This window comes from Paraburkholderia sp. Cpub6 (genome assembly GCF_014201065.1).
GTDB classification, from domain to species: domain Bacteria; phylum Pseudomonadota; class Gammaproteobacteria; order Burkholderiales; family Burkholderiaceae; genus Paraburkholderia; species Paraburkholderia tuberum.
Window position 1 is genome coordinate 115,343 of record NZ_JACHDM010000008.1, and the last position, 56,529, is coordinate 171,871.

The window sequence follows — 56,529 nt, forward strand, 5'->3', positions numbered from 1 at the left end:
GAGGGCGCGCCCGCGAAAGCGCTGATCTGCGAAATGAACCGCGAGCCAGTCGGTTTTTGCGTGTACTTCTTTTCGTATTCGACGTGGCTCGGCAAACAGGGGCTTTATCTGGAAGACCTGTACGTATCGCCCGCATCGCGTGGCAGCGGCGCGGGCAAACAGATGCTGCGCCATCTCGCGCAAATCGCCTGCGAAACGGGCTGCGGTCGATTCGAATGGAGCGTGCTCGACTGGAACGAGCCGGCCATCGGCTTCTACAAGTCGATCGGCGCGAATCCGCAAAGCGAATGGGTACGTTATCGTCTCGCCGGCGACGCGCTCAAAGCATTCGCCGAAGGCGAAACCGAACGGAGCACCTAAGCCCGGTCACTGCGCGGACGCCGCGACGGGCGCCACCTCGAATGCATCGCCCGTCGCGAAGAAGGTACCGCCGGCCACGTAATGGCATGTGCGCAGGTCGGGATCGTCGCCGAAATGCCAGCGGTTGCGCGAATACACGCGGCTATCCGCATACGCGGCGACCACCTCGCCGATGATCAGATCGTGCCGTTGGCTGTCGTCCGGAATCACCTTGCATTCCATCCAGGTGATGCAGCCGGCCAGCATCGGCACGTCGATTTTTTGCGCGAGGAAGGTCTCGAGATCGAACGCGGAGAACTTGTCGAGTTCGACGCCCGCGTGCGTGCCGACCGCGAGCGTTTGCGCGGCGAAACCGCGGCTCGGCAACTGCAGCCCGAACACGCCGCTCGCTTCGATCAGGCGACGCGTCAGCGTGCGGCTATCCACGACCACCACCACCTTCGGCGGATTGAAGTCGAGCGGCATCGCCCATGACGCGGCCATCACGTTCGATCGACCATCGTGTGCGCTCGTGATCAGCGTGACGGGTCCGTGATTGAGCAGTTGAGTCGCGCGCGACAATTCCACGGTTTCTCGGGTGGCGTTCATGGCATTGTGATGGCGTCGAAAGAATGACGCTGATTGTAGCGGGGCGGGAGAAATGCGGTGCGGCGCAGGGCCGAGCGATACGAGAGCGATTCGAACCACGCGCGGATGGCGGCAGAATCGAGCTGTCGGGCGGCGGCCCACAGGCCGCCGCCCGACCGGACTTCAAACGAATTTCAAGGAACCCTCAATGTGGCGCCTTGCCGTTCGGCACCGCATTGAGCGGCTTGTGCTGCTCGTCGCCGAGTCCCGGGAAGAACGCGTTCCAGGCGGCGCGCACGCCTTGCGCCGCAGTGGCTTCGGCGCCGACCGACTCGGCCGCGCCGTCCGCGGCTTTCGAGGGATCGGCGGACAGGCCGCGCCAGTGCGTGAATACGAGCAACGGCTTTTCGGTCCACACGCCGTCGCCAAATTTCGCAAACGCCGTGTCCCCGCTCGCCAACTGCACTTCGTACCAGCCTTCGCGTACGGGCGTATGGATGGCAAGGTCAAACCACGGGGTCGGTTCGATTTCCTTCATGTCGTCTCCGGTCGGATAGATCGTCATCGATAACCACACTGAACGCATTGTTCGTGCCCATCGCCGGCGCCACACCCGCCGCGCGACGGGACGGGCAACCGCGGCACATGCGGGCAAACCAGCACATCGGAACTGCGAAGTCGCCGCGCATACGACACGATAGCGCGACATGGGCCAGGCGGACAGACGTAAAACCTACATGCCCGGAGTGGCGGGCGTGCGGCGTGGCGGGGTGGGTTTTTTGCGGGGCCGGACGACGGTTTTTCCGCCCCGTTTTGCCGCGCGCTTCGCAGCCGGTCGCGCCTCGCCCTCCATCTCCCGCACTACCTCCGCCAGCGCTTTCACCGCGGGCCCCAAGCGCTCCGCCTCCGTATTGCCATACCCGATCACGAGCCCGTTCGTCTGCTCCGACGCCCCGATCGAAAACCCCGACAGCGCGCGCGGACTCAACCCCAACGCCTGCGCCCGCGCCGTGAGCGCGCGATCGTCGAGCGATGCCGGCAGCCGCAGCGTCAGATGCATGCCGCAATCGCCGCCAAGAATCGTCGCCGCCGGAAAATGCTCGGCCAGCGCGTCGCGCAGCGCCTGCTGCCGCTCGCGGTACAGCCGCCGCATCCGCCCGAGATGCCGCCCGAATTCGCCGCTTTCGATGAAATGCGCGAGCGCCAACTGCTCCAGCCGATGCCCGCCGCGCAGCATCTCTTGCAGCGCAACAGCGGCGTGCGCGGCGATCGCGCGAGGCAGCACGACGAAGCCGATGCGCAGCGCCGGAAACATCGTCTTGCTGAACGAGCCGACGTACAGCACGGGCGCCTCGTCGACGAGGCCCTGCATGCTCGCGATCGGCTCGCCGGTGTGACGCACCTCGCCGTCGTAATCGTCCTCGATCAGCCACGCGCCGCAGCGCCGCGCCTCGGCAATCAGCGCAAGCCGCCGCGCCACCGACAGCACCGCGCCGGTCGGATACTGATGCGCGGGAGACGTGTAGATCAGTTTCGGCGGATGCGTGTGCCACGCGTCGGCCGGCACGGCCATGCCTTCGGCGTCGACGGGAATCGGCAGCGTGCGCAAGTCGCCCGCGTTGAAAGCGGCCTTTGCGCCGCGATAGCCGGGGTCCTCGATCCATGCGATATCGCCGGGATTGGTCAGCAGTCGCACGCACAGGTTCAGCGCCTCCTGCGCGCCCTCGGTGATCACGACCTGCGAGCCATCGCAGCGCACGCCGCGCGCCATCCGTAGATGCGCGGCGATCGCGTCGCGCAGCGCGGGCTCGCCGGCCGGCATGCCGTAGCCGAGCGCGCGTGGTAATGCGCGCTCCATCGCACGTTCGAGCGCGCGCCGCCACGCGGCAAGCGGGAAACGGTCCAGCGCGGGCGTGCCGGGGGTCAGCGCGTACCCGTTGTCGGCGTGATTGTGCGACGCCGCGAACTGCTCGACGCGCGCCGCGTATACGACCTCCGGCGCGGCCGACGCCGCCGCCCGCTCGCCGCGCGCGGCGGGGCTCGACAGCGGGCTCACGCGCGTGCCCTGGCGATCGGCGATCACGTAGCCGACCGCGGCGAGATGCTCGTAAGCGATCACGACCGTGTTGCGCGACACGCCCATCTCGGCGGCGAGCAGCCGCGACGACGGCAGCAGCGACCCGGCCGGCAGACGACCGGCGAGGATCGCCTGCTGCAGACGTTCGATCAGCTGCTTTTGCAGCGGCGCGGGCCGCTTGGCCCCGCTGGCGCCGCTCGCGGCGAACGCGTCGTCCGCATGGACGAGCGGTCCGATGATTTCGATCATGGTGGCTGGACCTATCGAATAAGCATTTCGTGGATCTTTTGAACATACCACGTTTGCCGTATCGTTCCTGCATCGACAGGAGAACGGACATGGAACCCACACGTAACGCCTACGGCCAGCCCATCGGCGCGCCCCTGCCCGGCTGGCACGGCGCGCAGCCGCCGGGCCGCGAGCCGCTCGGCGGCCGCTATTGCCGGCTCGAAGCGGTCGACGTCGAGCGCCACGCGGCCGACCTCTTCGACGCGTACGGCTCGGCCACCGACGGCCGCGACTGGACCTATCTGGCGGTCGGCCCGTTCGACAGTCTCGCGGCCTATCGTGAGCGTCTGACGCAAATGGCGGCATCGAAAGATCCGCTGCACTACGCGGTCATCGACCTGGCGACGGGCAAGCCGGTCGGCACGCTCTCGCTGATGCGGATCGATCCGGCCAACGGCGTGATCGAAGTCGGCCACGTCACGTATTCGCCGCGGCTCAAGCGCACGCGCATCGCGACCGATGCGATGTACCTGCTGCTAGGCGAAGTGTTCGACAAGCTCGGTTATCGGCGCTTCGAATGGAAATGCGATTCGCTCAACGAGCCGTCGCGCAAGGCCGCGTTGCGCTATGGATTTACGTTCGAGGGGATCTTCCGGCAGGCGATCGTCTATCGCGAGCGCAATCGCGACACGGCGTGGTTTTCGATCATCGACAGCGAGTGGCCGGCATTGCGCTCGTGCTATGAGCGGTGGCTCGACGCGGGCAATTTCGATGCGCAAGGGCAGCAGGTCGAGCGGCTCGCCGATCTGATCGCGCAGCGCCGAGCGGCGGACGAGGCCCGGTAAAACCAGACGATCGATAACCAGGCAACGGCTCGACCGGTTCGCCAAGCGCGATGCCGAGCCAACCGCGTGCCCGAATCCGTGAAATTGTCGTGAATGCCGCTCCGGGCGTGGCAGACAGCGGTAGCACCGCCTGCCATCACCGCCCTCCTACGTGATCTCGTATCCACCCTCGTCGGCCAGCAAACGCGAGGCCAAGCGCGGTTCGCGCCGTGCATGGTAAATTCCAGCGTCGGCAAGACAACTCCAGGAACGTTCGGGTGACCTGAACATCTTCGTCCGGTCCACCCGCCACTGGCGATACAAGGTAGATCGATGATCGACGTGAGTCAGCGTATTGTCTGGCGGCGCCTCTACGTTGCGCTGTGCAGCTGCGTCGCGCTGGCCGGCTGCATGGTCGGCCCCGACTACCACGCGCCGCCCGCGCCGGCCACCGACACCTTCACCACCACGCCGCTGCCCGACCAGACCGCCTCCGCGCCCGGCCCCGCAGGCCTGCCGCAGCGTTTCGCGCCGGCCCAGGACATTCCCGCCGCGTGGTGGACGCTGTTTCATTGCGAGCCGCTCGACGCACTGATCCGCGAGGCGATCGCCAACAGTCCGAACATGGCCGCCGCGCAGGCGGCGTTGCGACAGGCTCGCGAGAATTACATCGCGCAAGCCGGCGGCACCTTGCTGCCGAGCGTCGACGCGCAACTGAGCGCCACGCGCGAAAAGATCAACGGCATCGCGTTCGGCGAGCCCGGCCTCGTCGAGGAATTCAATCTCTACAACGCGTCGGTCAACGTCTCGTACAAGCTGGACGTGTTCGGCGGCGCGCGGCGCGAACTCGAAGCGCTGCATGCGCAGATCGACTATCAGCGCTTCCAGCTGCAGGCCGCCTATCTCACGATATCGGCCAACATCGTGACCGCGGCGGTCAAGGAAGCGTCGGTGCGCGCGCAGATCGACGCGACCGAGCGGATCGCTACCGAGGAAGAGCAGCAGCTGAACGTGCTCGACCAGCAATTCTCACTCGGCGGCGTGAGCCGCACGGCCGTGCTCGCGCAGGAAACGCTGCTCGCGCAGACCCGCGCGACGCTGCCGCCGCTGCAACAGCAGCTCGATCAGGCGCGCCATCAGCTTGCGGTACTCGCCGGCAAGCTGCCGAGCGATACCTCGGTGCCCGGCTTCACGCTCGACATGTTCTCGCTGCCCGACACGCTGCCCGTGAGCCTGCCGTCGTCGCTGGTGCACCAGCGCCCCGACATCCTTGCCGCCGATGCCACGCTGCATCAGGCGAGCGCGCAGGTCGGCGTCGCGACCGCGGCGATGTATCCGCAGATCACGCTGTCCGCGAGCTACGGCGCCGAAGCGTTGACGCCCGCGCAGGTGCTCAGGGCCGGCAGCACGCTCTGGAGCATCGGCGCGGGCTTGCTGCAACCGGTCTTTCACGGCGGCCAGCTGAGCGCGCAGAAGCGCGCGGCCGAGGCCGCTTACGAACAGGCCGGCGCGCAATACCGCGAGACGGTGCTGCTCGCGTTCCAGAACGTTGCGGACACGCTGCGCGCGCTCGAACACGACGCAACCGGCCTCAAGGCGCAGACCGACGCGTCGCGCGCCGCGAGCGATTCGCTCGAACTCACGCGCGGACAGTATCACGTCGGCGGTGTCAGCTACCTCGCGCTGCTCGACGCGCAACGCCAGTATCAGCAAACGGTCGTGAGTCTCGCGCAGGCGCAGGCCGCGCGTTACGCCGACACGGCGGCGCTGTTCCAGGCGCTCGGCGGCGGCTGGTGGAATGCCGCCGCGCCCGAGTCCGCGGCCGCGCCGGCCGCCGCGTCGGCGAGCGCGTCGAACCCGTCGTCGCCATCAGCAACGACGGCAACCACCACAACGCCACATTGACCGTGCCCTGACGCAACCCCAGCCCTCGCCCCAAGCCGAGCAAGGACATCACGATGGCCGAAAGAAAACCGATGACAAAGCGGATGGTGATCATGTTGATCAGCGTCGGCCTGCTGCTCGCCGCGCTGGTCGGCTTCAACCTGTTCCGCGCGCACATGTTCGCGAAGTTCATGACGGCCAACACCGCGCCGCCCGCCACGGTCTCGGCGGTGGTGGTCCACTATCAGTCGTGGCAGCCGCAGCTCGCGGCGGTCGGCAGCCTGCGCGCGGTGCGCGGCGTAGACGTGACGACCGAAGTCGCCGGCCTCGTGCGCGAGGTCGCGTTCGTGTCGGGGCAGGAAGCGAAAGCCGGACAGATCCTCGTGCGACTCAACGCCGACAGCGACGTCGCGCTGCTGCAATCGCTGCAGGCCGCGGCCCAACTCGCGCAGACGGTCTACGAGCGCGACCGCGCGCAGTACGACATCAAGGCGATCGCGAAGGCGCAGCTCGACGCCGATGCGGCCGACCTCAAGGGCAAGAAGGCGCAGGTCGCGCAACAGCAGGCGCTCGTCGACAAGAAGACGATTCGCGCGCCGTTCGCGGGGCGCCTCGGCATCACGACGATCAATCCGGGGCAATACCTGAATCCCGGCGACGCGATCGTCACGCTGCAAGCCATCGATCCGATCTACGCCGACTTCTCGGTACCGCAACAACAGCTCGGCCAGCTCGCGATCGGCGCGACCGTCAGCGTCGACACCAACGCGTACAGCGGGAAAACCTTCACCGGCAAGATCCAGTCGGTGAGCCCGAAAGTCGACAGCGCGACGCGCAACGTACAGATCGAAGCGAGCGTCGACAATCGCGAGCGCAAGCTGCTGCCCGGCATGTACGCGAACGTGAAGATCGACTCGGGCGCCGAACAGCGCTACCTGACCCTGCCGCAAACGGCGATCACCTACAACCCGTATGGCGCGACCGTGTTCGTCGTGAAGCCCGGCACGCAGCCCAACGCGCAGGGCAAGACGCTGCCCGTCGCCCAGCAGGTATTCGTAACGCCGGGGCCGACGCGCGGCGACCAGGTGGCGATTCTGAAGGGCATCGACGACGGCACGCAGGTCGTGACGAGCGGCCAGATCAAGCTGAAGAACGGCACGCCGCTGATCATCGACAACCGCGTGCAGCCGTCGGACAGTCCGAATCCGACGCCGCAGGAACAATGAGCGAGGCCGCCCGATCATGTTCACGGACATCTTCATTCGCCGGCCGGTACTCGCTTCGGTCGTGAGCCTGCTGATCCTCGTGCTCGGGTTGCGCGCGCTCGCGGTGCTGAAGGTCAGCCAGTATCCGCAGACCGAGAACGCGGTCGTCACGATCACGACGGCCTACTATGGCGCGAACTCGGACACCATCGCCGGCTTCATCACGCAGCCGCTCGAAGCGGCGATCGCGCAGGCACAGGGCATCGACTACATGTCGTCGACGAGCATCACGGGCGTGTCGACGATCATCGCGACGCTGCGACTGAACTACGATGCGAACCGCGCGCTGACCGAGATCAACACGCAGATCGGCTCGGTGCGCAACCAGTTGCCGCCGCAGGCGCAGCAGCCGGTGCTGACGGTGCAGACCGGGCAGACCACCGACGCGATGTACATGGGCTTCTACAGCAGCGTGCTGCCAAGCAACAACGTCACCGATTACCTGCTGCGCGTGGTCAAGCCCAAGCTCGATTCGATCCAGGGCGTGCAGACCGCCGAAGTGCTGGGCGGCCGGCAGTTCGCGATGCGCGCGTGGCTCGACTCGGCGCGGCTCGCCGCGCACGGCGTGAGCGCGGGTGACGTGTACACCGCGCTCGGCAACAACAACTATCTCGCCACGCTCGGCACGACGAAGGGGCAAATGGTCAGCGTCGACCTGGAAGCGGGCACGGAACTGCATACCGTCGACGACTTCAAGCAGCTCGTCGTCAAGCAGAAGAACGGCTCGATCGTGCGCCTCGAGGATGTCGCGAACGTCGTGCTCGGCGCCGACAGCTACGACTTCAACGTCGCGTTCAGCGGCAAGCGGTCGGTGTTCATCGGCATCAAGGTCGCACCGGACGCGAACATTCTCGACGTAGCCAAGCGCGTGAAAACCGTGTTTCCCGATCTACAGAAGCAGTTTCCGACCGGCATGACGGGCGACATCGTTTATGACGCGACCGACTTCGTCAACACCGCGATCAGGGAAGTGATCAAAACGCTCGTCGAAGCGCTCGTGATCGTCACCATCGTGATCTTCCTGTTTCTCGGCAGCTTCCGCGCGGTGATCGTGCCGTTGATCGCGATGCCGCTGTCGCTGATCGGCACGTTCTTCGTGATGCAGGTGCTCGGCTATTCGATCAATCTGCTCACGCTGCTCGCACTCGTGCTCGCGATCGGGCTCGTCGTGGACGACGCGATCATCGTCGTCGAGAACGTCGATCGGCACATGAAGCACGAAGGCAGGACACCGTTCGACGCCGCGCTGATCGCCGCTCGCGAACTGGGCGGCCCGATCGTCGCGATGACCGTCGTGCTGATCGCCGTGTACGCGCCGATCGGCTTCCAGGGCGGGCTGACGGGCGCGCTCTTCACCGAATTCGCGTTCACGCTCGCGGGCGCGGTGACGGTGTCGGGCGTGATCGCACTCACGTTGTCGCCGATGATGTGCTCGCGCTTCTTCCGTGCCGCGCAGGAGTCGGGCCGCTTCGCGCGTTTCGTCGACCGCCAGTTCGAGCGCGTGCATCGCGGCTACGGCCGCCTGTTGCATGCGACGCTCGATACCTGGCCCGTGTTCGTGATCATGGGCGCGCTGCTGCTGTGCGGCACGGTGTATCTGTTCATGACCTCGAAGTCGGAACTCGCGCCGCAGGAAGACCAGGGCATCGTGCTCTCGCAGATCATCGGGCCGCCCAACGCGACGATCCAGCAGATGCAGACCTACGCGGACCAGGTGTTCGATGCTTCGAAGACACTGCCCGAATATTCGCAGATGTTCCAGCTCACGGGCTCGCCGACTGTCAACCGGGGCATCGGCGGCGTGCTGTTCAAGACCTGGGATCAGCGCGGCAAGAACGCGACCGTGCTGCAGCAGGAGTTGCAGCAGAAGTGGAATCAGATCGCGGGCGCGCGCGTCGCGGCGTTCCAGTTTCCGCCGCTGCCGGGCGCGCAGGGCTTGCCGGTGCAGTTCGTGATCAGCACGACCGAGCCGTTCGAAAACCTCAACGAGGTGTCGCAAGCAGTGCTGGAAAAAGCGCGCGCGAGCGGCATGTTCTTTTTCGTCGATAGCGACCTGAAAATCGACAAGCCGGAAGTGACGCTCGTCGTCGATCGCGACAAGGTGGCGTCGCTCGGGCTGTCGCAAAGCGACGTCGGACAGGCGCTCGGGTCGGCGCTGGGCGGCGGCTACGTCAACTACTTCTCGATTGCGGGACGCTCGTACAAGGTGATTCCGCAGGTGTTGCAGATCGACCGGCTCAATCCGTCGCAAGTGCTCGACTACTATCTGCGCACGCCGGACGGCAACGTGATACCGGCGTCGACGATCGCGCATCTGCGGCACAGCGTCGTGCCCGAATCGATCAACCACTTCCAGCAGTTGAACTCGGCGACGATCTCCGGCGTGATCGTGCCGGGCGTGTCGCAAGGCCAGGTGCTCGATTTTCTGCGCAAGGCGACCGCGCAGGTCGCGCCGGCCGGCTATTCAGCCGATTACTCGGGAGAGTCGCGCCAGTTCGTGCAGGAGTCGGGCGGCTTCGTCATCACGCTGCTGCTCGCGACGATCATCGTGTTCCTCGCGCTCGCGGCGCAATTCGAGAGTTTCCGTGATCCGGTCGTGATCCTGATCTCGGTGCCGATGGCGCTGTTCGGCGCGCTGATCTTCATCAACATCGGCCTGACGACGCTGAATATCTACACGCAGGTCGGCCTCGTCACGCTGATGGGGCTCGTCAGCAAGCACGGCATTCTGATCGTGCAGTTCGCCAACGAATTGCAGCGCGCAGGTCGCGCGAAGCGCGAAGCGGTCGAGGAAGCCGCCGGCGTGCGGCTGCGCCCGATCCTGATGACGACCGCGGCGATGGTGCTCGGTGTGGTGCCGCTCGTGATCGCGTCGGGCGCGGGCGCGGCGGGCCGCAACGCAATGGGGCTCGTGATCTTCACCGGGATGTCGATCGGCACGCTGTTCACGTTGTTCGTCGTGCCGGCGATGTACATGTTTCTGGCCGCCGAACACCAGCGGCATGCTCAGGCGCCGAAGGCCGACGAGGCGGGTCAGGCGGGTTAGAGCCTGGGTGATCGCGTACCCGGCGCGGGGGTTGTTGTCCGAAATCTGAAAGCCGTCGTCCTGATGCCGTTACTCGCATCACTTAGACTACGGTGCATTCGCTGCGCAACGCGGCGCAAGACCAACCGGAGCCACGCACGATGAAAGCGATTCAGTTCAAATCTTTTGGCAACCCCGAAGTGCTCGAATACGTCGACCTGCCGACGCCGCAGGCCGACGCGGAGCATGCGGTCGTGCGGGTCATGGCGGCCTCGGTCAATCCGAGCGACGTGAAGAACGTGTCCGGCCATTTCGAACATACGGTGCTGCCGCGCACGCCGGGGCGCGACTTCAGCGGCGTGGTGGTGGACGGCCCGGCCGCGTGGCTCGACGCCGAGGTGTGGGGAACCGGCGGCGACATCGGCTTCACGCGCGACGGCACGCACGCCGAGTACCTCGGCATTCCGGTCGCGGCGCTGTCGCGCAAGCCCGTGGCGTTGAGCCACGTCGAGGCGGCGGCGATCGGCGTGAACTTCGTGGTCGCGTGGCTCGGCACCGTCGAATACGCGAAGTTGCAGGCCCGCGAGACCATTGCCGTGCTTGGCGCGGGCGGCGGTGTCGGTGGCGCGGTCGTGCAGATCGCGAAAGCACGCGGCGCGCGCGTGATCGCCGTCGACCGCCGGCCGCTCGATCCCGCCACGCCCGCGGGCCGCCTGATCGACGCCTACGTGGCGTTCGACGAACACGCGGCCGCACGCGTGCGCGAGCTGACCGGCGGCGCGGGCGCGGAAGTCGTGTACGACACGGTAGGCGGTGTCGCGTTCGAGACCGCGCTGAGTCTCGCGAAGCGGCGCGGCCGCGTGCTCGAAATCAGCGGGACCGGCAAGCGCCGCGTCGAGTTCGATCTGATCGACTTCTATCACAACGAGACGCAATTGCTCGGCGTCGACAGCGCGAAGCTCGGCGTCGCGGAATCGGCGCCGCTGATGACCGCGCTCGTCGAGGGCTTCGACAACGGCAAGCTGAGCGGCCCGGCGATCGCGCAGGAATTCCCGCTCGCCCGCGCGCGCGAAGCCTACGAGGCGGTCGCCGCCGGCACGCGCGGGCGCGTCGTGATTCGCATGCAATAACCGTCCCTCTGACACAGTGCATTGAAGCTGCGGCCTCCGGGCGTCGGCGACACGCTAAGATTGAGGCCGCCGGGCGCCCGCCCCGTCCGGCGAGAACGACAAAAGCATTGCCTCGGAGAATCTGATGTCTGAAGAATATGAAGTGCACGGTCCGCACGACCATGCCGTCGAACACGCCGGCCACGCCGCGCATCACGACGCCGATCCGTTCGCGAGCCGCATGGCCGTGATGACCGCGATCCTCGCGACGATCGGCGCGCTGTGCGCGTACCAGAGCGGCAACGCCGAAAACCTCGCGCTGTTCTTCAAGAACGAAGCCGCGATCAAGAAGACCGAAGCGTCGAACCAGTGGAGCTACTATCAGGCGAAGGGCGAAAAGGAAAACCTCGCGGAACTCGGCGCGGCGCTGTCGGCGCCCAATAGCGACGCGCACGCGAAGTTCGTCGCCGACGTCGAGAAATACAAGCAGCAGAAGGAGCCGATCCGCGCGAACGCAGAAGCGATCGAAAAACAGGTCGTCGCCGCCGATACGCGTAGCGAAACGCTGTTGCACGGCCATCATCGCTGGGCTCAGGCGACGCTGCTGATTCAGGTCGCGATTGCGCTGTGCGCGATCACGCTGCTCACGCGGAAGAACTGGCTGCGCAATCTGTCGTACCTGGTCGCGGGAGTGGGCGTCTTGACCGCGGGCGCGGCGTTTTTCGGGCTATGAGCGGGATGCTCGCGTTACTTTTCACCCAGAGCTTTGCAATCGGGAGCGTGTCGTGATCGATGGGTCCGCCGTGGTCGGCGTGTTTTCCGTGTATATCGCGGGCGTGGTGAGTCCGGGCCCGAACTTCGTCGCGGTCGCGCACAAGGCGGCTTCGGCGACGCGCATCGAAGCGCTCGCGATGGTCGCCGGCATCGTGCTCGTCAATCTGTTCTGGGCCAGCTGCGCGATTCTTGGCGTCGGCATCGTGTTCGCCGCGTTCCCGTGGCTCGCGCTCGTGGTCAGGATCGTGGGCGCGTGTTACCTGCTGTGGTTCGGCGGGCGGCTGATCTTCAATGCCTCGGCGGCGCGGCAAGCGGTGCTCGTCAAGGCACCGGCGGGCGGCTTCAGGCAGGCGTTCGCGCAGGGCTTCGCGACCAACATCGCGAATCCGAAGTCGATGGCGTTTTTTGCCGCGGTGTTTTCGTCGGCGGCGCCGGCGCATGTGAGTACCGGCACGTTCGCCGCGATGCTCGGCATGGTGCTCGTCGTCGCGAGCAGCTGGTATGGATTCGTCGCGCTGGCGCTGTCGCATCAGCGCATCGCGTCGGCTTATCGGCGCGGCAAGATGTGGGTGGATCGTGTGTGCGGCGGCTTGATCGTTGCGTTGGGGGTGCGGCAGCTGATTCGTTGAGGCTGCACCGACGTGTGCGTGAGCACCAATGTGCCAGCACCAAAGTGCCAACCTCAATCCGCGAGCCCGCGCGCACGCTCCAGCAACAACTCGCGCTCGCGCGTATTGCGCGTCATCGCCGCGGCGCGCTCGAACTCCGCGCGGGCTTCATCGACGCGTCCAAGCTTGACCAGCAGATCGCCGCGCACGCTCGGCAGCCAGTGATAATTCGCGAGCGCCGAACCGGCGGCGAGCGCATCGACGATCTCGAGTCCGGCCGCCGGCCCGAACGCCATCCCCACCGCGACCGCGCGATTCAACTCCACTACCGGCGACGGCGCGACCTGCGCCAGCGCATCGTAGAGCGCGACGATCTGCGCCCAGTCGGTGTCCTCGGCGCGTCGCGCTCGCGCATGGCACGCGGCGAGCGCCGCCTGCAACGCATACGGCCCGCTCTCGCCGCCGAGCGCATGCGCGTTGTCCAGCGCCGCGAAGCCGCGGCGAATCAGCAGCGGGTCCCAGCGGCTGCGATCCTGATCGAGCAGCAGTACCGGACGCCCCTGGGCGTCGGTGCGCGCGTGCGTACGCGACGCCTGAATCTCCATCAGCGCGACGAGACCGTGGACCTCGCTCTCGTCGGCTACGAGTCCGCTCAACACGCGCCCAAGCCGCAACGCCTCCTCGCATAGCGTCGGGCGCATCCAGTCGTCGCCGGCCGTGGCCGAATAACCTTCGTTGAAAATCAGGTAGATCACCTGCAGCACCGACGCGAGCCGCGCCGCGCGCGCGTCCGCCTGCGGCACCTCGAAAGGCACGCGCGCCGCCGACAGCGTGCGTTTCGCGCGCACGATCCGCTGCGCGATGGTCGGCTCCGGCACGAGAAACGCGCGCGCGATTTCGTCGGTGGTGAGGCCGCCGAGCAGGCGCAGCGTCAGCGCGACGCGCGCATCGGTCGACAGCACCGGATGGCACGCGGTGAAGATGAGCCGCAGCAGATCGTCGCCGATGTCGTCGGCGCGCGCGGCGTCGAGCGCATCGACGAAATCGGGCACCACGTGCGCTTCGATCGCGTCGAGATCGTGGCCGAGCTCCTCGCGCTTGCGCGCATGCAGCGCTTCCTGGCGCAGGCGATCGAGCGCGCGGTTCTTCGCGGCGGTCATCAGCCACGCTCCGGGGTTGTCGGGCACGCCCGCGTCCGGCCAATGCTCGAGCGCGGCCACCAGCGCGTCCTGCGCGAGTTCCTCGGCGAGTCCCACGTCGCGCACGATCCGCGCGACGTGAGCGATGACCTTCGCGGATTCGATCCGCCAGACAGCGTCGATCGCACGATGGGTAGCCTGTATCGTCACGGCGTCAGCCTTCACCTGCTGCCGGCGGTTGCGCGTTCAAGACCATGTACGCGGGCTCCCAGACGTAGTCCATCAAATCAGCGGCGATCTTCTTCGAGCTTGTGAAAGCGCTCGACTTCCGGCCCCGGCTCGAAGTCGTCGAGTTCGAACAGCTGCCGCACTTCGATTTCGCCATCGGCGTGCTCACCGAACGGCGCCGGGAAACGCCGCGCCCATTCCATCGCCTCGTCGCGCGAGCGCACCTGGATCAACGTGTAGCCCGCGATCAGCTCCTTGGTCTCCACGAACGGCCCGTCCACGATGCTCCGTTTGCCGCCGCTATAGCGCACGCGCCAGCCTTTCGAGCTCGGCTGCAGGCCCGTCGCGTCGAGCAGCACGCCGGCCTTCGCGAGTTCTTCGTGGTAGGCGCCCATGGCGGCGATCAGCGACGGTTCGGGCATCTCGCCGGCTTCGCTCGCGGCCGTGGCTTTTACGATGATCATGAATCGCATGTCGTTGCTCCTTGTTGTTAGTGGTTGGTCGTGAGTGGATTCTTGTGAATCGCCCGGCGGGGCCACGCCGGCTCGCCCCTCACTCACACGACGCGCGATGCACGGTCCGATCGACACGCGCGGCGGTCCCGACATCCCAGGGAAAACACCGAAGCTGGTGAAGTGGGACTCACGCGTGCCTAGATGAAGCACGGTCCGAGCTTGCGCACCTCGACCGTGCACCACGACGCCGCCGGGCAGGTTTGCGCGATCGCCACGGCCTCTTCACGGCTGTCGCAGTTCAACAGAAAGAAGCCGCCGATCATCTCCTTCGCCTCGGCGAACGGCCCGTCGACGAGCTTCGATTGGCCATGGCGGACCTGCACGCGCACGGCGTCCTTCTGCGAAGTCAGTGACTCGACCGCGAGCAGCTTGCCGCGCGCTTTCAGGTTCTCGGAGAAACGCACCATCTGGTCGTAGAGGTCGCGGCCCGCGGCTTCGCCGCGCTCCTCGCGTTGGTCCGTGGGTTCGACGATCAGCAGCATGTAGGACATGATGTCTCCGATAGGGCTCGGTTATATACGCGAGTCGGCATCGCAACGACGCCAGCGACGCCTGGCCTCGGCGGTATGCAGGAGGTACGCAAGCAGACAGGCGGCAAGCAGGCGCAGCCAGTCTAGCAAGCGGGAATCGCAGCGGCAAACGCGCCCGGCGGGACTTCTACGGACACTCGTAACAAGCCGCGCCACGCGCACCAGCCGGCCTCGCGCGACACGTCGATGCCGCTTTCAATGTGTCCGGAATCCATTTACGTCCGCGCTGAAACGGTCGTATCAGCCGTTCGACGAACGCAGCGCAGCGGGCAGCCACTCGCCCGGGCTCGCCGATAGCGCATTGAACTCATCGCCGGTGACCCGCGACGCTTCCGAAATGCGCGCCGCCAGATGCGTGCCGCTCAAACCGCCGCTTCCACCAGCGCCCGCAGTCGCGCGGAACGCATCAAACCTTCGATCATTTTCGCTTCCGCGCTCGCCAGCTCGCTCAGCGACGCCGCCGACAACTGTCCGTCGAAAATCGCTAGCGCCGCGCACAGACTTGCGTAGTCGTCGTCTTCGAGCGACCAGCGGCCAGTCTGGCGCTCGCGCACATCGAGCCGCACCATCGCCGCATGCGCGCTTTCGATGTCGGCGCGCGCGTCGGCGCCCCGTCCGGCATGCACAAGTTCCTGCGACACCAGCAAATGCCGGCTCAGCGTCGTGTGCAGAATGCGCGCGCCGTGGCCGCGGCGGAATGCATCGAGCGCGGCGTAGGCCTGCAACAGCATGGTCTGCGTGACCGGCGCGTGCGCGGTGCGGCTCTGGGTCAGAGAACGCAACAACGGGGACATGGCCGTGCGGCCGGGCTTGTGAACTCGCGACTTGCTGGACATCGATTCAACCTCCTTCTTTCGGCAGCGCGCCCGGACTTCGGCACGCGACGGCGGCAAACGCCGCGCTCAAACGTCCGACGTATTTCGCGCCCGACAGTTCACGCCATGCGCACGTCATGCGACGCGCCCGTTCTTCGAACGCATCGAAGAACGCAATGTCCGCATATCGGTTCGAAGCCGCCAGAAACAAGAAAGCCGCTTCGTTGCGACGAAAAAAAGCCCTGTTCCGCGAGGAACAGGGCTGACAGGATGGAACGGCCGAGCAGGCGCGTGGATGCCTGCCAACCTATAACCACCTAACCTGCAAAGCTATTGCTTACGTGTACTGCACCGGCAATTTCTACCGCTCGACAGGAAGCTTAAAACTACCGATTCAAACTACCACTTCAATTGCGACTGCATGGGCCGGTCCTCGCTATCTGCTACTTCTGGCCGCTACCCCTGTTGCTTCGCGCTCGTGCTCGATGCATTGCGCGCTTGTATTGCGTCAACTGCGGACTGCAAACTGCCAGATACGCACTGCGAACTGCGAACTGCAGACTACTCATCAACGGTACGGTTCAAATCCGACACGAGGGGAAGATCGCATCGATGGAGGTCGGTGATTCCTCGCTCCATGGAAAAGAGTGTATGCGCGCACGCGCGAAAGCAATTCAGCGAACCGAAGCGCTTTGGTGGGTTAATTTGGCGAATCGATGTAACAGCGGCCCCACGGAGCGCTCGATGTGAAATCAGCGATTGCACCGAAACGGTGCTGCGAAAGCCTGAGAGAAAAAACGCGAAGTGCGAAGCCGGCCGCATTCAGGCCGAGCGGAGCCGGTGCTATCGCGCCGGCGTCATCGCGTGTGCAGCTTCGAGCGATGACGCGCGCCACGCCACGCACGTCAACCGCGTGTGGAGAAATCGTCGATCGTCAGCAAGACCTTCTCACCGGGACGCGCGAGCATTTTTCGTTCGGCGATCGCCGTAATACGTTTGCGCCCATCCGCGAACGTCTTCAGAACGCGCGCCTCACCCGCGCCGCGTTGCAGCCAGAAGTGCTGCTCGAGCGCCTCGCGCGTGACCGCGCATTCAAGGTCTCGTCCCTGCGACGAAAGCTGGAAAATCACCGCGCGTCCATCTGCCGAGACGCTGGGTACCACCTCGATCATCGTCATAGCCCACCTCGCAACGTTGATTACGACGTTCGCCGCATAACGCGAACGTCCCCGGATAAGCGCGGCCGCGATGGGTCGACGACCGTGCCCGCGAAAAGTGAATCAACCTTGAGCAATGCGCATGCCACACAACGCAGCAGGCGGCGCCTCGCCGCATCGAGCGTTCGCCCTGCATCGCAACGTGAGAAGACTGCAACATAGCCGCGTGGCAAAAAAGCTCAGCCGGCGCGACAATCGACGTCAATCCTTACTCGCGCTTCGCACGATCATCGCGCGCCACCACCTTGCCGACATGTCCGACCAACTGCCCGACCAACGATCCGGGTTGACCTTGCGCCCCGCGCAACCCGACGACGAAGCCTTCCTGCTCGAACTGCGCAAGACGACGATGACCGAACACCTGGCGCGCGCCGGCGAGCCGACCGACGACGACGCCCATCGCGCGCGCCTGTTGCATCGCTACGACGCGGCGCAGGTGGTCTGCATCGACGGCGCGCCCGCGGGCTTGTTGAAGGCGCATCGCAACGACGACGAATGGTTCGTCGTGCAGTTGCAGATTGCGCCGGCGCTACAGGGTCGCGGCATCGGCGAGCAAGCGCTGCGCACGATCCTGCGCGCCGCCGCGGCCGAAGCGTTGCCGGTCAGCTTGCAGGTGCTCAAGGGCAATCCCGCCAAACGGCTGTACGATCGTCTTGGCTTCGAGATCGTCGGCGAGGATCAGACACAGTTTCACATGCGCCTTGCAGCGCGCGCGCCGGCGGAAAGCGAAGCAGAACGAATGTCGGATAAAGACTGATACGGAACGAGCCTGGCAATGAACTCTGATATGACTTTTCGCGCTGCTTCAGCAATACAAAGCTGGCACGCGCACATCTACTTCGACCCGGCGAGCCGCGATGCCGCCTGGGCGTTTCGCGAGCAGATCGACGCGCATTGGGGCGACAAACTGCAGATCGGGCGCTTCCACGAACGGCCGGTCGGGCCGCATCCGATGTGGTCGTATCAGCTCGCCTTCGCGCACACGCAGTTCGCCGACGTGGTCGGCTGGCTCACGCTCAATCACGGCGCGCTCGATGTCTTTGTGCATCCGAACACCGGCGACGCGCTGCGCGATCATCGCGACGCTGCCGTGTGGATCGGGCACTCGCACGAACTCGTGCTGAAGGCGCTGCTATAGCACCGCTGCGAACGCTACGGCGGCGTGCTCACATATTCGTATACGCGCTGCACCAGCCGCGCGACGCGACCTGTTTAGTGCCGAACAGCGTGCAGCCGCCGTATGCGTCCGATGCCTTGCCCTGGAACAGCGAGCAGTTCGCGCACGATTGCCCGGCCGCGAAATTCGGAAATCTGGCCTTGTCGACCTTCGACGCATCTTCGGTATAGCCGACCGCCTGCGCCCGCGGATCGCTCTCGCTGAGCGCATTGGGAACGGTCGCGGCGAACGCGAGCCGAGACAGCGCGAGCGACGAGCCGACGCCCGCGCTGACCAACAGGAAATGGCGCCGCGATGTTTTCATTTTCGTTTGCCTCTGGGTGGGGACTGAGGGATGCGTTCAATCGAGAAAGCGCGCGAAGCGCTCGACCGGTTCGCGCTCGGGGCGCAGCGTATTGACCGGCGCGTTGGGGTCGCCGAAACCGAGCGACATGCCGCACACAAATTGCTCGTTTTCGGGCAGGCCGAGATGTCCGGCAATCAGCCGATGAAACTGCATGAACGCGGCCTGCGGACAGGTGTCGAGACCGCGTCCGCGCGCGGCCGTCATGATCGCCTGCAGGAACATGCCGTAGTCGAGCCAGCTGCCGCGCTCGAGGCTGCGATCGATCGTGAACAGCAGGCCGACGGGTGCGTCGAAGAAACGGAAGTTGCGCGAGTGCTGTTCGTGCATGCGCGCCTTGTCGCCCTTCTCGATGCCAAGCAGGCTATACATGTCCCAGCCGATCTTGCGACGCCGGTCGATGAACGGCGACTGCCACTGGCGCGGATAGTACGCGTACTCCTCCTGGTACAGCTCGTCGCGCTGCGGATCGTCGTAGGCCGCGAGCAGATCGCGCGACAGACGCGCGAGCGATTCGCCCGTCAGCACGTACACCTTCCACGGCTGCGTGTTGGTGCCCGACGGTGCGTGGCTGGCGGCTTCGAGAATCGCTTCGATGTCGGCGCGCTGCACCGGTGTCGGCAGAAAGGCGCGCACCGAGCGCCGCGTGGTCAGCGCGGTGTCGACGGGGTTCGCGGGAGAGGTCATCGGCGGATGGCGGCAGAGCCTGCGGAGTAGGTCTGCGACGATTCTAGCGCGGACCGCTCAAAGCCTGCCCGTCAGCGCGCAGGCGTCGCCCGAAGCGTCGCGCTGCGCCCTTACATCGTCCCCAACACCACCGCCGCCGCAATCGATCCGACCACGAGCGCGAGCCCCACCGTCTTACGCTTGTTCAACTCGGTCCACAACAGCACGCCCGTCAACGACAGCAGGATCAGGCTGCCCGCGAGCGTATCGATCAGCAGCACCCAACCGACGCTCAAGCCCACACCCTTGTGCATGTTCGTCAGCATCGCGAGAAAGGTGTTCGCGCTGCGCTTGACCGTCACGGTGTGGTTGCCGACCCAGTATTCGGCCGACGTGTTTTCCTTCGGCGACCCGAAACTCAGTTGCCAGTGCTCGGGCTGCACGACGCTGCGATCGCCCCACGCCACCGGATGCTCGGTTTCCTTCTGGACGCGCCCCGGATTGCCGGCGATCTTCAGCTCCTGCTTGAGCCACTTCGCGAGCTCGCGCGGCGTTTGCGGCGCCGGTTGCGGCAGCGGCACCTGCATCACCGACACCTGCGGCTCGCCGGTCGAGACGCGCAGCGGGCCACCGCGATGATTCAGAAAGAAGCCCGTCGTGCCGAACAGCAGACCAAGCGCCGCGCCCCACAATCCGACCCAGCCATGCACCTTGCGCAGCCACTTGATGAAGGTCGCGCGACGCGGGCGCTGCTGGCGCGATTTCAGTTCATGGTCATCGAGCCGACGCGGCTCCTGCGCGTCATGTTCGCCGGCCGCGGGCGGTTGAATGTCGAGGGTGTCCGAGACGCTCACGTTTCACTCCAGGTGCGCAGCAGATTGTGATAACAGCCGACGAGGCTGCGTCGCGCAGCTTCGTCGGCATGGGTGGCATTGAGCCGTTGAATCGCGGTGTCCATGTCGAACAGCAGCGCGCGATGCGTGTCGCTGCGCACGAGGCTCTGCACCCAGAAGAAGCTCGCCACCCGCGCGCCGCGCGTGACCGGCGTCACCTGGTGCAGACTCGTCGCCGGATAGACGATCATGTCGCCGGCCGGCAGTTTCACCTGCTGCACGCCGTAGGTGTCCTCGATCACGAGTTCGCCGCCGTCGTATTCGTCGGGCGCGCTGAGAAACAGCGTCACCGACACGTCGGTGCGCAGCTTCACGCCGTTCGGCAGCACGCGCACCGCGCCATCGACGTGGCTGCCGAACTGCATGCCGCCCTCGTAGCGGTTGAAGAGCGGCGGATAGACCTGGTTGGGCAGCACCGCGCTGATGAACAGCGGGTTGCGTTCGATCGCCGCGAGAATCACATCGCCGAGTTCGCGCGCGAGCGTCGAGTGCTCGGCAATCTGCTGATTGCGCTTGACCGGCGCGCCCTGATAGCCCGCGGTCGCGCGGCCATCGACCCATGCGTCGCCGGCTCGATCGAGCCGCTCGCGCATGAAGCGCAACTGCCCGGCGTCCAGTACCTTCGGAATGTGCAGCAACATAGTGTGTCCTTCGCGTCGGCTTGCCGTTCGCAACAGCGGCAAGCCGTACGCATGCGCTCAGTGCGTATCAAAAGCGCGTATCAAAAGCGGTAGTTGAACGTCGCGAGCAGCGTGCGGCCGATGCCCGGCACCGAACGTCCCCCGTCCGACGGAATCAACGCGTCGTAGTAGTACTTGTTGGTGAGGTTCAGCAGGTTCAGGCGCACGTCGTACTTCTTCGCGTGATAGGCAGCGGTCGCGTCCCAACGCGTGTAGCCCGGCACCTTCACGTAGTTCGTATTCGACGCATAACGTGGCGACATGTAGATCGGACCGCCGCCGATTTCCCAATGCGGCGTTATCGCGTACGTGGTCCAGAACGTCAGCGTGTTGCGCGGCGTGTTGGCCGGCGTGTGGCCCTGAGTGCCGTCGGCCGCTTTCAGGATCGTCGCGTCCATGTACGTGTAGCCGCCGAAAATCTGCCACTTGTCGGTGATGTGCCCCGTCACGCCCGCCTGGAAGCCGTCGACGCGAATGTTGCCGGCGAGCTGGTACTCGGTCGGTGACACCTGCGTGCGCGCGTTGTCCTTTTCCTCGCGGAAGATCGCCGAGGTCACCGACATGTTGCCGCCGAACAGATCCCACTTGCCGCCGATTTCATACGACTTCGTCGATTCCGGCGCGAGGTTCTGAGTGCGGTTCGTGACCGTCAGGTTTTCGAGCGACGGGTTGAACGACGTGCCGTACGACACGTAGTACGACTGCCAGTCGGTCGGCTGGTAGATGACGCCCGCGCGCACGCTCGTGAAGTAGTTGGTCTGGCTCGCATAAGCCGGCGCGCTGATCGTATTGCGGATTCCCGCCGAGAAACGATCCCAGCGCACACCGCCGATCAGCTTCCAGTGCGGCGTCAGCGTGATCGTGTCGTTCAGGTAAGCGGCAATTTCGTTCGCGCTCGAATCGGCGTAGTTGCCGACCGTCGTCGTCACGTTCGACGGCGTGCCCATGATCGGCGGATTGAGCATCGGCACGATCGGCAGGTTGTTGCGCGTGTACGCCTGGTTCGTATAGCTGTCGTGGCCCACTTCGACACCGGCGATCAGGTCGTGCCTGATCGGTCCGGTGTCGAATTTGTATTCGAGCATCGTGTCGTTGTAGATCGCATGATTCTGGATCACGCGGTCATGACTTTGCAGCTTGATGAACAGCTGCGACGGCGACAGCGTCGTGAAGTTGCCGTTGGTCAACGCTGTGCTGGACGACAGCGGTCCGGTCAGCACCGCTTGCGGCGCGGTTTCGCGCGCGTCGGTCATGGAGTGCGAGATCTGCGTCTGGTTCGTCAGCGTCAGGGCGTCGGAGAACTTGTGCTTGATCGCCGCGGTAAAGATCTGCACGTCCTGGATCGTGCGGTCGCTGGTCAAACCGTAGAACGTGTTCTTCGGTACCGGCGACGGGCGGCCGTTCAGCGCCTGGATGCCGTAGTCGGGCATGTCGTGGTTGCGCTGGATCAGCGCCGACAGCGTGATCTCGGTCGGCGTGCCGATGCCGAAGCGCAGTTCCGGCGCGACGCCGAAGTCCTTGTTCTTCATCACGTCGCGCGTCGAGCCGAGGCTCTGGCCGAATGCATTGAGGCGGATCGCCGAGGTGTCGGTGAGCTTGTGGTTCACGTCGACGGTGGAGCGGTAGCGCTCGTCGGTGCCGATCATGCCGGAGACTTCCGCCGAGTCCGTCAGGTTCGCCTTCTTACTGACCTGGTTGATCACGCCGCCGGTCGAGCCGCGGCCGAACAGCATCGACGACGGACCGTACAGCACTTCGAGCGATTCAAGATTGAACGTGTCGCGGTAGTACTGATTGCGGTCCCGAAAGCCGTCCAGATAGATGTCGTTCTGCGCGGTGAAGCCGCGCAGGTTGATGTTGTTGCCGATCTGGCCGCCTTCGGCCGCGCCGATCGTCACGCCGGGCGCGTTGCGCAGCGCGTCCGCAAACGACGTCGCGCCCTGTGAGGCGAGCAGGTCGCGATTGATCACGGTGACGGTCTGCGGAATGTCGCGAAGCGCGGTCGGCGTCTTGGCGCCGACGGTCGCACGGTCGGCCTGGAAGTCCTGCTGAACGGCCTGAGCCTGCACGCCGATGGTCGGCAGCGTCTGCGCGGCGGCGGGTGTGTTGTTCCGGGCGTTGGTTTGTGCGTTCTGCGGCGCGCTTTGCGCGAGCGCCGGGGTCGCCAAAGGAATGGCAAAAGCGAGCGCTAGCGCTGTCGCGAGCGGCGTGTGATTGAGCATGGAAATCCCGTCAGAAATGCGTTTGTCAGATTCGCATCACTGACGTCGAATTCATGACAAAGCCGCAAATGGCTGGCTGCCGCTCTCCGTAGTGTGAGATGGAGATGACGGGATGGCTGGCTAGGTTTAAATGAGAATCGCTATCATTTCATATCTACTGGAAGTCAGCAATCCCGGCGTGCGTCGGGCACATCGAATCGCGACTCGGTTTATCCTTTTTACAACAATGTAGTTTCATCGCTTCGGCAGCGCTTTCCTTCCCCTCTGGAGTCGACTTTATGCAATATCGCCAATTCGGCCGCACCGGCCTGACCGTTTCTCGCCTGTGTCTCGGCACCATGACCTTCGGGCTGCAAACCGAAGAAGTCGCATCGCACCGCATCCTCGACACGGCCGCGGACGCCGGTGTCAATTTCATCGATACCGCGAACGTCTATCCGCTCGGCGGCGACGAAAATCTGGCCGGACGCACCGAGGAAATCGTCGGACGCTGGCTGAAGGGCAAACGCGAGCGCTTCATCGTCGCGACCAAGGCGGTCGGCAAGATGGGGCCCGCCGCGTGGGACCAGGGCGCGTCGCGCAAGCACCTGCTCGATGCGATCGACGCGTCCTTGCAGCGCCTCGGCACCGACTACGTCGACCTGTACCAGCTCCATTCCGACGACGCGAAGACCCCGCTCGACGAGACGCTCGAAGCGCTCGATGCGATCGTGCGCTCGGGCAAGGCGCGCTATATCGGCGTGTCGAACTTTCTCGCCTACCGGCTCGCGCGCGCACTGGGGCGCGCGGACGTGCTCCGCGTCGCGCGCTTCGTGTCGGTCCAGCCGCGCTACAACCTGCTGTTTCGCCAGATCGAGCGCGAGCTGCTGCCGCTGGCCGCCGAGGAGCAGCTGGCCGTGATGCCGTATAACCCGCTCGCGGGCGGACTGCTGAGCGGCAAGCACCGGCTCGACGCGACGCCCGCCGAAGGGCGCTTCACCGAAAGCGTCGGCAAGGCTGGCGCGATGTATCAGGAGCGCTACTGGCACGAGCGCGAGTTCGACACGATCGAAAGGCTGAAGGCGATCGTCGCGCCGACTGGCGAATCGCTGGCGAAGGTCTCGCTTGCGTGGGTGCTCGCGAATCCGCTGATTACGTCGGCGATCATTGGTGCGAGCCGCGCGGAGCAGTTGAGCGATACGCTCGCGGCGACCGGGCTCACGCTCGACGCCGCGATCAAGACCCAGCTCGATGAAGCGAGCGTGCAGTATCGCTGGGGGGACGCGGCGCGCTAGGCGCCCGCCGGCAGATCGGGCGCGGCCCGGCGTTCGGCCGCGCGTCTTCATCGTCCGTAGCGCAGCACGGTGCTCGTCGCGACGAGCACGTGATCCTTGATCGCGGCGTGGAACGCGTCGCGCGTCAAGCCGGCCGGCAATGCGTCGGGCGGCAGATCGAGCGCATAGACCTGCGCCACGTAGTGATGCGGTACCTCGCCGACGGGCGGACACGGGCCGTAATAGCCGGGGCCGCCGGTGCGATTCGTGCCGGCGACGCTGCCCGCCGGCGCGGCTTCGCCTTCGGCGAGTCCGGTCGTGGTAGGCGCGATGCCATAGACGATCCAGTGCACGATGCCGAGGCCTTTCGCGCCGTCGGGATCGAAGATCGTCACCGCGAAACTTTTCGTGCCGGCCGGCGCGTTATGCCATTGCAGCGCCGGCGACACGTTGCCGCCGCCGCAATTGTTCGCGCTCGCCGCGTGGCTTGCGTTGAGCGTGCCGCCATCGGCCAGTCCCGGCGACGACACCGCGAAGGCCTGTGCCGCATACGCATGCGCGCTCGCGTAAGCGAGCAGCGCGCACGCGCCGACGGAGAGGAGGCGCCGCGCGAGGCTCAGGTGGATGCGAGTCATTGGGAGTCTCCGGAGTTGGACGTGCCGTTGAGAGCTTTGCAGTTCAGAGAGCAACTATAACGAGAATGTTGTTTTGAGATGGAAGAGGCGGCATATTGCGCATGGGGCTACGCGAATCAAACAGATAGCGATCCTACGTGATCGACTGATTAATTCGTTCTTGCCCCTTTGTCGTTCAAAGAAAGAAATGGAGTTGCCTGAATGTCTACAAAACACGCCCACTCGCATCGCCCAACGAAAACTGCGCCGCCGCAATGGAAAGAGAAGCCGGCAAGCATTGTGCCGCTCACGGTTCAGAATGCGCTGAAAGACGCCATGCGCACCGAGCGCATTCCAGACAAGGATTTCAGCGATCTGCTATGGATCATGGCTCAGGAATCCGCCGGTGTCGTCGATGCGCGCAACGGGACTTCAACAGCGCGTGGTCTGTTTCAACTGCTGCGCGCGCAATACAGCTTGAACCCCCGCGGAGAGGCATCATTCGGTAATGCGAAGGAGGAGTGCCAAGGCGGAATCCGTTACATTTATGGCCGCTACCATTCCGCAAATATGGCCAGAGGATTCTGGCAACAACACCACTGGTATTAAAACGATGCGTCTTTCGTCCTGGCTTATTGCCACATTGATGTTCGGCGCAGTATCCGGTTTGGCCCTTGCGGAATCGGTTCCCCGGTTTGAGGATTGTCCCGCCACTGTCGAGTCCAGGCACGCTCCGATGCCACGCATGATATTCACGGACGCGACGGCACGTCATTACCGCAGCATTCTTCGTGAAGCCGCAAAGGAGCCGATTAACTTCGCGGGCCACTACGTTCTCGCTACGTGGGGATGCGGTGCTGGATGCGTGATGGCGGCGGCAATCGATACGAACTCGGGCCGCGTCACTTCGCTGCCGTTCACGGTTTCCGATTGGCCGCTGGACATCACGGAGCCGCTTGCCTATCGCGCAGACAGTTGCCTGCTGATCGCTCACGGTAGCCGCAATGAAAGCGCCGAGCACGGAACCTACTACTACGCGTTCGACGGCAAAACATTTGCCTTGCGCGCAAGTACGACAAACGTCGGGCGTTAGACAAACCGCGGAAGCAGTGAACGAGCCGTCACCCCGTGCACTGCCTCCGAGTTTGCGGCAGCCACAGATATGCAACGACAGTAGATTTCGACACAAGACTCGGTTCACTCGCTTGCGTGTGAACCACTTTAACGTTGACGGATGGGCATCTACGGCGAGAGGTGTGTCAACTTTACTTGATCAGAATGGACAACTGAATTGCGCGAAAACTACTGTTACGACCACTACTATTTCAACGAACCTGAGGCGAAGTATCGCACTGACCGCGCGAACTTCTGGAGTTTGCCGTGAAGAAGGTCGGGGTTGGCATCCTAACTGGTTTTGCCCTCATCTTCGGCATGTCTGCTTGCTATGCAAAAGGCGATCAACGTGCGACTCCACAAGCTGGAGCACGTACTTACGCACAGAATTACAAAGACATGGTTCTGGCTACTTGTATAGCGAACGCCTACAGGAACGACAAAGATGCTGCTATGGATGCGGGAAGCAGCGTCAGTGCATTGCGAGACTGGACTTACTACGACTTGGAGAAGGCTCCAGACGCGATCAAAACCTTGGTGGACAATTATCTGGCGCGAAATTATCAAAACCCGCTGGTTGAATCGGAAACTGAAGGTGTCCGTTTCGATTTCCTGAAGTGTCTGAACCTGTATCACAGTAAGGAATTGGACGCACAGGTCAAGCGTTTGGTCATTAACCCCAGGCGCACTTACAGGCAAGATAATCCGTTGCCAGCAGAGCCGAAGTAGTTATGAGCACGTCCAGCGTCGAAGCGCTGACCAGTGCTCGGGCACGGATCGCCTTGGCAATCGTTGATGAGTTGATATGAACCCTTGGACGTGGAGCCGCGGCGCTGGATACGTGATGGCAGCGGCAATCCACCGCCTCACTTCGGCTTGAACCGCCCCGTCTTCTGCGTCGCCTCCGGATACTGTCGCGTCTCGCGCACCGAAAGCGGATGCCACAATTTCGCGCCGCCCTCGATCCCCGCGTCGTTCGATACGGTCGCCACGTTCGCCGGCAGCGAAAACTTGATGCGCGCCGCGTTGCCGCCGCCGATCCACAGCTTGTCGTAATTGACCAGTGACTCGAGAATGCCGATCACCTTCTCGACACGCCGGCTCCAACGCTTGTTGCCGATCTGCTCGCGCGCGGCCTCGCCGATGTATTCGTCGTACGCCACGCCCTTCTTGCTGACCGGATGATGCGCGAGCTCCAGATGCGGCATCAGCTCGCCATCGCGAAACATCGCGGTGCCGGCGCCGGTGCCGAGCGTCAGCACGAATTCGAGGCCGTGGCCTTCGATCGCCGCGAAGCCTTGCATTTCGGCGTCGTTGATCATCCGCACCGGCAGTCCGCCCAGGCGCTGCGCGAGCGAATCCGCGAGCGCAATGTCGTGCCATCCTTCGATGCCGAAGTGCGGCGCGGTCAGAATGCGGTTGTTGCGCACGACACCCGGAAACCCGATCGAGATACGGACGGGCCGCATCTGCTCGATGAGCGGAGCCACGAGTTGCGCGAGCGCGTCCACCAGTTGATCCGGCGTGCACGGATGCGGCGTCGCAACGCGCACGCGCTCGGTTTTCATCTGCCCGTCGGCGTCGATGATCGCGGCCTTCAGGCCGGTGCCGCCGACATCGATCGCGAGGATGTGCTCGCTGCCGCTTGTCGGCGCATTCCGTTTCACTGCGTTCTTGTTGCGTGTTGCCACGATGTCTCCCGATTGTGTTGAGGCGGTTGTGATGCGTGTCTGCGGGTTGGTTCAAAGGTGCCGCTACGACTTGCCACCGGGCGCTTTCTGCTGCAACGGGCGCCACGCGTGGCCGTCGCGCGCGAGCAGCGCGTCGGCTTCGGCCGGCCCGTCGCTGCCGGCCGCATAGCCGCGCACGGCAACCGCGCCGCCACTCCTCGGATGCAGCACGTCGTCGACCGCGCACCAGCTCGTCTCGATGCTGTCGGCGCGCTGAAACAACGTCGCGTCGCCAAACATGCAGTCGTACAGCAGCGTCTCGTAGCCGACGTTCGCGCTTTCCGCAAAGAAGTCGCCATAGTTGAACGACGACTGTACCGGACCGACCTGCATCACCGGCCCCGGCACCTTCACGTTGAAGTCGAAGCTCGAGCCGTGCTCGGGATCGATGCGAATGGTCAGCACGTTCGGCGTCAATGCGTTGACCGGCGTATCGCGGAACAGGCGGAACGGCACCGGCTTCAGCTGCACCGAAACCTCGGTGCGGCGCACCGCGAGCCGCTTGCCGGTACGCAGATAGAACGGCACGCCGGCCCAGCGCCAGTTCTCGACGAACACGCGCGCCGCCGCGTAGGTTTCCGTCGTGCTGCCGGGCGCGACGTCGGGCTCCTCGCGATAGCCCACGCCGGCTGGCCCTTTTTCGTACTGGCCGAAGACGACGTCGGCGGACGTCAGCGGCTGGATTGCGTCGAACAGCTCGGCCTTCTTGTTTCGCACGGCTTCGGCGTCGAACGAATTCGGCGGCTCCATCGCGACGATGCCGAGCAGCTGGAACAGGTGGTTCGGCACCATGTCGCGAAACGCGCCGGTCTGCTCGTAGAACCTGCCGCGCCCCTCGACGCCGATCGTTTCCGCCGCCGTGATCTGCACGCAGTCGATGTACTCGCGCCGCCAGATCGGCTCGAACATCGCATTCGCGAAGCGCACCGCGAGGATGCTCTGCACGGTGTCCTTGCCGAGAAAATGATCGATGCGGTACACCTGCGACTCCCGCGCATACGACAGGATGTGCGCGTTCAGATCGCTTGCCGATGCGAGATCGGTGCCGAACGGTTTCTCGATCACGAGACGCCGAAAGCCGCCGTTCGCGCCGTCGCCTTCCTTCAGCAGGCCGGCTTTGCCGAGCCGGTCGGTGATCGGTTTGAAAAAACGCGCGCCGACCGCGAGGTAGAAGATCGCATTTCCGCCTTTCGACTGATCGAGCTTCTGCTTCAGCTTCGCGAACGTATCGTCGGATTCGAACTCGCCCGCCATGTATTCGAGGCGCTGCGCGACCCAGTTCCACGCGTTGTCGTCGAGCTTGCCGGCGTGAAAGGTGCTGGCCTTGTCGGCGGCGAACTTCTGCAGCGAGGTATGCAGTTCGTCGCACCATTCGCGCGTTTCGCGCTCGCCGTGATTGACGCCGATGATCTTCATGCTGTCGTCGAGCAGGCCATCGACCGCGAGGTTGTAGAGCGCCGGCATCAACAGACGTTTGGTCAGATCGCCGCCCGCGCCGAAGATCACGAGCGTGCACGGCGGCGCGGGCTTCTTGCCGGCCGGCGACGACAGGGCGTCGTACCGGTTCGCGCTGAGCTTGCAGCTCAGGGCGGGCGTTGCGTTGGGTTGATCGGGAGAAGCGGAAGGGTTCGGTGTGGTCGACATGGGATTCACTTGGACCTCGGTAAGCCGATAGAACGAACGCGGCGATACATGAAAGACCACGGGCGCTGCCGCACAGTTCAATCGCGTTCGCGCGTGAGCGCGCAGCGTGCTTATTTCGTCGTCGCGGCCGCGAGCGACGGTACCGGTTCTTTCGCCACCGCCGGCGTTACCGCGGATGCAGAAGCCGCCGGCACCGGAATCGGCGCGGGCGCCAGCGCCGGTTCCCCCGCCAGCGGCACGTTGCCCGATGCCGCCATCGCGCGCGGCTGCAACAGCAATGCGACGAGCCCGGTCCAGCCGGTCTGATGCGAAGCCCCGACGCCACGACCGTTATCACCATGAAAATACTCATGGAACAGGATCAGATCCCGCGAACGCGGGTCCGCCTGCAGCAGCGGGTACGCGCCCATCACCGGCCGCTCGCCGTTTTTGTCCTTCAGGAACAGCGTGGTCGCGCGGCGCGCGAGTTCGTCGGCGATTTCGCTCAACGAGAACTTCTGGCCCGACCCGGTCGGATACTCGACGCGGAAATCATCGCCGTAATAGCGATGAAACTCGTACAGCGATTCGATCAGCAGATAGTTGACCGGCATCCACACCGGCCCGCGCCAGTTCGAATTGCCGCCGAACACGCGGGTATCGGATTCGGCCGGCAGATACTTCACGCAGAAGCTGTTGCCGTTGTGCTGGTACACGAACGGATGATCGCGATGGCAACGCGACAACGCCCGCACGCCGTGATCGGAAAGAAATTCACTTTCGTCGAGCGCGCGCCGTAACAACGCCTTCATCCGATGCCCGCGCAGCAGCGACAGCAAAAGCGCGTTGCCCTTGCCGGGCTCGTTCCAGCGCGACACCAGCTTCGCGAGATCGGGCCGATGCTCGAGAAACCACACGAGGCGCTCGCGCAAGCCCGGCAAGCCGCCGTGCAGACGCTCCTCGAGCACGTGCACGGCGAACAGCGGTATCAGTCCGACGATCGAGCGAACGCGCATCGGCATGCTGCTGCCGTCGGGCAGGCGCAGCTTGTCGTAGAAGAATTCGTCCTCGCTGTCCCACAGGCCCGTGTCGCAGCCGTCGTCGCAGCTGACCGCTTCCGCGATGTACAGGAAGTGCTCGAAGAACTTCACACCGATATCGACGAACACATGGTTCGCGTAGGCGAGTTCGAGCGCGATGCGCATCAGGTCGAGCGCGTACGCGGCCATCCACGCGGTGCCGTCGGCCTGGTCGATGTGGCCGCCGGTGGGCAGCGGCGACGAGCGGTCGAAGATGCCGACGTTGTCGAGCCCGAGAAAACCGCCCTGAAAAATATTGTGGCCGTCGGCGTCCTTGCGATTCACCCACCACGAGAAATTCAGCAGCAGCTTGTGAAACACGAGCTCCAGAAAATCGCGGTCCGCCTTGCCGGTCAGCGCGCGGTCGATCTCGTACACGCGCCACGCGGCCCATGCATGGACCGGCGGGTTCGCGTCGCTCAACGCCCATTCGTAAGCGGGCAACTGGCCGTTCGGGTGCTGATAGCGGTCCTTCACGAGCAGCAGCAACTGCTTCTTGGCGAACGCCGGATCGATCAGCGCGAACGCGGCCGCGTGAAACGCGAGGTCCCACGACGCGTACCACGGGTACTCCCACTTGTCCGGCATCGACATGATGTCCGCGTTGCACAGATGCCGCCAGTCGGTGTTGCGGCCGTGCCTGCGCGCGGCGGGCGGGCTCGGTTGCAGCGGATCGCCGTCGAGCCAGCGCTGCACGTCGTACTGGTAGTACTGCTTCGACCACAGCATGCCGGCGAGCGCCTGACGTTGCACGAGACGCGCATCGGGGTCGGTGATCTCGTGTTGTAACGCGCCATAGAATTCGTCGGCTTCGGCGCGGCGGCGCGCGATCAACACGTCGGCATCGAATGGCGCTTCATCGGTCGCCGATTGCGGGTGCCAGCGCAGATACACGACCGCGCGTCCGTGCGGCCCGAACTCGAGCGCCGCATGCGCGGCGGCCCGGGTGCCCGCGTCGTGACGGATCGCGTTCGCGTCGCCGTGCACGAGGTAGTCGTTGAAGCCGTCCTTGAACGGGCCCGCGCCGTCCATGCCGAACAGCCGCTTCACGTTGGTGTCGTTCTCGCAGAACAGCCATGCGAGTTGCGGCGCGTCCTTCGACCACGCGGTCACGACGATCGGTTCGTGCACATGGTGATGGCCAAGCAGACGCACCGAGCCGTCATGACCGGTACCGGCGACGAGCTTCGGCTTGTCCTTGTTCTCTTTCCACGACCACGAGTTGCGCGCCCAGATTTGCGGCAGCACATCGAGCGACGCCGCTTCGTCCGCGCGATTTTCGATCGTCACGCGCATCACGATGTCGTCGGGCGTGTGCTTCGCGTATTCGATCTGGACGTCGAAATAGCGCTGATCGTCGAACACGCCGGTATCGAGTACTTCATACTCTGGCATATCGCCGCCGCGGCGCGCGTTTTCGTCGATCAGGTCCTGGTAGGGATAGGCCGCATGCGGGTATTTGTACAGCATGCGCATGTAGGAATGCGTGGGCGTGCCGTCCAGATAGAAGTACAGCTCCTTGACGTCCTCGCCGTGATTGCCCTGCGAGTTGGTCAGGCCGAACAGGCGCTCCTTGATGATCGGGTCCTTGCGGTTCCACAGCGCGAGCGACACGCACCAGCTGAGCCGGTCGTCGCCGAAACCGGCGATGCCGTCTTCGCCCCAGCGGTAGGCGCGGCTGCGCGCATGGTCGTGCGGAAATGAGTCCCAGGCGGTGCCGTTCGCGCTGTAGTCCTCGCGCACCGTGCCCCACTGGCGCTCGCTCAGATACGGCCCCCAGCGCTGCCAGTGGCCGCATTCGGGCGAATGCAGTCGGGAACCTTCGATCGTGGCGAGCAGATTGGCAGCGCGCAGCGGCGGCATGAGGACGTCCTTGCAACAGGCCTGGCGGTGGGACCCACATCGTAGCGCGGTTTACGCGCCGTTGTGCTCGAACCGGGCAAGCAGACTTTCGACGCGCAGCAATTCGCCTAGCGACCAGGCCTGGAACGGCGTGCCGGCGGGCGCGTGCGGCGCGTCGCCGGCGGCGATCTCGGACAGGTGATCGAGGCCCGCGTGATCGAGATGCGCGTACAGCGGGGCGAGAAAACGCGCCCTCGCCTGCGCGAGATTATCGGCACTCGCGCCATTCACTCGCAGCCACGCTTCGACGAACGGGCCGATCAGCCACAACCACGCGGTGCCCTGATGATAGGCGCCGTCGCGTTCGCGCGGCGCGCCGCCGTAGCGGCCGCGATAGGCGGGATCGGACGGCGCGAGCGTGCGCAGGCCGAGCGGCGTCAGCAATTGCGCTTCGACCTGACCCACCACCGCGCGCGCCGCCGCGCCTTCGAGCAGCGGAAACGGCAGGCCACCGACCGCGAAGATCTGATTCGGCCGGATCGAGCGGTCGACCGTGCCCGGCACATGATCGACGTCGACGTTATCGAACAGCGCCTGGGTGGCCGGATCGACGAAGCGCCGGCGAAACGCGAGCGTCGCGCGCTCGGCAGCTTGCCGCCACTGCGGGTTCCATGCTGACGCGATTCGCAGCGCGTTGATCCACAGCGCCTGCACTTCGACCGGCTTGCCGATGCGCGGTGTGACGACCCAGTCGCCGACTTTCGCATCCATCCACGTCAGTTGCACGCCGGGGATGCCGGCGCGCAGCAGGCCGTCGTCCACGCACACGCCGATGTTGAAGCGCGTGCCGTTCGTGTAGCCGGTCAGGATCGTTTCGGCGGCCTGCTGCAGATGCGCGCGCGTTTGCGCGCCCGCATGCGGCGTCGCCAGATAGTCGTGAACCGCGACGATGAACCATAGCGACGCGTCGACCGAGTTGTATTCGGGCGCGTCGCCGTAGTCGGGGAAGCGGTTCGGCAGCATGCCTTCGGACAGCGTGCCCGACCATTCGAGCAGGATCGCTTCGGCATCGTCGAGACGGTTCGACTCGATCAGCAGGCCGCGCATCGCGATGAACGTGTCGCGGCCCCAGTCGGTGAACCACGGAAAGCCCGCGAGGATCGTGCGGCCTTCGTTGCGCGTGACGACGTAGGCGTCGGCCGAACGTTGCAGGCGCGAGCCGAGTGCGGCGCGGCGTTGTTGTTCAGTGTGGGCGAGTTGGGCGGCGTGGGCAGTGGTTTGGGGTTTGTCGTTCGCGCATTCGGTGGCGGACGTGCTCGACGCGCTCAGAATCATCACCGCGTCGCCTTCCGCGAGATCGAAGCTGAACACGCCGGGCGTCGCGAGATCTTCGCTGCAATCGAGACCGCGCTCCTGCTCGCGCACGTAGCAGAAGTTGCGATACCAGTCGGGCGCATGCGTATAGGCGCCGTTCGTCGCCGCTCGCACGACCGGCAGTCCACCATACGGTTGCCAGCTTGCGCACGATTGATCGGCGCTGACTTGCGCGCCGAAGTTGAAGGCCGGATTCACGTGATGCAGCGCATGATAGTCACGGCCCGACAGCAACGGTCTGATCTTCAGCACGGGCGCATCGAGTTCGCCGCCTTCGAGCCGCCAGCGCAATACCGTTTCGCACGTCGCTTTGCTGACGAACACGTCGGCGATCATCGCCGCGTGCGCACCGAGTTGAATGCGCCACGTCGGCCACGGCGCGGTGTCGAAGCTGGCAAGGCGGCCGCGCAGATCCGGATAGATCACGTCAGGCCCATAGCGTTGCATGGTCAACGCGAAGCGCTCGCCGCCCGCCTCGACCCACGCCTCGATACCGTTGACGAGCACCATGCGCCCACCCGGCGCGCGCGTCGCGGCTAGCAGCAGCGCATGGTAGCGGCGCGTGCGCAACATGCCGAGCGTGCCCGAAGCAAAGCCGCCGAAGCCGTCGGCTTCGAGCCATTCGTCTTCGAGTTGCGAGATGTCGATGGGTGAATCGATGCGAGTCATTGAATCGTGCCCATGCGCAAACGATAAAGCAGCAAACATAGCGCAGATGGCAGCGCCATGAACATTGATCTTCCCGATACTTTCCATTTTCTTTCGATCAACCGACGATTTATCGAAAGTTATGCCGGGCGCAAACGTTTCACAATTATTTCTTGAAAGGAATGGAGACTGCACCCGCTTTCATCGAACCGGATGCAGACATGAGAAAAATCAGTTGCATCGCGAGCGCCGCATTGCTGGCGCTTGCCACGATAGCGTTGAACGGTTGGGGCGCGGACGACTCCTCTTCCACGAGCAACGCGACGACCACGAGCCTTGCGCCGAACGACGCGGCGCAACGACCCGCAATGGCGGCAGCGGCAGCGGCGACTCCCAATGCCTCAGCGCCATTCGCGGACAACACGGCGAACAACACGGCAAGTGGCGCAGCCGCCACCGACGCGATCACGCAAAACATGCAGGCCAGTCTCGCGGCCGACAGCCAGCAGGTCGCGCCGGTCATGCGCTACGCGCCCGGCGACAGCGCGAACAACTAGTTCGCAACTGATCAGCAAGAGCAACGCGTAACCGACCACGAAACACCCCAAGGCACGCTCACGCGCGCCATTCTTCCCCTACGCAGAAGGTGATATTCGATGACATCAACTAGCCGTCGCCGTTTCCTGCAAACCGTGGCTTCATCCGCGGGCGCCGCCGCCGCGATGACCGCATTGCCCGAGTCGATCCGCAACGCGCTCGCCGTGCCCGCGTTTTCGCGCACGGGCACGATTCGCGATATCGAGCACATCGTCGTGTTCATGCAGGAGAACCGCTCGTTCGACCACTACTTCGGCCATCTGCGCGGCGTGCGCGGCTACAACGACCGCTTCCCGATTCCGCTGCCGAGCGGCCTGCCGGTGTGGAATCAGCCGTCGAAGGAAGACCCGACCAAGCCGGTGCTGCCGTTCCATCTGGACACCGCGACGACGAGCGCGCAATGCGTCGGCGATCTCGATCACTCGTGGTACAAGACCCACTACGCGATCGACGGCGGCCGCTACGACCAGTGGCCCGCCAACAAGACCGACATGACGATGGGCTACCACCTGCGTAGCGACATCCCGTTCCACTACGCGCTCGCCGACGCGTTCACGATCTGCGACGCGTACTTCTGCTCGTTGCCGGGACCGACGCACCCGAACCGCGCGTATCTGATGACCGGCATGGTCGACCCGACCGGCACGATGGGCGGCCCGCTGCTCGACAACAACGACTGGGTCGACGGCGACGGTCCGCCGAACTAACAGTTGCTGTCGTGGACCACGTACCCGGAGCGTCTGCAGGCCGCGGGCATTTCGTGGCAGATCTATCAGCAGGGCACGTCGGGCGTCGATCCGCTGAATGGCAATTACGGCACCAACATCCTGCAGAACTTCACGAACTTCATCAACGCGCAACCCGGTTCGCCGCTCTACGAGCGCGCGCAAACCGTGCGCACGATCGACGACCTGAAAGCCGACGTGCTCGCGAACCGGCTGCCGCAGGTGTCGTGGCTGTGCCCGCCGGCCGCCTACTCGGAGCATCCGAGCTACACGCCCGCGTACGGCGCCGAATACACGTCGCAGATCCTCGACGCGCTGACGTCGAACCCCGAGGTGTGGAGCAAGACCGTGCTCTTCATCATGTACGACGAGAACGACGGCTTCTTCGATCACCTCGTGCCGCCGCAACCGCCGACGACCTCCACCCAGGGCAAGTCGACGGTGACGACCGACGGCGAAATCCACAATGTCGTCAATCCGCTGCGCGGCGGCAGTTACACCGCCGACGGCTATCCGTACGGCCTCGGCCCGCGCGTGCCGATGACGATCGTGTCGCCGTGGACCAAGGGTGGCTTCGTGTGCTCGCAGGTGTTCGATCACACGTCGGTGATCCGCTTCATCGAAACGCGCTTCGGCGTGCATGAGCCGAACATCACGGCATGGCGTCGCGCGGTATGCGGCGACCTGACCACCGCGTTCGATTTCCGCACGCCGGATGCGAAGATGCCGTCGCTGCCGGACACCAGCAACTACATGAGCATGGCCGACAACCAGTGCAAGACGCAACCGAAGCCGACCGTGCCGACGACGCCGACTCCGGTCGATGCGCAGGAAGCGGGCATCCGTTTCGCGCGCGCGTTGCCGTACGAACTGCATGTGAACGGCGCGGCGAACGCGGGCAACGACACGTTCGAAATCACGATCGGCAATACTGGCGACCAGGGCGCGCACTTCTACGTGTACGCGACGAATCGCACCGACGGTCCGTGGCGCTACACGGTCGAAGCGGGCAAGTCGCTCAGCGACACGTTCGACCTGAGCACGACGAACGGCGTGTATGCATTCGACGTGTTCGGCCCGAACGGCTTCGTGCGCAAGTTCGCGGGCAACACCCAGGCGAGCACGCAAAGCACGCAGAATGGCCATGGCAACGGTCAGGGCAACAACCAACCGGCGCGGCCTGAAGTGACCGTGCAATACGACGTCGCGAATGGCAACGTGTTCCTGAAGTTCACCAACAGCGGCGGCGGCATCGCGCATCTGACGGTGATCGACAACGCGTACGGCGCGCGCCCGCGCACCGTGGTCGTGCCGGCCAATGCGCGTATCGAAGAAGGCTGGGTGCTTGCGTCGAGCCATCACTGGTACGACCTGACGGTGACGAGCAGTGACGACGCGAGCTTCTCGCGCCGCTTTGCCGGTCACGTCGAGAACGGCCGGCCGAGTATCAGCGATCCGGCTGCGGTTGCGCCGGTGCTGAGCGCGAGTTGAGGCAACCACCGCCAGCCCCGCTTACTTGCGGTCTGACTCGGCATCCTGTCCCGCCTACGTGGCGGACAGGGTGCCGATGTTTTTTGAGGCTCGTATTGAAACGCGGTGCTTAGAGACCGACGTCCGGCAGCGCCGGACGCGTGGCGAGCGCCTTGGCGACGATGTGTTTGACTTCGGCGAGCGCGTCGCCTTGCAGCGCGAGGCGCGGCGGACGCGTGACAGCGCTGCCGCGGCCGAGCAGTTCCTCGCACAGCTTGATGCATTGCACGAGGTCGGGGCGCGCGTCGAGGTGCAACAGCGGCATGAACCAGCGGTACAGCGACAGCGCTTCATCGAAACGCTTCTGCGTGGCGAGGCGGAACAGCGTCTCGCCCTCCTTCGGGAACGCGTTCGACATGCCCGACACCCACCCTTCTGCACCGACCGCGATGCTTTCGACGACGACGTCGTCGAGGCCGGCGAACAGCACGAAGCGGTCGCCCACCGCGTTGCGCAGATCGATGAAGCGTCGCGTATCGCCCGACGAATCCTTGAAGCAGACGATGTTCTCGCAGTCCTGCAGTGCGATCAGCACGTCCGGCGTGACGTCGTTCTTGTAGATCGGCGGGTTGTTGTAGATCATCACCGGCAGATCGGTGCTGGTCGCGACCGAGCGGAAATGCGCGGCGGTTTCGTGCGGCTTCGCGGAATAGACGAGCGCCGGCATGACCATCACGCCGTCGACGCCGACACGCGCGGCTTCACGCACCGTCTGCCGCGCGAACTCGGTCGTGAACTCGGCGACACCCGCGACGACCGGCACCTTGCCGCCGGCCGCGTCGCGCGCGGCCTCGATCACCTGCAGTTTTTCCGGCGTGCTCAGCGAGGTGTTTTCGCCGACCGTGCCGCAGACCACCAGACCCGACACCCCGTCCTTGACGAGATTGCTGACCACGCGGTGCGTCGCGTCGATGTCGAGCGAAAAATCCGGCTTGAACTGGGTGCTGACGGCGGGAAACACCCCGCTCCATTGGATAGCCTTGCTCACTTTGTCCGTCTCCTTCAAAAAGCCGGCCGCGCCGACACACGTTGAGTATGACGACGAGTATCGGCCTTTATCCGGAGGCGGGCTTGGGCTTTTTCGTGGCTGAAAGAGATTAAATCCGCACAACAGGCGAGGCGCCGGATCGCCGGCCGGGCGGTGCCGGCGACTTCGCAGCAAGGCGGCTGAGGCGCACGTCAGCACCGTCGCGCGAGGCGTCGAGGCGGCCCCTGGATGCCGAGTCCGGCATAGCCGTTACGCGTTTCAGGCGCCCAGCAGCACGCCCGTTCGGATCGGCAGCGTGCCGGTCACGCGACCGAGCGGCGCACCGGCCGTCGCGAAACGGATCGCGCGCCGCATATACAGCACCCCTTCGGTCTGGCTCGCGATCGTGGTCGTCTCGTCGGTCAGCGGATCGACGATATCGAACAGCGGCTGGCCGACGCGGATCTTGTCGCCGATCTTCGCGCGGTGCACGAGAATCCCGCTCACCGGCGCATAGAACTGCTCGCTGCCCGCGAGCGGCGTCGCCGGCGACAGCAGCGGCGGCAACGGCTTGGCCTCGCCCCGAATCGCGCCGCGCCACACCAGATAGTCGACGACCGCGTCGGCATCCTGCTGCGCGACTTCATACGACACGTCGCGCTGGCCGCGGCATTCGACCGTCACCGCGATCGAGCCGGTCGGCACCGGCTTGCTCGCCGGCATCTGCTGCTGCAACGTCCACCACAGCAGGCTGTGGGTTTCGTCGAATGCGCCGCCGCCCGAATCGGTCGCGAGCAACGACGCCTCCGCGCCGAGATAGCGCGACAGCGGCTCGAACTCGGCCCAGGCGGCTTCGCTCGTGTACACATGCATCGCCGCTTCGAGCGAGCAATGCAGATCGATCACGACGTCCGCGTCGCACGACAACTTCAGGAGCGCCTGTTGCAGCGACTCGAATTCGGTCAGCGGCTTCTGTTGCGCGAGTTCGGCCGCGAGCAGCTCGCGCACGATGCGGCGGTTCTCGTTCGCGTCGGCGCCGAGCGCCTCTTTCGCATTCGCGACGAGCTTTGCGAACTGCACGAAATGCCGGTTGAAGTTCCTGCCACTGCCGAGATCGAAGCGGCCGATGAACTGCCCGAGCACGTATTGACTGAGCCCGACCGGATTCGACACCGGCACGAGCACGATTTGAGCGCTCAGCGCGCCGGCTTCCTCCAGCTCCCGCAGACGCCGCTTCAGCAGCGCCGTGGTCAGCATCGCGGGCGTTTCGTCGGCATGCAGCGACGCCTGGATGTAGATCTTCTGCCCGCTATTGGCCGGGCCGAAATGAAACGACACCAGTTCGCGGTGCGTGCCGATGGCTGGCGACACAAGCGGAATCGATTGCCTGTTCATGAATGGAAAGCCGTGAAGATAATGTTGGAAATCTGGATCAATTGCCGTACGGATCGAAGTCGAAGTACTTCTTCGCGATCTGCGCATAGGTGCCGTCTTTGCGCATCGACGCGATCGCCGCGTTGATCGATGCCTGCACCGCGGTTTCGTCCTTGCGCAAGCCGATGCCGACGCCGCGATCTCCCATCGAAAGCGGCTCGCCGACAAACGCGAAGCCCTTGCCCGCGGGCGTGCGCAGGAAGCCGTAATCGGCCTCGACGGTGCCGAGCAACGCGCCGTCGAGCCGGCCGTTCTGCAGATCGGCGAACACCTCGTCCTGGCTCTTGTAGGCGACCACGTTCGCGCCGAGCGGCGTCCAGTTCTTCAGTGCGTAGCCCTCGAACTGCGTGCCCGACTGCACGCCGATCTGCTTGCCGGCAAGTCCGCTCGCCGTAGGCGCGAGCGACGAGCCTTGCCGCGCGATCAGCCGCGACTTGAACTGGAACAGCTTCGACGAAAACAGAATCTGCTGCTCGCGCTTCTCGGTGATCGCCATCGACGACAGCACCGCGTCGATCTTGCGCGCCTGCAGCGCCGGAATCATGCCCGAAAACTCGAGTTCGACCCACTGACAATGCGCGTGGATGCGCCGGCAAATCTCGTTGCCGAGATCGACGTCGAAGCCCTTCAGGCTGCCATCGGGCGCCTTCGAGTCCATCGGCGGATAGGTCGGATCGATGCCGAGGCGCAACGTGTTGGCGTCAGCGGCGAACGCGCCGCTGCTGAAAGCCAGCGCGGCGCAGAGAGTGATCAGTGGAGTTTTCATGGAAGGCGACGATGAGCGGATCAGGACAGCGTGATCGTAGGCCGCTGTGGCGCCTCAAAGAAGTCCCGTTCGGACTATCATGATCACTTTTACCGATCACCAAACCCTGACGCCATGGCATTGACGATTTCCCAGCTGCGCGCGTTCACGGCGGTCGCCGAGCATGGCAGCATCCGCGCGGCCTCGCGCGCGCTCGGCATCGCGCAAAGCGGCATCACGCAGCAGTTGCAGAACCTCGAATCGATGCTCGGCGCGACGCTGTTCACGCGCACGAATCGCGGCATTGCGCTGACCGCGCTGGGCCAGCGGCTGCTGCAGCGGGCCGGCGCGATCCTCGGTGAATGCGAGCGTGCCGAGGAGGACGTGCGGCAACTGCGCGGCGACTACGTGGGCGAGGTCACGTTCGGCATGACGACAGAGCCGCTCGTCGACGCGTTCGCGCCCGTGTTGATGGAATTTCGTGCGCGCTTCGAGCGCGTCGCCGTGCATCTGCGCACGGGCACGTCGCGCATGATGATTTCGTGGATCCGCGAAGGCACGCTGGATTTCGCTGTCGCGCTCGTATCGAAGCAGACCGACACCGCCGATCTGTCGGTCACGCCGCTCTATCCGTCCGACCCGGTGATCGTGTGCCGGCGCGGTCATCCGAAGGCGCGCGCGAAGTCGCTCGCCGAACTCGTCGATTGCACGTGGGTGACGACGCGCTCGCCGAATCTGACCGAGGAGCCGCACGTCAACCGGTTGAGCCATCTGTTCGACAGCTACGGCTTGCCGCCGCCGAAGATCGTCGCGACCGTCGAGGGCTTGTTCGAGACGCTGCACCTGGTAGCCGCGACTGACTGCCTGTCGCTCGAATCATCGGTCATCGCGAAGCGCGGACCGTTCGCGGACGTGCTGACGACGATCCCCGTGCGCGAGCGCGCGTTGCAGCAGAACGTCTGTCTGCTGCAACGCGCCGCGATTCCGCTGACCCCAGCCGCGCAGGAGTTCGCGACGATGATCGCGTCGTACGCGCGCGCGGTGCGGGCGCATTGAGCGTTGAGTGTTGAGCGTTGAACTCCAACGCGCCGCTCAAGCCGCCGTTGCTTCGAGCGCTATCAATTCTTCGACGCGCTGCCTGCGCCGGATCAGCCGCGCGTTGCCGCGCTCGATCAGCACCTCGGGCGCGAGCGGCCGGCTGTTGTAGTTCGATGACATCGACGCGCCGTACGCGCCTGTGTCATGGAACACGAGCAGGTCGCCCACTCGAGGCGCGGGCATCGACCGGCTCGTGACGACTCCGCCTTGCGCCTGCGTGAACACGTCGCCGGCTTCGCACAGTGGCCCCGCCACGCTGAACGAGCCGGCCGGCGCATCGCTCGGCGTGCCGTTGCGCCGAAGCACGCTGATCTCGTGATAACTGCCGTAGTACGACGGCCGCACCAGGTCGTTGAAGCCCGCATCGAGCAACGCGAATTGCCGCGACGGCCGCCGGTTCAGCGCGTGCACTTCGGCGACGAGTACACCTGCCTGCGCGACCAGAAAGCGCCCCGGTTCGATTTCGAGTCGCACGCGATGCCCGACGCGTGCTTCGATGCGGCGCCGCGCGTCGTCCCACAGCCGGAAATAATGCGCGGTATCGACACTCAGCTCGCCATCGCGATACGGCACCGACAAACCACCACCCGCGGAAATCGCCTCGATATCCTGATCGAGTTGCGACACCGCATCGACCATCGCATCGCACACTTTCGCGAGATGCGCGTAATCGACACCCGAGCCGATATGCATATGCAGCCCGACGAGCTTCAGCCGATAGCGCCGCACCAGTTCGAGCGCGCGTGGCAGGTCATCGCGCCAGATGCCGTGCTTGCTGTGCTCGCCGCCTGTGTTGGTCTTGCTGCTGTGGCCGTGACCGAAGCCGGGATTGATCCGCAGCCACACGCGATGGCCTTCGCTCGCGTGTCTCCCGAGCCGTTCGAGCATGTCGGGCGAGCCGGCGTTGACCGTGATTCGCTCGTCGAGCACGGTGGCCAGCGTCGCGTGGTCGAGCACGTCGGCGGTGAAGACGACGCCTTCGGGCCCACCGTTCGATGCGGGTTGAGCCGCATAACCCGCGGCAAAACCGCGCGCGAGTTCACCCAAAGAGACCGCATCGACCATCACGCCTTCGTCGCGCATCAGCTTCAGGATGTGCACGTTCGAACAGGCCTTCTGCGCGTAGCGGATCGTGTCGAAACTGCGCAACTGCGCGATGCGCTGGCGAATCGTGTCGGCGTCATAGACCCATAGCGGCGTGCCGTGCTGGCGCGCGAGGTCGGCGAGTTGACGGGAGTCGAATGGCGTCGTGGTCGGTTGCATGTCGAAGCTTTGCGAAAGCGATAGCCGACATGATGATCCGTGGCGATCATTCAGTAAAATACCAATCTATTGCTCGCCTATTCACTTTTGATATAGCACGGACCCACCATGGCGCTCACGCACCGGCACATCGAAATCTTCCGCGCGCTGATGACGGCCGGCAGCGTGACCAAGGCAGCCGAGATGCTGTTCACGTCGCAGCCCACCGTGAGCCGCGAACTCGCGCGCATGGAACAGAGCATCGGCTTCGCGTTGTTCGAGCGAGTGCAGGGCCGGCTGCGTCCCACGCAATCCGCGCTGACGCTGTTCGACGAGATCAAGCGCGCGTATGCCGGGCTCGAACGCGTCGCGTCGACGGCGGCCGCGCTGCGCGAATTCAAGGGTGGCCAGCTGTCCCTGATCGCGCTGCCGTTGTTTTCGCATTCGATCCTGCCGGGCGCCGTCAAACGCTTTCACGATGTGCAGCCGGGCGTCAGCGTATCGATCGCGACGCAGGAGTCGCCGTTTCTCGAAGAATGGCTGAGCGCGCAGCGCTATGACCTCGGCCTCACCGAGCACGCCGCGCCGCCGCCCGGCACGCGGCTCACGCCACTCATCGCCGTCGATGAAGTGTGTGTGCTGCCCGACGCTCACCCGCTGCTCGCGAAACGCGTGATCGCATTGAAAGATTTCGCCGATCAGGCGTTCATCAGCCTGTCCGCGAACGATCCATACCGGCTGCAAATCGACGAAGCGTTCGCGCGAGCCGACATCGCGCGCCGCCTGCTGATCGAAACGCCGACCGCGGTGTCCGTGTGCAGCTTCGTGCGGCAAGGGCTCGGCATTGCGATCGTCAATCCGCTGACCGCGCTCGATTTCGCGGGTCACAATCTGCATATCCGGCCGCTCGCGTCATCGCTGCCATTTCGCGTCAGCGTGATCCGTCCCGAGCACCGGCCCGCGCATCCGCTCGCGGACGCGTTCGTCGGCGCGCTGCAAAGCGAAGCCGCCGCGCTGCGGCTACAATTGAAGCGCCACACCAGCGCCAAGCGGTCATCGCTTTCATAGCAGTCACGGCGGCGTCCCCGCTTCATCGCCCGGCGAATCCGCGCAGCGCCACGCGCGTTCGCGCGGGGCCACCGCCCGAACCGTCCGCCGCGCGAACCGGGCACGCGTCGAGCTGACATCGCCCGCATACCGATTACCGACGCGCCGCGCGTCTGCGCCGCACCGGGGCGCCGTTTTTAGCGCCATTTTCCAGGCTTCACGTCATAGACCCTCAACAGGAGTGTTCCAAATGATGAATCGAGACAATCCCGTCTGGCTGATCACAGGCTGTTCCACCGGCTTCGGCCGCGAGCTCGCGAAGCTCGTGCTCGAACGCGGCTGGCGCGCGGTCGTCACCGCACGCGATGCATCGAAAGTGAAGGACATCGCAGAGGGGCACGGCGAGCGCGCGCTGGTGCTGCCGCTCGACGTGACCAATCGCGCGCAGATAGAAACCGTGGTCGCACAGGCGAAGCGCCATTTCGGCCGCATCGACGCGCTCGTCAACAACGCGGGCTACGGTTATCTGGCCGCGATCGAGGAAGGCGAGGACAGCGAAGTCCGCGCGATGTTCGAGACCAACGTGTTCGGCCTCGTCGACATCACGAAGGCCGTGCTGCCGATCATGCGTGAGCAGCGCAGCGGTTTGATCGTCAACGTGTCGTCGATTGGCGGGATTGCGAGTTTCGCGGCGACCGGCTACTACCATGCGACGAAGTACGCAGTGGAAGGGCTCTCGGAATCGCTCGCGCTGGAAGTGAAACCACTCGGCATCGGCGTGCTGATCGTCGAGCCTGGGCCGTTTCGCACCAACTGGGCGGGTCCGTCGATCAAGCAGTCGGCAACCTTGATCGACGACTATGCGTCGACCGCCGGCGAGCGCCGCAAGCAGACCGAAGCGCGCAGCGGCAACCAGGCCGGCGACCCGGTGCGCGCCGCGCAGGCGATCATCGATGCGGCATTGTCGGACGCGCCGCCGCTGCGTCTGCTGCTCGGCAAGACCGCGCTCGATCTCGCGTACAGGAAGCTCGACTTTCTGCGCGGCGATTTCGACACCTGGCGAGCGACGAGCGAAGGGGCGGATTATCCGGAAGGGACGGCGTAGAGCGGGTTTATCAGGCGAGCCTCGGCCCGCCGCTTAAAACTCCACCAGCGCAAAATCTTCCTTGCCCACATCGCACAGCGGGCAGCGCCAGTCGGCCGGCACATCGGCCCAGCGCGTGCCCGGCGCGATGCCCTCTTCCGGCACGCCGGCGGCTTCGTCGTAGACCCAGCCGCAGATCACGCAGACCCATTGCTTGAAGTCGTCGGCTGTGGCGACGTTCGCGGCCGACGGCGCATCGGGCGTACCGGTCGCAGCGGCATCCGCCGCGCACGTGCGCGCCGTCGCATCGAGGCTCACGACGAGCGGCGCGACCGTGCCGCTACCGGTTCCCGCGAGCCGCGCCTTCAGGCTGTCGAGCAGGCGCTGCGCTTCGTCGCGGGTCAGATCGATCCAGTACGGATCGCCGGCGCCGTCGTTGAGCCGCTCGGGGGAAAACTGGATTTCTACGGCTACGCCCTTCTTGTACATGGCAATCAAAAATCTCGAGAAAGCCGGCGACGCGCGCCGGCACAAGGCTGCCCGCGCGACGCGGGCGCTGCTTCAGTGCGCGTGGACCAGCAGATTCAGCGCGATCGAGGCGATCAGGCCAGCGGCGCCGATCAGGCCAAGCAACTGCAGCAGAGTGAGGGATTTACGCGAGTTGGTGGGGGTTTGTTGCGTGGTCACGAGCGAGTCTTGAAGTTCGGAAAAAGCGCAATGGTACACGGGTGCGGACGCGACGAATGTCGATTGGCGCAAACTCGCGCGCAATAAAAGTACCGGGCGATATTATCGCCGCTCGCGCGCCGCGCATTGTCTACCGTGGGGAGATGGATTAATTCCCGGCGAGGGGGAACGCCGTGGCGGGACGGAGTGCGCGGCGCCGGTGAACACACCCGCGCCGCGCCGCGCTCAGGTCTTGGCGAGCGGATCGCCGTGACGCGAATCCCAGAAACGGATCACCGCCGTATCGCCGGTGCCCGCGCCGACCACCTGGTCCGGCGCGCCGCACTCGCGCAGCAGCGCGCGCAAGTCGTTGATGACCGGGAACACCTCATGATTCCAGTCCGCTCCCTGCGAATCGTGGGCGCGCTGCTCCGCCTCGACGATCTCGCGATCCTCCTTGAAAATGCGTTCGGTGAACCACACCAGCAGCGGCCATGCGAGATTCATCACACCCGGAATGCCGGGCTTGCGGATCGACAGCAGCCCGAACGTTCGGTTGGTGCGCTGCTCGCGGTCGAGCGGCACATAGACGATCCACAGGTCCATCACCAGCGTCTGCTCGTCGTTGCGGATTTGCAGCGTCTGGAACGGGTATTCGGTGCGGATCGTCATGACGTCTTTGTCGCCGGAGCCACCGGTCTTGCGCCTCTCGCCGAACACCATTGCCTCGCCTAGCGGCTGCTGCCCCTCCATGCGCGCAAACGTGTAGTCGACCTCGACCCAGCCCTCACCGCGCCGCCGCCCGAGCGAACGCGCGCGCATGCGCCCCATCTGGCGGCGATGCAGGAACTGATGATTCATGTCCATCAGGTTCTCGTGCATGAACGAATAATGACACTTGACCGGACGGCCGAAACGGCGCGTCTTGTACTTCGGGTCGGATACCGAGCGAAAGCCCGGCAACGGCCGTTCCTCCGCGAGCGCGGCGTCGCCGGGAAACACGAAGATCAGCCCCTCCACTTCCTGACACGGATACGAGCGCACACCGTTCGGTAGACGCTCGCGGCCGAGGTACGGCACGTCGATGCACTTGCCCGAGCAGTCGTAGGTCCAGCCGTGATAGCCGCAGCGAATCGATTCGCCGTCGATCACGCCCTGATGCAGCGGCACCTGCCGATGCGCGCAGCGATCTTCCAGCGCGAACACTTTGCCACTCTCGGTGCGCGCGAGCACGATCGGATCGCCGGCGAAGGTCACGCCGAGCGTCTTGCCGCGCTTCACTTCATGCGACCACGCGAGTGGGTACCAGTAATCCGGATGAATGGCGACGCGGCGCAGATCGCGCACCGGCGCCTCGTGAGTGGCTTGAGCAGGCGCGGCAGCGAGCGTTGCGCCTGCGGATTCCTGTTCCTGTTCGAGCGGGGGAACTGCATGCATAGGTCAAGCCTCCGTGCACCAGCGGATGGAAGGTTGCCGCGCTGCATGGCAGTGCGGCATCTTCACCAGTCTACTTGATGCAGCCGCCGCATGGCACTTTCGCCGGCATGCGCGATGCATCGCAGCACACATTGCGCGGCAGCGCGCATCAGGGCGACGAGCTACCTTTACCACACCCGCCCTACGGAAACATTGACCTGCACTTCGAGCTGCTCAATCCTCGTCGACCGCGACGAGCCCGGAGCGCCGTTGCACGCCCCACGCGCGGCCGCCGCGCAGAAAATGCAGCCAGCCGAGCGTGGCGCCCAGATGACGCGCGAGCTGGAACGTGAACGGCTCCGCAACGGCCGCGAGCATCGCCATGCCGAAACTGTTGCCACTGCGCTCGCCGGTCCAGCGCCGGTAGAGATGGATGCTCCACAGGTAAAACGCCAGATCGATTGCCGTTTTCAGGCCGATCACGCTGAAGATCGACACGACGATCGCCCCGTGTCCGCCGAACAGAAAACCGAGTAGCAATGCGAATGCCGTGAGGCCGTAGATCGGCTGCATCGTGTCGACCGCCTTGACCGGCAGCATCAGCATGCCGAGCGTGCCGTAGCGCCGATTGCCGGTCATGTCGCGGTTCCAGTACTGGGTCTGCAGGAAGCCCGCGAACCAGCGGCGGCGCTGGCGCAGAAAGCTCGCGAGGGTGTCGGGCGCATCGGTGCGCGCATGCGCTTCGCCGACCACGCGCACGTCCCAGCCGAGCTCGTGATCCACCGAATAGCGGCGCAGCCGGTGAATCAGTTCGTAATCCTCGACCAGACACTGCGGATCGAAGCCGCCGACCGCGACGAGCACATCGCGCCGAAACGACGCGAATGCGCCCGAGATCAGCAGCAGGCTGTCCGCGCGCATCCACGCGAAACGCGCGATGAAGTTGCGCATGTACTCGTAGGTCTGGAACCACTGGAACACGCGGCCCGACAGCGACTTGCCGCAGACCGGCACGAGAATGCCCGCTGCCGCGACGAGCGACGGCTCGCTCGCGAACGCGGCGCGCATCGCGTAGGTGGCGTCGTCGTCGAGCAGCGTGTCGGCGTCGACGGTCATCACGGTGTCGGTCGTCATCACGGTGATCGCGGCGTTCAGCGCGCGGGCCTTGCCGCCGTGCGGCACGCGCAGCCAGAACAGGTTCGGATGCAGCGAGCTCGGCGCGCTCAGCACGCCATCGGCGGCGGGCGTGAGGCCGAAGCGTTGCGTGAGCAACTCGGCGGTGGCGTCGGTGGAGCCGTCGTCGGCGATCACGATCTGCGCGGGGCCGTGCGTTTGCCGCAGCAGCGCGGCGAGCGTGACCGGCAACACGACCGCCTCGTTACGCGACGCGACGATGACACCCATGCCCGGCAACTCGCGCCGTTCGTGGTCGGCTTCGAGCGGCGCCGCGCGGCGGGTGAGCGGCAACGACTTCCACGTGACGAACGCGAGCAGCAACGTGTCATACACGACATACGCAATACCGGTCGACCACGCGAGCGCGCCACGCAGAAAGAATGCTCGCGCGAACAGCAGTGCCCACAGCACGACGACGCTGGAATGGATCAGCGTGCTCGATAGCGTCGCGCGACGCGGCAGAATGCGCGGCGACGCGACAGCGAGTGCCTGTTCTAGGGTCTTCTTCAAGGTGAGTGTTTCAGGTTCAGTTGGGTTGCGGTTAGTTGGCGAAGCTGTGTTCGCGCGCCATCAAAAACACGCCGCGACTTCACGGCGTCATGCGCTTCAATACCGATTTGCGATCGAGCCACTCATGCTTGAGCGCGCCGCCGATATGCATCGCCAGCAACGCATAGAGCGCATAACCGAGCCACGCATGCAGCGCGCCGAAGCGATCGTGCAACGTCTCTTTCAGTGTCGGGTCGAGATGCATCACGTAGCCGAAGCGCGGCCATTGGAACAGGCCGAACCACTGCATCGGATGCGTGGCCGCGTCTTTCCACGCGGAATCGTGCAGCCAGCCGGACAGCGGCAGCGCAATCATCAGCAAATACAGCGCGAAGTGCGCGAGGTGCGCGGCAATCTTTTCCCACGACGGAAACTCGCGCGGCAACGGCGGCGGCTTGTGCGACACGCGCCACAGGATGCGCAGCAGCGCGAGCCCGAGCACCGTGATGCCGATCGATTTGTGCGTGTCGATCACCGGACGCACCCAGTCGTCGGGCAGCGAATCAGCGGACAGAGCGAGCACGACATTGACGCACATCAGCGACGCGATCAGCCAGTGCAGCGTCATCGCGGTGCGCGTATAGCGCGGCGGGCGAGAGGCATTGGTCGAATCGGTCAGGGAATTCGCTTGGGTGTTCATGGGGGTTCCGTTCGCGAGGGCGATGAATGCCGCGAAAGCTGTTTGAAAATCGACGCTACCGGTATCAGGCAAACGCCCAAGTGTGCCGTTTTATTCCGCAAAGCGCTTAACCTGCGTGTTTCAGTTTGTTTCGGGCTTCGGATGCACGACCCGCGCGCAAATCGCACTCGCGTGGCTGCTTTTTAGCTGGTGTTTTGGCCCATGTTCTGGCTGGCGTCCCCCAGATCAGCGCGGAACGCCCGGCAGCATCGAGTTCACCTTGCGCTTGCGCGCGTTCGAGCCGTCGCTCGCACGCGGTGTCGAACGTGACGAGGCCAGGCGCGATGTAGCGATCAAGCGTGTCCGATTTCTATCCGATCAATTCGCCAGCGCCCTTTTGAGCGCCTTCTGGTCACGTTCGAGCTGCATTCTCATGTGCCGCATGAACTGCCTCGCGGTTTCCGTGAGTGGGGTACCAGGGCGAAACACCAGCACTCCTGTGAACATGACCTCGATGTCGATCGGCTTCACGACGAGTCCCCGCTCTGCGAAGTCCAACGTCACGAGCGGATGAGCGATTCCTATACCGACTCCCGCGAGCGCCAGTTCGCAGATCGTGTGCGAATACGGCGTCTCGACGACCGGTTTGAGACGGATTTCGCGTGCCGTGAGTTGCGTTTCCAGGCGTAGCCTGGTGCTGTCTTCGGGATTCAGCGCGATGAAAGGAAATTCAGGCAGGTCCGCAACAGCGATGACAGGACGCGTGGCCAAAGGATGATGCGAGTTCATCACTGCGACCGCCCGCATACGCGCGAACACCGAGTGTTCGAGGCCGGCCATCGACATCTCGTCGGACATCAGGCCGAAATCCACCTGTCCAGCCGAGACCTTCTCATGCACTTCGCGCGAACTCATCACCTGTAGCGAAATTTGCACGTTTCTGGACGGGGCATCGAACGCCGCAATGACACGTGGCAGAAAGCCTGTGCCCAGTGCCGGCAGAGAGGCGATCGCCATCCGGCCCAATCCATAGGACCGCAAACTACGGATTCGATGCTCGATGACCTCGAATCCGCGAAAGTACTGGTCAACCTCACGCATCAGGGCGACGGCTTCCTGGGTGGGAACGAGCCGGCTGCGTATCCGCTCGAACAGGCCGAAGTCCGCCATGGTTTCCAGACGCCTGATGGCCTGACTGACAGCCGGTTGCGAAATGCCGAGCAGGGCCGCTGCCTTGCTCGTGCTTCCTGCGTTCATGACCGCCCTGAACACTTCAATATCTCTGATCCGCATAACCTAGACTTATTGAGCTAATTATTTCCGATGTTGATGCAATCCCGGGTGAAAGTAAACTTCGATCATCAATCCACCACGAGGCATCGCCGGGAGCAAGATGACAAGCAATCCCCAGAAAGCGCCGCAGCCGTTCCGCAGCCTGTCCCCATCCGTCATGCGGGCATCGACGGTTGTATTCGATTCTCTGGCCGAGTTTTCGCGCCGCAAGGAGCGGCAACCGGACGGTTACAGCTATGGCATCACCGGAACGCCAACGGCTCGTGAACTGGAGCACCGCATCGCCGAGCTCGAAGGTGGTGCGCATTGCGTGGTGACGCCTTCCGGTCAATCCGCGCTGATGACGACCGTGATGGGCTTCGTGCGCGGCGGCGATCACCTGCTGGTGTCCGCTGCCTGCTACGGCGCGCTCAAGACATTCGCGCATAAGTGGCTGGCGCACTTCGACGTCGAGGTCGAACTGTATCCGCCGGCAATCGGGGCTGCGATTCAAAAGTACATCAAGCCCAACACCCGCATGATCTGCATGGAGTCGCCGGGGACGGTGACGATGGAGATGCCCGACATTCCGGCGATCGTCGAAGTCGCGAAACGTCACGGCGTATTGACGATGATGGACAACACCTGGGCAAGCCCGCTCGCTTTCAAACCGCTCGAACATGGTGTGGATTTCAGCGTCGAAGCCGCGACGAAATTTTTTGGTGGTCATTCGGATCTACTGGCGGGCTGCATCAGCATGAACGACGCGGATTACTACGCGACCTTGCGCGAGACGCAGAGCGTTCTCGGCCAGCAGACCAGCCCTGATGACTGCTTCCTCGTCATGCGCGGCCTGCAAACCCTGAAGGTTCGCTTCGCTGCCCAGAGCGCCTCAACGCTGCAGATTGCGAGGGAACTCGAACGTCACCCGGAAGTGAGCAAGGTGCTGTTCCCGGCACTGCCGTCCGATGCCGGTCATGCCATCTGGAAGCGGGATTTTGCGAGCAGCGGGTGTCTCTTCTCCCTGATCCTCCAGCCCGCGGCGGAGGACGCGTTCAACGCATTCTTCGATACGCTCCAGTATTTCCCCATCGGGGCGAGCTGGGGAGGCGTGCATAGCCTCGCTGCCTACTACCCGGCCCCGTTGCAGGCCGAGCGTGCGTTCCCGCTTACCGACCAGCCTATCGTGCGCCTTTCGATCGGGTTGGAGGACCCGGCGATGCTGCTTGCGGATCTGAATGCCGGTCTTGACGCATTCGGACACGCCCGGGCAACCGCTGCGTAGATTTTTTAATTCAATTTACCTGGATGAGTGAGTACGAGATGAAATCAATCAATGGATGGAGACGCTTTGCCACGGTAGCGAGTTTCGTGACGCTTTCCGCGGCATTCAGTTCACCCGCTACTGTGCAGGCAGCGGATCTTCTCGCGCAGGTGAAGGCGAATGGCACATTGCGCGTGGCCAACACCCAGAGTAGTCCCCCATGGAGCATGCTTGACGAAAACAATCAACCTGTCGGCTATGACGTTGCAATTGCAAAGGAAGTCGGCAAGCGCATTGGCGTGCCGAACGTAGTATTCGTCGCCGATTCGTTCAAGAACTTCGTGGAAGGGTTGAAGACGGGCAAGTACGACCTTGTGATGAACGATCTCACACCTACACCTGAACGGGAACAACAGGTTGATTTCGGCGAACCATACGGCGTGGAGGATTTCCGCATTTTCGTACCCGCCGGCAACACAGACATCAAAGGCAAGGAAACCCTTAAAGGCAAGCGAGTGGGAGTGGTCACTGGCTCGAGCAATGAAACATGGGCACGAGCACACCTGCATGACTCCGACATCCGTTCGTACGATAACGGGGGACTCGTCTTCAGCGATCTGGGCAATGGACGTATCGACGCAGTCATCATCTCGCACTTCGGCGGCATGAAGTACGCCAACGTCAACCATTTACCGGTCAAGGAAGTGGGCGAACCCTTGATCTACCAGCTATCAGCGCCGGCTTTGCAGAAAGGCCAACCGGCCCTGCTCGCAGCGGTCGATAAGGCGATCGCAGACATGATGGCTGACGGGACGATCGAGGCCATTGCCAGGAAGTGGGTCGGGCGGGATTACGATATGGCCGGCACGATCACCAAAGCGAAGGCACACAAGGAGTAGTCATGATCGAGCTTTTCATGCGCTCGCTTCCGCTGTTAAAGAGTGCGGTGCTGATGACACTCTTTCTCGGTTTGTTGTCGTTTGTGCTCGGTTCGACGCTAGGGTTGCTGGTCGCCTTGGCTCGTATCTCCAGCATAGGCGCACTACGCGCCTTCGCATTCGCATATGTATCCATCTTCCGTGGCACGCCGCTGCTCGTGCAGATACTGCTGATCTATTTCGGTTTGCCCCGGTACGGTCTGACACTTGACCCGGTTCCCGCCGCGCTCCTCGCGCTCACGCTGTTTTCGGCCGCGTATCTGAGCGAGAACTTCCGTTCCGGCATCAACGCGGTGGACAAGGGCCAGTGGGAAGCTGCGATGTCGCTGGGCATGGGTTACTGGAAAGCCATGTCGCGGGTTATTCTTCCCCAAGGACTACGCATCGCCATTCCGCCTGTCGGCAGCCGCATGATTGCACTCATCAAAGATACATCCCTCGCTTCGACAATTACGGTGGTAGAACTGACCCGCGTCGCCGACCAAGTCGGCGCCTCCACCTTCCGCTACATGGAAATGTTCCTGATGGTCGGCCTGATCTACTGGGGCATCAACCAGATTCTCACGATAGTCCAGACCGTCCTCGAGAATCGCATTTCGAGGCGTTTTGTATGAATACTGATATCAGGACGATTGAAGTCCGTGGACTTTCGAAGGCATTTGGCGACAACCAGGTCTTGCGCGGCGTCGATTTCAGCGTATCGAAAGGCGAGGTTGTCGTTGTAATGGGTCCCTCCGGGTCGGGCAAGACCACGCTGCTGCGCTCGCTGAACTTCCTCGAGGTACCGGATGCCGGCAGCGTGACAGTATGCGGCATTGATGTCGAATGCAACGGTTTGTCAAAACCGTCACGCCAGAATCAGAAGAAGATCCGCGCGATCCGCCAGCGCACCGCGATGGTGTTCCAGTCGTTCAACCTCTTTCCGCACAGGACAGCACTGGAAAACGTGATGGAAGGTCCGGTCAGCGTCAAGGGTGTCCCTCGTGCGCAAGCGTCGGAGCGCGCAATTCACCTGCTGACACAGGTTGGCCTGGCCGCAAAAGCCAACGAGTATCCGGCACGGCTGTCCGGCGGTCAGAAGCAGCGCGTAGCGATCGCGCGGGCGCTCGCGATGGATCCAGAGGTCATCTTCTTCGACGAGCCCACGTCTGCTCTCGATCCAGCGCTGCGGGAGGATGTCCTGACCGTCATGCGCGACGTTGCCAAAGCGGGCATGACGATGCTGATCGTCACGCACGAAGTGCGGTTTGCGCGAGATGTAGCGGATCGGGTTGTTTTTATGGACGGCGGCGTGGTTGCCGAAGACACGACACCGCAAGCCTTCTTTGGTGAAGGCAGCAGTCCACGGGTAAGGCAGTTTCTGCATCTGATCGAGACCTGAGTATTGAGTACGCCGCGACACCGCCTCGAATCACGCGTAGGGCTACCGTTGCAAAAGCGTTGGCGGAAGAGTTCGTGCTTTATCGCGAGGAGCAGGAGAGGCGGAAAGCGTCGGCGACGTAACACAGCCCGCTAGCTCAATCGCAAACTCCGCAATACGTCGAGCACATACTGAGTCGGACGCTCCACGGTACCCGCGCGAAAGGCCAGGCCCAGCTGTCGCCATAACGCAGGGCGCAGCGCACGTGTGACGATGCGCTCGTCGGCCGACGAGCGGCTCGGTTCCTGCGGCAGCAGCGCGGCGCCATATCCTGCTGCGACGAGACTCTTGATCGCATCCGAGTAGTTGAGCTGGATGCGCGGCGTGGGGTGCTGCCCCGCCGCGCTGAACCATTCCGTCGTCAAACCAGAAGTTGCGAGCCGCGGGCGGCTTCGCATCGGCTAGACGCAATATCGGACGACGCCAGGTCGTTACTGCTCGGGCTCGTCTTTACAGGCGTCGTGCTGGCTCTCGCTGTGATGGCGATGATCTGGACGGCGTCTCGCCCCCCGCTCAAAGGCAAGGACTGCTCCGGCCGCATCGCAAACGACGAGCATGCGAGCTTCGTCGCGTTCTTCCAGGACCCGGCAGACCAGGGCGCGTTGCTGCGGTCGATCGAGGACTGCGCGAACTGAGCCTCGTTGCGGCGGGATAGCGCGCTCGTCGGCCGCGCCATCCCACACCCCCGCCAGGGACTATCCCACTTCCTGCCATACCACGGGCACAATACCCGGCGATAATGCCGGGGGCATTCGCGCCTTCCGAACGCACCGATGCCCGCGCCGCCAGTGTTCCCTTTCGATGCACCCATGAGCCACGCCACCGCCGACCACCCCGCTTCCGCCGACTCCGCCCCGAACTCGCCGCGCTTCCTGCTATTCCTGATCTGCCTGTTCGCGTCCGCCGGACAGCTCGCCATCGACATCTACGTGCCCGCGCTGCCCGCGATGGCGCGCTACTTCGGCACCTCGCCGCAAGCGATCCAGACCAGCGTCACCGGCTACATGGTCGCCTACGCGTTCGGTCAGCTGATCTTCGGTCCGATCGCCGACGCGTATGGCCGCAAGCGCGTGCTCGCGTTCGGTCTGACGGTCTACACGGTCGGCTGCCTGCTATCGCTCGCGGCGCCCAATCTCGAGACGTTCATCCTCGCCCGCGCACTGCAGGGCTTCGGCATCGCGAGCACGAACCTGCTGGCGAAGGCGATCATCACCGATTCGTTCGCGGGTCAGGCCTTGCTGCATGCGTTCACGTACATGTCGATCGCGTGGGGGCTCGCGCCCATCGTCGCGCCGGTGATCGGCGCGCATCTGCAGACCGCGTTCGGCTGGCGCGCGTGCCTCGTGTTTCTGCTGATCTATTCGCTGGTGATGTGGGCGCTGCTGTGGCGTTATCGCGAGACCTTGCCGAAGCCCGTCCATCTCGAACCGCGCACGCTGACCGCGAACGCGCGCAAAGTGCTCGCGAGCCCCGTGTTCCAGAGCTGCTTCCTCGCGCAGGGCCTGTGCTACAGCATCCTGCTGGTGTTCAACATCGTCGGGCCGTTCATGGTGCAGACCACGCTGCACAAGCCGCCGACCTTCTTCGGCTACCTCGCGCTCGGCATCGGCATGATGTACTTCCTTGGCGGTCTGTCGAATCGCCTGCACGGTCCGGGCCTGCCGAGCGCCGAGCAGCGGCTGCGCATCGGCGCACGGCTGATGGCGGCCGCGTCGCTTGCGATGCTGCTGCTCGCGCTGACGGTCGGTCTGCGCGTGTGGACGCTCGCGACGCCTGTGCTCGTGATGGGCTTCTGCGCCGGCGCAATGTATCCGACGCTGATGGCGAAGGGCAACTCGCTGTTCCCGCACATCGCGGGTCTGACGAGCGCGATTCTCGGCTGCGCGCTGCTGCTGGTTTCATCGGCGATGATGGGGTTGGCCGGCTTCGTGTCGGTACAGGTGCTCACACCGCTCGCGCTGTTCTTCGTGGTCCTCGCGTTCGTCGTCGTCGTGATGGTGACGAAGCTGCTGCGCCATCTTGAGCAGGTACAGCCTGCGGCCGCGGCGAGCGCGAGCGGCAAGGCAGCGTGAGCCGGCACATGAGCTCGACCGAACGCCAGACCTTCATCTGTACACGCGCGGACCGATGAACGGCATGCGCGAGCACGCCTGCGCATCCGCTTCCACGCGGATCGATCCGACCGTGTGGAAAGTCGCGGCGGTCGTGTCGATCGGCTCGTTCATGTCGCAGATGGACTCGACGCTGGTCAACGTGTCGCTGTCGGCGATCGGCCATACGCTCGATGCGTCGATCGCTACCGCGCAGTGGATCGTCAG

54 protein-coding genes and 2 pseudogenes (2 of these 56 only partly in view) are annotated in these 56,529 nt (G+C 64.4%); 26 read left to right on the top strand and 30 right to left on the bottom strand.

Features of this window, described 5'->3' with window-relative positions; genetic code table 11:
• On the top strand, positions 1-360 hold the 3' portion of the coding sequence (locus HDG33_RS16490; protein ID WP_184030452.1) for a GNAT family N-acetyltransferase. The gene continues 138 nt to the left of window position 1, outside the view; only the last 360 of its 498 coding nucleotides appear in the window; its start codon lies beyond the left edge, outside the window; it ends in the stop codon at positions 358-360.
• A 6-nt stretch (positions 361-366) separates the two neighbouring features.
• On the opposite strand, the gene HDG33_RS16495 is transcribed toward HDG33_RS16490, so the two are convergent.
• From HDG33_RS16495 to HDG33_RS16505, 3 genes are all read right to left on the bottom strand, one after another.
• Positions 367-948 (bottom strand): flavin reductase family protein, encoded by a 582-nt coding sequence (locus HDG33_RS16495; RefSeq protein WP_184030465.1) that lies wholly within the window; start codon positions 946-948, stop codon positions 367-369.
• 184 nt (positions 949-1,132) lie between these two features.
• Positions 1,133-1,465 carry a hypothetical protein gene (locus HDG33_RS16500; protein ID WP_184030473.1) on the bottom strand — a complete coding sequence of 111 codons (333 nt, stop codon included), beginning with the start codon at positions 1,463-1,465 and terminating at the stop codon, positions 1,133-1,135.
• Between the two features lie 195 nt (positions 1,466-1,660).
• Positions 1,661-3,253: a PLP-dependent aminotransferase family protein gene (locus tag HDG33_RS16505; protein WP_184030476.1), complete on the bottom strand. Its 1,593-nt coding sequence runs from the start codon at positions 3,251-3,253 to the stop codon at positions 1,661-1,663.
• 89 nt (positions 3,254-3,342) lie between these two features.
• Between HDG33_RS16505 and HDG33_RS16510 the strand changes: the two genes are divergently transcribed.
• The 7 genes from HDG33_RS16510 to HDG33_RS16540 all read left to right on the top strand — a co-directional run bounded on the left by HDG33_RS16510 (position 3,343) and on the right by HDG33_RS16540 (position 12,742).
• Positions 3,343-4,077: a GNAT family N-acetyltransferase gene (locus HDG33_RS16510; RefSeq protein WP_184030479.1), complete on the top strand. Its 735-nt coding sequence runs from the start codon at positions 3,343-3,345 to the stop codon at positions 4,075-4,077.
• A 312-nt stretch (positions 4,078-4,389) separates the two neighbouring features.
• Positions 4,390-5,961 carry an efflux transporter outer membrane subunit gene (locus HDG33_RS16515; RefSeq protein ID WP_184030482.1) on the top strand — a complete coding sequence of 524 codons (1,572 nt, stop codon included), beginning with the start codon at positions 4,390-4,392 and terminating at the stop codon, positions 5,959-5,961.
• A 53-nt stretch (positions 5,962-6,014) separates the two neighbouring features.
• Positions 6,015-7,166, top strand: coding sequence for an efflux RND transporter periplasmic adaptor subunit (locus HDG33_RS16520; RefSeq protein WP_184030494.1), 1,152 nt, complete (start codon positions 6,015-6,017; stop codon positions 7,164-7,166).
• Positions 7,167-7,182: 16 nt separating this feature from the next.
• Positions 7,183-10,251, top strand: a complete 3,069-nt coding sequence (locus tag HDG33_RS16525; RefSeq protein ID WP_221311433.1) for an efflux RND transporter permease subunit — start codon at positions 7,183-7,185, stop codon at positions 10,249-10,251.
• Positions 10,252-10,391: 140 nt separating this feature from the next.
• Positions 10,392-11,360 carry a zinc-binding alcohol dehydrogenase family protein gene (locus HDG33_RS16530; RefSeq protein ID WP_184030504.1) on the top strand — a complete coding sequence of 323 codons (969 nt, stop codon included), beginning with the start codon at positions 10,392-10,394 and terminating at the stop codon, positions 11,358-11,360.
• Between the two features lie 124 nt (positions 11,361-11,484).
• On the top strand, positions 11,485-12,072 hold the full coding sequence (locus HDG33_RS16535) for a DUF4337 domain-containing protein (protein WP_184030515.1): 588 nt from the start codon (positions 11,485-11,487) through the stop codon (positions 12,070-12,072).
• Positions 12,073-12,124: 52 nt separating this feature from the next.
• On the top strand, positions 12,125-12,742 hold the full coding sequence (locus HDG33_RS16540) for a LysE family translocator (protein WP_184030520.1): 618 nt from the start codon (positions 12,125-12,127) through the stop codon (positions 12,740-12,742).
• 53 nt (positions 12,743-12,795) lie between these two features.
• On the opposite strand, the gene HDG33_RS16545 is transcribed toward HDG33_RS16540, so the two are convergent.
• From HDG33_RS16545 to HDG33_RS16565, 6 genes are all read right to left on the bottom strand, one after another.
• Positions 12,796-14,070, bottom strand: coding sequence for an RNA polymerase sigma factor (locus tag HDG33_RS16545; protein ID WP_184030522.1), 1,275 nt, complete (start codon positions 14,068-14,070; stop codon positions 12,796-12,798).
• 77 nt (positions 14,071-14,147) lie between these two features.
• Positions 14,148-14,561 carry a YciI family protein gene (locus tag HDG33_RS16550; RefSeq protein WP_018423912.1) on the bottom strand — a complete coding sequence of 138 codons (414 nt, stop codon included), beginning with the start codon at positions 14,559-14,561 and terminating at the stop codon, positions 14,148-14,150.
• Positions 14,562-14,740: 179 nt separating this feature from the next.
• The gene (locus HDG33_RS16555; protein WP_184030524.1) at positions 14,741-15,094 is read right to left on the bottom strand and encodes a YciI family protein; all 354 of its coding nucleotides are present in this window, start codon (positions 15,092-15,094) and stop codon (positions 14,741-14,743) included.
• Between the two features lie 279 nt (positions 15,095-15,373).
• Positions 15,374-15,499, bottom strand: a complete 126-nt coding sequence (locus HDG33_RS37325) for a hypothetical protein (protein WP_260330442.1) — start codon at positions 15,497-15,499, stop codon at positions 15,374-15,376.
• Positions 15,496-15,969, bottom strand: coding sequence for a hypothetical protein (locus HDG33_RS16560; protein ID WP_184030527.1), 474 nt, complete (start codon positions 15,967-15,969; stop codon positions 15,496-15,498). Before HDG33_RS16560 ends, HDG33_RS37325 begins: the two co-directional genes overlap by 4 nt.
• Before the next feature lie 884 nt (positions 15,970-16,853).
• Positions 16,854-17,126 (bottom strand): DUF1488 domain-containing protein, encoded by a 273-nt coding sequence (locus HDG33_RS16565; protein ID WP_090807933.1) that lies wholly within the window; start codon positions 17,124-17,126, stop codon positions 16,854-16,856.
• Between the two features lie 292 nt (positions 17,127-17,418).
• Here HDG33_RS16565 and HDG33_RS16570 point away from each other — a divergent pair, with 292 nt between their 5' ends.
• Both HDG33_RS16570 and HDG33_RS16575 read left to right on the top strand, forming a co-directional pair.
• Positions 17,419-17,922 (top strand): GNAT family N-acetyltransferase, encoded by a 504-nt coding sequence (locus HDG33_RS16570; protein ID WP_184030530.1) that lies wholly within the window; start codon positions 17,419-17,421, stop codon positions 17,920-17,922.
• A gap of 30 nt (positions 17,923-17,952) precedes the next feature.
• Positions 17,953-18,303 carry a DOPA 4,5-dioxygenase family protein gene (locus tag HDG33_RS16575; RefSeq protein WP_184031218.1) on the top strand — a complete coding sequence of 117 codons (351 nt, stop codon included), beginning with the start codon at positions 17,953-17,955 and terminating at the stop codon, positions 18,301-18,303.
• A gap of 28 nt (positions 18,304-18,331) precedes the next feature.
• Here the strand turns inward: HDG33_RS16575 and HDG33_RS16580 are convergent, their stop codons facing one another.
• The 5 genes from HDG33_RS16580 to HDG33_RS16600 all read right to left on the bottom strand — a co-directional run bounded on the left by HDG33_RS16580 (position 18,332) and on the right by HDG33_RS16600 (position 23,146).
• On the bottom strand, positions 18,332-18,646 hold the full coding sequence (locus HDG33_RS16580; protein WP_184030533.1) for a high-potential iron-sulfur protein: 315 nt from the start codon (positions 18,644-18,646) through the stop codon (positions 18,332-18,334).
• A gap of 36 nt (positions 18,647-18,682) precedes the next feature.
• Positions 18,683-19,372, bottom strand: a complete 690-nt coding sequence (locus HDG33_RS16585; protein WP_184030536.1) for a nitroreductase — start codon at positions 19,370-19,372, stop codon at positions 18,683-18,685.
• Between the two features lie 110 nt (positions 19,373-19,482).
• Complete coding sequence (locus tag HDG33_RS16590) at positions 19,483-20,205, bottom strand: PepSY-associated TM helix domain-containing protein (protein WP_184030539.1); 723 nt, start codon at positions 20,203-20,205, stop codon at positions 19,483-19,485.
• Positions 20,202-20,885 carry a Fe2+-dependent dioxygenase gene (locus tag HDG33_RS16595; protein ID WP_184030542.1) on the bottom strand — a complete coding sequence of 228 codons (684 nt, stop codon included), beginning with the start codon at positions 20,883-20,885 and terminating at the stop codon, positions 20,202-20,204. Before HDG33_RS16595 ends, HDG33_RS16590 begins: the two co-directional genes overlap by 4 nt.
• Positions 20,886-20,965: 80 nt before the next feature.
• Positions 20,966-23,146, bottom strand: a complete 2,181-nt coding sequence (locus tag HDG33_RS16600; RefSeq protein ID WP_184030545.1) for a TonB-dependent siderophore receptor — start codon at positions 23,144-23,146, stop codon at positions 20,966-20,968.
• Positions 23,147-23,424: 278 nt separating this feature from the next.
• Here HDG33_RS16600 and HDG33_RS16605 point away from each other — a divergent pair, with 278 nt between their 5' ends.
• Positions 23,425-24,420 (top strand): aldo/keto reductase, encoded by a 996-nt coding sequence (locus HDG33_RS16605; protein WP_184030548.1) that lies wholly within the window; start codon positions 23,425-23,427, stop codon positions 24,418-24,420.
• A gap of 47 nt (positions 24,421-24,467) precedes the next feature.
• Here the strand turns inward: HDG33_RS16605 and HDG33_RS16610 are convergent, their stop codons facing one another.
• Positions 24,468-25,034: a YbhB/YbcL family Raf kinase inhibitor-like protein gene (locus HDG33_RS16610; protein WP_184030551.1), complete on the bottom strand. Its 567-nt coding sequence runs from the start codon at positions 25,032-25,034 to the stop codon at positions 24,468-24,470.
• Between the two features lie 201 nt (positions 25,035-25,235).
• Between HDG33_RS16610 and HDG33_RS16615 the strand changes: the two genes are divergently transcribed.
• From HDG33_RS16615 to HDG33_RS16625, 3 genes are all read left to right on the top strand, one after another.
• Positions 25,236-25,622 (top strand): hypothetical protein, encoded by a 387-nt coding sequence (locus HDG33_RS16615; protein WP_184030555.1) that lies wholly within the window; start codon positions 25,236-25,238, stop codon positions 25,620-25,622.
• Positions 25,623-25,626: 4 nt separating this feature from the next.
• Positions 25,627-26,106 (top strand): hypothetical protein, encoded by a 480-nt coding sequence (locus tag HDG33_RS16620; RefSeq protein ID WP_184030561.1) that lies wholly within the window; start codon positions 25,627-25,629, stop codon positions 26,104-26,106.
• Positions 26,107-26,444: 338 nt separating this feature from the next.
• The gene (locus HDG33_RS16625; RefSeq protein ID WP_184031221.1) at positions 26,445-26,855 is read left to right on the top strand and encodes a type VI secretion system amidase immunity protein Tai4; all 411 of its coding nucleotides are present in this window, start codon (positions 26,445-26,447) and stop codon (positions 26,853-26,855) included.
• Between the two features lie 137 nt (positions 26,856-26,992).
• Here the strand turns inward: HDG33_RS16625 and HDG33_RS16630 are convergent, their stop codons facing one another.
• From HDG33_RS16630 to HDG33_RS16645, 4 genes are all read right to left on the bottom strand, one after another.
• Entirely contained in the window at positions 26,993-27,817 is an 825-nt protein-coding gene (locus tag HDG33_RS16630; RefSeq protein WP_184030565.1) for an ROK family protein, read from the bottom strand.
• A 63-nt stretch (positions 27,818-27,880) separates the two neighbouring features.
• Complete coding sequence (gene zwf / locus HDG33_RS16635) at positions 27,881-29,500, bottom strand: glucose-6-phosphate dehydrogenase (RefSeq protein ID WP_184030568.1); 1,620 nt, start codon at positions 29,498-29,500, stop codon at positions 27,881-27,883.
• A gap of 110 nt (positions 29,501-29,610) precedes the next feature.
• Positions 29,611-32,421, bottom strand: coding sequence for an MGH1-like glycoside hydrolase domain-containing protein (locus tag HDG33_RS16640; RefSeq protein ID WP_184030571.1), 2,811 nt, complete (start codon positions 32,419-32,421; stop codon positions 29,611-29,613).
• Between the two features lie 51 nt (positions 32,422-32,472).
• Entirely contained in the window at positions 32,473-34,443 is a 1,971-nt protein-coding gene (locus tag HDG33_RS16645; RefSeq protein WP_184030575.1) for an amylo-alpha-1,6-glucosidase, read from the bottom strand.
• A 200-nt stretch (positions 34,444-34,643) separates the two neighbouring features.
• Here HDG33_RS16645 and HDG33_RS16650 point away from each other — a divergent pair, with 200 nt between their 5' ends.
• Together HDG33_RS16650 and HDG33_RS16655 are read left to right on the top strand one after the other, a co-directional pair.
• On the top strand, positions 34,644-34,979 hold the full coding sequence (locus tag HDG33_RS16650) for a hypothetical protein (protein ID WP_184030578.1): 336 nt from the start codon (positions 34,644-34,646) through the stop codon (positions 34,977-34,979).
• A gap of 99 nt (positions 34,980-35,078) precedes the next feature.
• Positions 35,079-37,235 (top strand): annotated as a pseudogene (locus tag HDG33_RS16655) (phosphocholine-specific phospholipase C).
• A gap of 109 nt (positions 37,236-37,344) precedes the next feature.
• Here the strand turns inward: HDG33_RS16655 and HDG33_RS16660 are convergent.
• The 3 genes from HDG33_RS16660 to HDG33_RS16670 form a co-directional block, all read right to left on the bottom strand.
• Entirely contained in the window at positions 37,345-38,262 is a 918-nt protein-coding gene (locus HDG33_RS16660; RefSeq protein ID WP_184030581.1) for a dihydrodipicolinate synthase family protein, read from the bottom strand.
• A gap of 258 nt (positions 38,263-38,520) precedes the next feature.
• On the bottom strand, positions 38,521-39,636 hold the full coding sequence (locus HDG33_RS16665) for a succinylglutamate desuccinylase/aspartoacylase family protein (RefSeq protein WP_184030584.1): 1,116 nt from the start codon (positions 39,634-39,636) through the stop codon (positions 38,521-38,523).
• Between the two features lie 37 nt (positions 39,637-39,673).
• Positions 39,674-40,441, bottom strand: coding sequence for a transporter substrate-binding domain-containing protein (locus tag HDG33_RS16670; protein WP_184030587.1), 768 nt, complete (start codon positions 40,439-40,441; stop codon positions 39,674-39,676).
• Positions 40,442-40,555: 114 nt separating this feature from the next.
• On the opposite strand from HDG33_RS16670, the gene HDG33_RS16675 reads away from it, so the two are divergent.
• Positions 40,556-41,476 carry a LysR substrate-binding domain-containing protein gene (locus HDG33_RS16675; RefSeq protein WP_184030589.1) on the top strand — a complete coding sequence of 307 codons (921 nt, stop codon included), beginning with the start codon at positions 40,556-40,558 and terminating at the stop codon, positions 41,474-41,476.
• Positions 41,477-41,512: 36 nt separating this feature from the next.
• Here HDG33_RS16675 and lysA read toward each other — a convergent pair whose 3' ends face one another.
• Entirely contained in the window at positions 41,513-42,781 is a 1,269-nt protein-coding gene (gene lysA, locus HDG33_RS16680; RefSeq protein WP_184030592.1) for a diaminopimelate decarboxylase, read from the bottom strand.
• Positions 42,782-42,889: 108 nt separating this feature from the next.
• Between lysA and HDG33_RS16685 the strand changes: the two genes are divergently transcribed.
• Together HDG33_RS16685 and HDG33_RS16690 are read left to right on the top strand one after the other, a co-directional pair.
• A complete protein-coding gene (locus tag HDG33_RS16685) occupies positions 42,890-43,828 on the top strand; it encodes a LysR family transcriptional regulator (protein ID WP_184030595.1) in 939 nt (312 codons plus the stop codon).
• Between the two features lie 229 nt (positions 43,829-44,057).
• Entirely contained in the window at positions 44,058-44,912 is an 855-nt protein-coding gene (locus HDG33_RS16690) for an oxidoreductase (protein WP_184030598.1), read from the top strand.
• A gap of 33 nt (positions 44,913-44,945) precedes the next feature.
• On the opposite strand, the gene HDG33_RS16695 is transcribed toward HDG33_RS16690, so the two are convergent.
• The 6 genes from HDG33_RS16695 to HDG33_RS16720 all read right to left on the bottom strand — a co-directional run bounded on the left by HDG33_RS16695 (position 44,946) and on the right by HDG33_RS16720 (position 50,610).
• A complete protein-coding gene (locus HDG33_RS16695; protein ID WP_184030601.1) occupies positions 44,946-45,380 on the bottom strand; it encodes a rubredoxin in 435 nt (144 codons plus the stop codon).
• A 72-nt stretch (positions 45,381-45,452) separates the two neighbouring features.
• Positions 45,453-45,578, bottom strand: a complete 126-nt coding sequence (locus HDG33_RS37330; protein ID WP_260327592.1) for a hypothetical protein — start codon at positions 45,576-45,578, stop codon at positions 45,453-45,455.
• A gap of 225 nt (positions 45,579-45,803) precedes the next feature.
• Complete coding sequence (locus tag HDG33_RS16705) at positions 45,804-46,994, bottom strand: aromatic ring-hydroxylating dioxygenase subunit alpha (protein ID WP_184030607.1); 1,191 nt, start codon at positions 46,992-46,994, stop codon at positions 45,804-45,806.
• Between the two features lie 213 nt (positions 46,995-47,207).
• Positions 47,208-48,659: a glycosyltransferase gene (locus tag HDG33_RS16710; RefSeq protein WP_184030610.1), complete on the bottom strand. Its 1,452-nt coding sequence runs from the start codon at positions 48,657-48,659 to the stop codon at positions 47,208-47,210.
• A gap of 79 nt (positions 48,660-48,738) precedes the next feature.
• Positions 48,739-49,338, bottom strand: a complete 600-nt coding sequence (locus tag HDG33_RS16715; RefSeq protein WP_184030613.1) for a cytochrome b — start codon at positions 49,336-49,338, stop codon at positions 48,739-48,741.
• A 357-nt stretch (positions 49,339-49,695) separates the two neighbouring features.
• Positions 49,696-50,610, bottom strand: a complete 915-nt coding sequence (locus HDG33_RS16720) for a LysR substrate-binding domain-containing protein (RefSeq protein ID WP_184030617.1) — start codon at positions 50,608-50,610, stop codon at positions 49,696-49,698.
• A 100-nt stretch (positions 50,611-50,710) separates the two neighbouring features.
• Between HDG33_RS16720 and metC the strand changes: the two genes are divergently transcribed.
• The 4 genes from metC to HDG33_RS16740 are packed head-to-tail and all read left to right on the top strand — an operon-like array spanning position 50,711 to position 54,172.
• Positions 50,711-51,874 (top strand): cystathionine beta-lyase, encoded by a 1,164-nt coding sequence (gene metC / locus HDG33_RS16725; protein ID WP_184030621.1) that lies wholly within the window; start codon positions 50,711-50,713, stop codon positions 51,872-51,874.
• A 38-nt stretch (positions 51,875-51,912) separates the two neighbouring features.
• Positions 51,913-52,752 carry an ABC transporter substrate-binding protein gene (locus HDG33_RS16730; protein ID WP_260330443.1) on the top strand — a complete coding sequence of 280 codons (840 nt, stop codon included), beginning with the start codon at positions 51,913-51,915 and terminating at the stop codon, positions 52,750-52,752.
• Positions 52,753-52,754: 2 nt separating this feature from the next.
• The gene (locus HDG33_RS16735) at positions 52,755-53,405 is read left to right on the top strand and encodes an amino acid ABC transporter permease (protein ID WP_090808002.1); all 651 of its coding nucleotides are present in this window, start codon (positions 52,755-52,757) and stop codon (positions 53,403-53,405) included.
• Positions 53,402-54,172, top strand: coding sequence for an amino acid ABC transporter ATP-binding protein (locus HDG33_RS16740; RefSeq protein ID WP_184030627.1), 771 nt, complete (start codon positions 53,402-53,404; stop codon positions 54,170-54,172). The genes HDG33_RS16735 and HDG33_RS16740 overlap by 4 nt, the downstream gene beginning before the upstream one ends.
• Positions 54,173-54,303: 131 nt before the next feature.
• Here the strand turns inward: HDG33_RS16740 and HDG33_RS16745 are convergent.
• Positions 54,304-54,582: pseudogene (locus HDG33_RS16745) on the bottom strand (LysR family transcriptional regulator substrate-binding protein); the annotation flags it as partial.
• A 108-nt stretch (positions 54,583-54,690) separates the two neighbouring features.
• Here HDG33_RS16745 and HDG33_RS16750 point away from each other — a divergent pair.
• From HDG33_RS16750 to HDG33_RS16760, 3 genes are all read left to right on the top strand, one after another.
• Positions 54,691-54,846 carry a hypothetical protein gene (locus HDG33_RS16750; RefSeq protein WP_184031250.1) on the top strand — a complete coding sequence of 52 codons (156 nt, stop codon included), beginning with the start codon at positions 54,691-54,693 and terminating at the stop codon, positions 54,844-54,846.
• Between the two features lie 174 nt (positions 54,847-55,020).
• Complete coding sequence (locus HDG33_RS16755) at positions 55,021-56,283, top strand: multidrug effflux MFS transporter (RefSeq protein WP_184030682.1); 1,263 nt, start codon at positions 55,021-55,023, stop codon at positions 56,281-56,283.
• Positions 56,284-56,338: 55 nt separating this feature from the next.
• Positions 56,339-56,529 carry the 5' portion of a DHA2 family efflux MFS transporter permease subunit gene (locus HDG33_RS16760; protein WP_184030684.1) on the top strand. 1,219 nt of this gene lie beyond the right edge of the window, so 191 of the gene's 1,410 nt are visible here — the first part of the coding sequence; the start codon lies at positions 56,339-56,341; its stop codon lies beyond the right edge, outside the window.

Coding starts and splice junctions, on each gene's coding strand:
- HDG33_RS16495 (WP_184030465.1), bottom strand. CDS start 948: ATGAACGCCACCCGAGAAACCGTGGAATTGTCGCGCGCGACTCAACTG.
- HDG33_RS16500 (WP_184030473.1), bottom strand. CDS start 1,465: ATGAAGGAAATCGAACCGACCCCGTGGTTTGACCTTGCCATCCATACG.
- HDG33_RS16505 (WP_184030476.1), bottom strand. CDS start 3,253: ATGATCGAAATCATCGGACCGCTCGTCCATGCGGACGACGCGTTCGCC.
- HDG33_RS16510 (WP_184030479.1), top strand. CDS start 3,343: ATGGAACCCACACGTAACGCCTACGGCCAGCCCATCGGCGCGCCCCTG.
- HDG33_RS16515 (WP_184030482.1), top strand. CDS start 4,390: ATGATCGACGTGAGTCAGCGTATTGTCTGGCGGCGCCTCTACGTTGCG.
- HDG33_RS16520 (WP_184030494.1), top strand. CDS start 6,015: ATGGCCGAAAGAAAACCGATGACAAAGCGGATGGTGATCATGTTGATC.
- HDG33_RS16525 (WP_221311433.1), top strand. CDS start 7,183: ATGTTCACGGACATCTTCATTCGCCGGCCGGTACTCGCTTCGGTCGTG.
- HDG33_RS16530 (WP_184030504.1), top strand. CDS start 10,392: ATGAAAGCGATTCAGTTCAAATCTTTTGGCAACCCCGAAGTGCTCGAA.
- HDG33_RS16535 (WP_184030515.1), top strand. CDS start 11,485: ATGTCTGAAGAATATGAAGTGCACGGTCCGCACGACCATGCCGTCGAA.
- HDG33_RS16550 (WP_018423912.1), bottom strand. CDS start 14,561: ATGCGATTCATGATCATCGTAAAAGCCACGGCCGCGAGCGAAGCCGGC.
- HDG33_RS16555 (WP_184030524.1), bottom strand. CDS start 15,094: ATGTCCTACATGCTGCTGATCGTCGAACCCACGGACCAACGCGAGGAG.
- HDG33_RS16560 (WP_184030527.1), bottom strand. CDS start 15,969: ATGTCCAGCAAGTCGCGAGTTCACAAGCCCGGCCGCACGGCCATGTCC.
- HDG33_RS16565 (WP_090807933.1), bottom strand. CDS start 17,126: ATGACGATGATCGAGGTGGTACCCAGCGTCTCGGCAGATGGACGCGCG.
- HDG33_RS16570 (WP_184030530.1), top strand. CDS start 17,419: ATGTCCGACCAACTGCCCGACCAACGATCCGGGTTGACCTTGCGCCCC.
- HDG33_RS16575 (WP_184031218.1), top strand. CDS start 17,953: ATGACTTTTCGCGCTGCTTCAGCAATACAAAGCTGGCACGCGCACATC.
- HDG33_RS16580 (WP_184030533.1), bottom strand. CDS start 18,646: ATGAAAACATCGCGGCGCCATTTCCTGTTGGTCAGCGCGGGCGTCGGC.
- HDG33_RS16585 (WP_184030536.1), bottom strand. CDS start 19,372: ATGACCTCTCCCGCGAACCCCGTCGACACCGCGCTGACCACGCGGCGC.
- HDG33_RS16595 (WP_184030542.1), bottom strand. CDS start 20,885: ATGTTGCTGCACATTCCGAAGGTACTGGACGCCGGGCAGTTGCGCTTC.
- HDG33_RS16600 (WP_184030545.1), bottom strand. CDS start 23,146: ATGCTCAATCACACGCCGCTCGCGACAGCGCTAGCGCTCGCTTTTGCC.
- HDG33_RS16605 (WP_184030548.1), top strand. CDS start 23,425: ATGCAATATCGCCAATTCGGCCGCACCGGCCTGACCGTTTCTCGCCTG.
- HDG33_RS16610 (WP_184030551.1), bottom strand. CDS start 25,034: ATGACTCGCATCCACCTGAGCCTCGCGCGGCGCCTCCTCTCCGTCGGC.
- HDG33_RS16615 (WP_184030555.1), top strand. CDS start 25,236: ATGTCTACAAAACACGCCCACTCGCATCGCCCAACGAAAACTGCGCCG.
- HDG33_RS16620 (WP_184030561.1), top strand. CDS start 25,627: ATGCGTCTTTCGTCCTGGCTTATTGCCACATTGATGTTCGGCGCAGTA.
- HDG33_RS16625 (WP_184031221.1), top strand. CDS start 26,445: ATGTCTGCTTGCTATGCAAAAGGCGATCAACGTGCGACTCCACAAGCT.
- zwf (WP_184030568.1), bottom strand. CDS start 29,500: ATGTCGACCACACCGAACCCTTCCGCTTCTCCCGATCAACCCAACGCA.
- HDG33_RS16640 (WP_184030571.1), bottom strand. CDS start 32,421: ATGCCGCCGCTGCGCGCTGCCAATCTGCTCGCCACGATCGAAGGTTCC.
- HDG33_RS16645 (WP_184030575.1), bottom strand. CDS start 34,443: ATGACTCGCATCGATTCACCCATCGACATCTCGCAACTCGAAGACGAA.
- HDG33_RS16650 (WP_184030578.1), top strand. CDS start 34,644: ATGAGAAAAATCAGTTGCATCGCGAGCGCCGCATTGCTGGCGCTTGCC.
- HDG33_RS16665 (WP_184030584.1), bottom strand. CDS start 39,636: ATGAACAGGCAATCGATTCCGCTTGTGTCGCCAGCCATCGGCACGCAC.
- HDG33_RS16670 (WP_184030587.1), bottom strand. CDS start 40,441: ATGAAAACTCCACTGATCACTCTCTGCGCCGCGCTGGCTTTCAGCAGC.
- HDG33_RS16675 (WP_184030589.1), top strand. CDS start 40,556: ATGGCATTGACGATTTCCCAGCTGCGCGCGTTCACGGCGGTCGCCGAG.
- lysA (WP_184030592.1), bottom strand. CDS start 42,781: ATGCAACCGACCACGACGCCATTCGACTCCCGTCAACTCGCCGACCTC.
- HDG33_RS16685 (WP_184030595.1), top strand. CDS start 42,890: ATGGCGCTCACGCACCGGCACATCGAAATCTTCCGCGCGCTGATGACG.
- HDG33_RS16690 (WP_184030598.1), top strand. CDS start 44,058: ATGATGAATCGAGACAATCCCGTCTGGCTGATCACAGGCTGTTCCACC.
- HDG33_RS16695 (WP_184030601.1), bottom strand. CDS start 45,380: ATGTACAAGAAGGGCGTAGCCGTAGAAATCCAGTTTTCCCCCGAGCGG.
- HDG33_RS16705 (WP_184030607.1), bottom strand. CDS start 46,994: ATGCATGCAGTTCCCCCGCTCGAACAGGAACAGGAATCCGCAGGCGCA.
- HDG33_RS16715 (WP_184030613.1), bottom strand. CDS start 49,338: ATGAACACCCAAGCGAATTCCCTGACCGATTCGACCAATGCCTCTCGC.
- HDG33_RS16720 (WP_184030617.1), bottom strand. CDS start 50,610: ATGCGGATCAGAGATATTGAAGTGTTCAGGGCGGTCATGAACGCAGGA.
- metC (WP_184030621.1), top strand. CDS start 50,711: ATGACAAGCAATCCCCAGAAAGCGCCGCAGCCGTTCCGCAGCCTGTCC.
- HDG33_RS16730 (WP_260330443.1), top strand. CDS start 51,913: ATGAAATCAATCAATGGATGGAGACGCTTTGCCACGGTAGCGAGTTTC.
- HDG33_RS16735 (WP_090808002.1), top strand. CDS start 52,755: ATGATCGAGCTTTTCATGCGCTCGCTTCCGCTGTTAAAGAGTGCGGTG.
- HDG33_RS16740 (WP_184030627.1), top strand. CDS start 53,402: ATGAATACTGATATCAGGACGATTGAAGTCCGTGGACTTTCGAAGGCA.
- HDG33_RS16750 (WP_184031250.1), top strand. CDS start 54,691: ATGGCGATGATCTGGACGGCGTCTCGCCCCCCGCTCAAAGGCAAGGAC.
- HDG33_RS16755 (WP_184030682.1), top strand. CDS start 55,021: ATGAGCCACGCCACCGCCGACCACCCCGCTTCCGCCGACTCCGCCCCG.